Origin of the sequence: Streptomyces gamaensis, assembly GCF_042656465.1 — a bacterium.
GTDB lineage: Bacteria > Actinomycetota > Actinomycetes > Streptomycetales > Streptomycetaceae > Streptomyces > Streptomyces gamaensis.
In genome coordinates this window covers 278,732-336,402 of record NZ_JBHSPB010000004.1, presented here as the reverse complement: position 1 = coordinate 336,402, position 57,671 = coordinate 278,732, and the positions used below count along the sequence as shown (strand labels likewise).

43 protein-coding genes and 2 tRNA genes (2 of these 45 running past the window's edge) are annotated in these 57,671 nt (G+C 72.4%); 27 read left to right on the top strand and 18 right to left on the bottom strand.

Features of this window, described 5'->3' with window-relative positions; translation table 11 throughout:
* Positions 1-1,891, bottom strand: partial view of a beta-N-acetylglucosaminidase domain-containing protein gene (locus ACFP1Z_RS08815; protein WP_390315360.1) — the 5' portion only. 1,310 nt of this gene lie to the left of the window's left edge; the window shows 1,891 of its 3,201 coding nt (coding positions 1-1,891); its start codon is at positions 1,889-1,891; the stop codon falls past the left edge of the window.
* A gap of 303 nt (positions 1,892-2,194) precedes the next feature.
* On the opposite strand from ACFP1Z_RS08815, the gene malQ reads away from it, so the two are divergent.
* Positions 2,195-4,390 (top strand): 4-alpha-glucanotransferase, encoded by a 2,196-nt coding sequence (gene malQ / locus ACFP1Z_RS08810; RefSeq protein WP_390315359.1) that lies wholly within the window; start codon positions 2,195-2,197, stop codon positions 4,388-4,390.
* Positions 4,391-4,446: 56 nt separating this feature from the next.
* On the top strand, positions 4,447-4,710 hold the full coding sequence (locus ACFP1Z_RS08805) for a hypothetical protein (RefSeq protein WP_390315538.1): 264 nt from the start codon (positions 4,447-4,449) through the stop codon (positions 4,708-4,710).
* Positions 4,711-4,871: 161 nt separating this feature from the next.
* On the opposite strand, the gene pepN (ACFP1Z_RS08800) is transcribed toward ACFP1Z_RS08805, so the two are convergent.
* The gene (gene pepN / locus ACFP1Z_RS08800) at positions 4,872-7,445 is read right to left on the bottom strand and encodes an aminopeptidase N (RefSeq protein ID WP_390315357.1); all 2,574 of its coding nucleotides are present in this window, start codon (positions 7,443-7,445) and stop codon (positions 4,872-4,874) included.
* Between the two features lie 155 nt (positions 7,446-7,600).
* Positions 7,601-8,629, bottom strand: a complete 1,029-nt coding sequence (locus ACFP1Z_RS08795; RefSeq protein ID WP_390315356.1) for an aspartate-semialdehyde dehydrogenase — start codon at positions 8,627-8,629, stop codon at positions 7,601-7,603.
* Between the two features lie 650 nt (positions 8,630-9,279).
* On the opposite strand from ACFP1Z_RS08795, the gene ACFP1Z_RS08790 reads away from it, so the two are divergent.
* A complete protein-coding gene (locus ACFP1Z_RS08790) occupies positions 9,280-11,076 on the top strand; it encodes a TIGR03767 family metallophosphoesterase (protein WP_390315354.1) in 1,797 nt (598 codons plus the stop codon).
* A gap of 25 nt (positions 11,077-11,101) precedes the next feature.
* On the opposite strand, the gene ACFP1Z_RS08785 is transcribed toward ACFP1Z_RS08790, so the two are convergent.
* Together ACFP1Z_RS08785 and pepN (ACFP1Z_RS08780) are read right to left on the bottom strand one after the other, a co-directional pair.
* Positions 11,102-12,145: a hypothetical protein gene (locus tag ACFP1Z_RS08785; RefSeq protein WP_390315353.1), complete on the bottom strand. Its 1,044-nt coding sequence runs from the start codon at positions 12,143-12,145 to the stop codon at positions 11,102-11,104.
* Between the two features lie 118 nt (positions 12,146-12,263).
* Positions 12,264-14,849: an aminopeptidase N gene (pepN, locus tag ACFP1Z_RS08780; protein ID WP_390315352.1), complete on the bottom strand. Its 2,586-nt coding sequence runs from the start codon at positions 14,847-14,849 to the stop codon at positions 12,264-12,266.
* Between the two features lie 124 nt (positions 14,850-14,973).
* On the opposite strand from pepN (ACFP1Z_RS08780), the gene ACFP1Z_RS08775 reads away from it, so the two are divergent.
* Positions 14,974-15,633: a mycothiol-dependent nitroreductase Rv2466c family protein gene (locus ACFP1Z_RS08775; protein WP_390315536.1), complete on the top strand. Its 660-nt coding sequence runs from the start codon at positions 14,974-14,976 to the stop codon at positions 15,631-15,633.
* 141 nt (positions 15,634-15,774) lie between these two features.
* Positions 15,775-16,401 (top strand): hypothetical protein, encoded by a 627-nt coding sequence (locus ACFP1Z_RS08770; protein WP_390315351.1) that lies wholly within the window; start codon positions 15,775-15,777, stop codon positions 16,399-16,401.
* Positions 16,402-16,533: 132 nt separating this feature from the next.
* On the opposite strand, the gene ACFP1Z_RS08765 is transcribed toward ACFP1Z_RS08770, so the two are convergent.
* The 3 genes from ACFP1Z_RS08765 to ACFP1Z_RS08755 form a co-directional block, all read right to left on the bottom strand.
* A complete protein-coding gene (locus ACFP1Z_RS08765) occupies positions 16,534-17,175 on the bottom strand; it encodes a superoxide dismutase (RefSeq protein ID WP_390315349.1) in 642 nt (213 codons plus the stop codon).
* Positions 17,176-17,340: 165 nt separating this feature from the next.
* Positions 17,341-18,744, bottom strand: a complete 1,404-nt coding sequence (locus tag ACFP1Z_RS08760; protein ID WP_390315348.1) for an amino acid permease — start codon at positions 18,742-18,744, stop codon at positions 17,341-17,343.
* 169 nt (positions 18,745-18,913) lie between these two features.
* Positions 18,914-20,302, bottom strand: coding sequence for an amino acid permease (locus tag ACFP1Z_RS08755; RefSeq protein WP_390315347.1), 1,389 nt, complete (start codon positions 20,300-20,302; stop codon positions 18,914-18,916).
* A 307-nt stretch (positions 20,303-20,609) separates the two neighbouring features.
* On the opposite strand from ACFP1Z_RS08755, the gene ACFP1Z_RS08750 reads away from it, so the two are divergent.
* Positions 20,610-21,233 carry a biotin transporter BioY gene (locus tag ACFP1Z_RS08750; protein WP_390315346.1) on the top strand — a complete coding sequence of 208 codons (624 nt, stop codon included), beginning with the start codon at positions 20,610-20,612 and terminating at the stop codon, positions 21,231-21,233.
* A 91-nt stretch (positions 21,234-21,324) separates the two neighbouring features.
* On the opposite strand, the gene ACFP1Z_RS08745 is transcribed toward ACFP1Z_RS08750, so the two are convergent.
* On the bottom strand, positions 21,325-22,761 hold the full coding sequence (locus tag ACFP1Z_RS08745) for an amino acid permease (protein WP_390315345.1): 1,437 nt from the start codon (positions 22,759-22,761) through the stop codon (positions 21,325-21,327).
* 156 nt (positions 22,762-22,917) lie between these two features.
* Between ACFP1Z_RS08745 and ACFP1Z_RS08740 the strand changes: the two genes are divergently transcribed.
* From ACFP1Z_RS08740 to ACFP1Z_RS08730, 3 genes are all read left to right on the top strand, one after another.
* Positions 22,918-23,406: a ribose-5-phosphate isomerase gene (locus ACFP1Z_RS08740; RefSeq protein ID WP_390315343.1), complete on the top strand. Its 489-nt coding sequence runs from the start codon at positions 22,918-22,920 to the stop codon at positions 23,404-23,406.
* Between the two features lie 166 nt (positions 23,407-23,572).
* Positions 23,573-24,382: an Fpg/Nei family DNA glycosylase gene (locus tag ACFP1Z_RS08735; RefSeq protein WP_390315342.1), complete on the top strand. Its 810-nt coding sequence runs from the start codon at positions 23,573-23,575 to the stop codon at positions 24,380-24,382.
* 195 nt (positions 24,383-24,577) lie between these two features.
* On the top strand, positions 24,578-25,717 hold the full coding sequence (locus tag ACFP1Z_RS08730) for a PP2C family protein-serine/threonine phosphatase (RefSeq protein ID WP_390315341.1): 1,140 nt from the start codon (positions 24,578-24,580) through the stop codon (positions 25,715-25,717).
* Positions 25,718-25,778: 61 nt separating this feature from the next.
* On the opposite strand, the gene ACFP1Z_RS08725 is transcribed toward ACFP1Z_RS08730, so the two are convergent.
* Entirely contained in the window at positions 25,779-26,858 is a 1,080-nt protein-coding gene (locus ACFP1Z_RS08725) for an acyltransferase family protein (protein ID WP_390315340.1), read from the bottom strand.
* 185 nt (positions 26,859-27,043) lie between these two features.
* Here ACFP1Z_RS08725 and ACFP1Z_RS08720 point away from each other — a divergent pair, with 185 nt between their 5' ends.
* Positions 27,044-27,238 (top strand): hypothetical protein, encoded by a 195-nt coding sequence (locus tag ACFP1Z_RS08720; protein ID WP_390315339.1) that lies wholly within the window; start codon positions 27,044-27,046, stop codon positions 27,236-27,238.
* A 98-nt stretch (positions 27,239-27,336) separates the two neighbouring features.
* Here ACFP1Z_RS08720 and ACFP1Z_RS08715 read toward each other — a convergent pair.
* Positions 27,337-27,407 (bottom strand) — tRNA-Gly (locus ACFP1Z_RS08715).
* Between the two features lie 188 nt (positions 27,408-27,595).
* On the opposite strand from ACFP1Z_RS08715, the gene ACFP1Z_RS08710 reads away from it, so the two are divergent.
* The 6 genes from ACFP1Z_RS08710 (at position 27,596) to ACFP1Z_RS08685 (ending at position 35,119) form a co-directional block, all read left to right on the top strand.
* A tRNA-Pro gene (locus ACFP1Z_RS08710) sits at positions 27,596-27,672 on the top strand.
* A 165-nt stretch (positions 27,673-27,837) separates the two neighbouring features.
* Entirely contained in the window at positions 27,838-29,223 is a 1,386-nt protein-coding gene (gene tig, locus ACFP1Z_RS08705) for a trigger factor (RefSeq protein WP_390315338.1), read from the top strand.
* Between the two features lie 377 nt (positions 29,224-29,600).
* Positions 29,601-30,206 carry an ATP-dependent Clp protease proteolytic subunit gene (locus tag ACFP1Z_RS08700; protein ID WP_390315535.1) on the top strand — a complete coding sequence of 202 codons (606 nt, stop codon included), beginning with the start codon at positions 29,601-29,603 and terminating at the stop codon, positions 30,204-30,206.
* Between the two features lie 62 nt (positions 30,207-30,268).
* A complete protein-coding gene (locus tag ACFP1Z_RS08695) occupies positions 30,269-30,922 on the top strand; it encodes an ATP-dependent Clp protease proteolytic subunit (protein ID WP_390315337.1) in 654 nt (217 codons plus the stop codon).
* A gap of 162 nt (positions 30,923-31,084) precedes the next feature.
* On the top strand, positions 31,085-32,371 hold the full coding sequence (gene clpX / locus ACFP1Z_RS08690) for an ATP-dependent Clp protease ATP-binding subunit ClpX (protein WP_390315336.1): 1,287 nt from the start codon (positions 31,085-31,087) through the stop codon (positions 32,369-32,371).
* A gap of 87 nt (positions 32,372-32,458) precedes the next feature.
* The gene (locus tag ACFP1Z_RS08685; RefSeq protein ID WP_390315335.1) at positions 32,459-35,119 is read left to right on the top strand and encodes a valine--tRNA ligase; all 2,661 of its coding nucleotides are present in this window, start codon (positions 32,459-32,461) and stop codon (positions 35,117-35,119) included.
* 484 nt (positions 35,120-35,603) lie between these two features.
* Here ACFP1Z_RS08685 and ACFP1Z_RS08680 read toward each other — a convergent pair whose 3' ends face one another.
* The 5 genes from ACFP1Z_RS08680 to ACFP1Z_RS08660 form a co-directional block, all read right to left on the bottom strand.
* Entirely contained in the window at positions 35,604-36,809 is a 1,206-nt protein-coding gene (locus ACFP1Z_RS08680; RefSeq protein ID WP_390315534.1) for a hypothetical protein, read from the bottom strand.
* A 174-nt stretch (positions 36,810-36,983) separates the two neighbouring features.
* Entirely contained in the window at positions 36,984-38,348 is a 1,365-nt protein-coding gene (locus ACFP1Z_RS08675; protein ID WP_390315334.1) for a glycosyltransferase, read from the bottom strand.
* 376 nt (positions 38,349-38,724) lie between these two features.
* Entirely contained in the window at positions 38,725-39,852 is a 1,128-nt protein-coding gene (wecB, locus tag ACFP1Z_RS08670) for a non-hydrolyzing UDP-N-acetylglucosamine 2-epimerase (RefSeq protein WP_390315333.1), read from the bottom strand.
* Positions 39,853-40,089: 237 nt separating this feature from the next.
* On the bottom strand, positions 40,090-40,779 hold the full coding sequence (locus ACFP1Z_RS08665) for a response regulator transcription factor (RefSeq protein ID WP_390315332.1): 690 nt from the start codon (positions 40,777-40,779) through the stop codon (positions 40,090-40,092).
* Positions 40,776-41,957, bottom strand: coding sequence for a PAS domain-containing sensor histidine kinase (locus tag ACFP1Z_RS08660; RefSeq protein ID WP_390315331.1), 1,182 nt, complete (start codon positions 41,955-41,957; stop codon positions 40,776-40,778). Before ACFP1Z_RS08660 ends, ACFP1Z_RS08665 begins: the two co-directional genes overlap by 4 nt.
* 130 nt (positions 41,958-42,087) lie before the next feature.
* Here ACFP1Z_RS08660 and ACFP1Z_RS08655 point away from each other — a divergent pair, with 130 nt between their 5' ends.
* The 11 genes from ACFP1Z_RS08655 (at position 42,088) to ACFP1Z_RS08605 (ending at position 56,425) form a co-directional block, all read left to right on the top strand.
* Positions 42,088-43,539 carry a peptidoglycan D,D-transpeptidase FtsI family protein gene (locus ACFP1Z_RS08655; RefSeq protein WP_390315330.1) on the top strand — a complete coding sequence of 484 codons (1,452 nt, stop codon included), beginning with the start codon at positions 42,088-42,090 and terminating at the stop codon, positions 43,537-43,539.
* A gap of 58 nt (positions 43,540-43,597) precedes the next feature.
* Positions 43,598-45,196 (top strand): bifunctional tetrahydrofolate synthase/dihydrofolate synthase, encoded by a 1,599-nt coding sequence (gene folC, locus ACFP1Z_RS08650; RefSeq protein ID WP_390315329.1) that lies wholly within the window; start codon positions 43,598-43,600, stop codon positions 45,194-45,196.
* Positions 45,197-45,199: 3 nt separating this feature from the next.
* On the top strand, positions 45,200-45,556 hold the full coding sequence (locus ACFP1Z_RS08645) for a DUF4233 domain-containing protein (protein WP_390315328.1): 357 nt from the start codon (positions 45,200-45,202) through the stop codon (positions 45,554-45,556).
* Between the two features lie 178 nt (positions 45,557-45,734).
* Positions 45,735-46,148 carry a nucleoside-diphosphate kinase gene (ndk, locus tag ACFP1Z_RS08640; RefSeq protein ID WP_390315327.1) on the top strand — a complete coding sequence of 138 codons (414 nt, stop codon included), beginning with the start codon at positions 45,735-45,737 and terminating at the stop codon, positions 46,146-46,148.
* A gap of 292 nt (positions 46,149-46,440) precedes the next feature.
* The gene (locus ACFP1Z_RS08635) at positions 46,441-47,460 is read left to right on the top strand and encodes a rod shape-determining protein (RefSeq protein WP_004950903.1); all 1,020 of its coding nucleotides are present in this window, start codon (positions 46,441-46,443) and stop codon (positions 47,458-47,460) included.
* 285 nt (positions 47,461-47,745) lie between these two features.
* Positions 47,746-48,690: a rod shape-determining protein MreC gene (gene mreC / locus ACFP1Z_RS08630; protein ID WP_390315326.1), complete on the top strand. Its 945-nt coding sequence runs from the start codon at positions 47,746-47,748 to the stop codon at positions 48,688-48,690.
* 6 nt (positions 48,691-48,696) lie between these two features.
* On the top strand, positions 48,697-49,338 hold the full coding sequence (gene mreD / locus ACFP1Z_RS08625; protein ID WP_390315325.1) for a rod shape-determining protein MreD: 642 nt from the start codon (positions 48,697-48,699) through the stop codon (positions 49,336-49,338).
* The gene (gene mrdA, locus ACFP1Z_RS08620) at positions 49,335-51,467 is read left to right on the top strand and encodes a penicillin-binding protein 2 (RefSeq protein ID WP_390315324.1); all 2,133 of its coding nucleotides are present in this window, start codon (positions 49,335-49,337) and stop codon (positions 51,465-51,467) included. Before mreD ends, mrdA begins: the two co-directional genes overlap by 4 nt.
* 5 nt (positions 51,468-51,472) lie before the next feature.
* Positions 51,473-52,669 carry a rod shape-determining protein RodA gene (gene rodA / locus ACFP1Z_RS08615; RefSeq protein WP_390315533.1) on the top strand — a complete coding sequence of 399 codons (1,197 nt, stop codon included), beginning with the start codon at positions 51,473-51,475 and terminating at the stop codon, positions 52,667-52,669.
* Between the two features lie 103 nt (positions 52,670-52,772).
* Positions 52,773-54,389: a CYTH and CHAD domain-containing protein gene (locus ACFP1Z_RS08610; RefSeq protein ID WP_390315323.1), complete on the top strand. Its 1,617-nt coding sequence runs from the start codon at positions 52,773-52,775 to the stop codon at positions 54,387-54,389.
* Between the two features lie 110 nt (positions 54,390-54,499).
* Entirely contained in the window at positions 54,500-56,425 is a 1,926-nt protein-coding gene (locus ACFP1Z_RS08605) for a TIGR03960 family B12-binding radical SAM protein (RefSeq protein ID WP_390315322.1), read from the top strand.
* A gap of 492 nt (positions 56,426-56,917) precedes the next feature.
* On the opposite strand, the gene ACFP1Z_RS08600 is transcribed toward ACFP1Z_RS08605, so the two are convergent.
* Together ACFP1Z_RS08600 and ACFP1Z_RS08595 are read right to left on the bottom strand one after the other, a co-directional pair.
* Positions 56,918-57,631, bottom strand: a complete 714-nt coding sequence (locus tag ACFP1Z_RS08600; protein WP_390315321.1) for a creatininase family protein — start codon at positions 57,629-57,631, stop codon at positions 56,918-56,920.
* Positions 57,632-57,663: 32 nt separating this feature from the next.
* On the bottom strand, positions 57,664-57,671 hold the end of the coding sequence (locus ACFP1Z_RS08595; RefSeq protein ID WP_390315320.1) for a hypothetical protein. Its footprint extends 1,291 nt past the window's final position; the window shows 8 of its 1,299 coding nt (coding positions 1,292-1,299); the start codon falls outside the window, past its right edge — the gene reads right to left on this strand; the stop codon is at positions 57,664-57,666.

The window sequence follows — 57,671 nt, the reverse complement described above, 5'->3', positions numbered from 1 at the left end:
GGGCGAGGTGCTGCGGGGCCTCGCGCATCGTGCGGAAGGCGGCGCGCAGCCGTTCGGCGGCCGCGTCCAGGCGGCCGTCCGTGCCGGACGTGCCGGACGAGCCGGCGAGCGCGGTCCAGAAGTCGTCCAACAGCGGCCGCAGATAGGCGGATTCGTCGCCGCCGAGCATGGAGGAGGCGTCGTTGCCGGCCAGGGCGCGCAGCGCCTCGCGGGCCGCCGCGTCGCCGCCCGCGAGGTCGGCGAGCGCGGCCTCCCAGGACTCGTCGGGGCGGTAACCCTTGGGGTTCCAGGCGTAGTCGGCGGTGGTGAACAGCGGGATGCGGGACGCGGTCGGCTGTTCCGCCGCGTTGGCCAGCAGCGCGGCGGAGGCCGTGGCGACGGCGGGCTCGCGGCCGGTGTACGGGCCGAGGAAGACGCGGTCCTGGGCGAAGTCGTTGACCGGGTAGTTGTCCATCGTCACCAGCGGGTGCCCGAACGCCGCGCGCGCGTCGGACAGTTCACCGCCGGTGATGGTCCTCGGCACCACCCCGACACCGGTCCACGCGACCTCCACGCGCCGGTCCAGGGCCTGCGCGAGCGCGCGCCGGAAGGCCGTGCGCCCGTCCTGGAAGTACTCGGTGGGCAGCAGCGACAGGGGCGCCGCCTCCGGGCCCTTGGCGGCCAGGTGCGCGGCGAGCGCCCCCGCGACCCTCGCCTGGGCCTTCGCCGCCGCCTCGGGGCCGGAGCCGAAGGTGTCCCGGTCGGCCCCGCAGTGCCACTCGCTGTAGCTCACGTCCTGGAACTGCAGTTGGAAGGCGCGCACGCCCAGCGCCCACATGGCGTCGACCTTGCGCTTGAGGGCCCGTACGTCGTCGCCGGAGGAGAAGCACATCGCCTGGCCCGGCGCCACCGCCCAGCCGAGCACGACGTGGTTGCGGCGGGCGCGCTCGGCCAGTTCGCGGAACTCCTCGCGCTGCGCGGCCGGGTAGGGGGCGCGCCAGCGGGCCTGCCGGTAGGGGTCGTCGCCGGGCGCGTACAGATAGCGGTTGAGCTTGGTGCGGCCCATGAAGTCCAGCTGTGCGAGCCGCTGTTCGCGGCTCCACGGCTCCCCGTAGAAGCCCTCGGTGATGCCCCGCACCACCGTGCCGGGCCAGTCGCGCACCACCGCGCCGGCGAAGGCGCGGCCGCCGTCGCGGGCCGTCGCGAGCTGCCGCAGCGTCTGCGTGGCGTGGAAGAGCCCGTCGCTCCCGCTGCCGGCCAGGGCCACGGTGGGGCGGTCGGCGATCCGGCCGGTGGCCAGCCGGTAACCGCCGGAGGGGAGGTCACCGGCCACCGGGGCGCCCAGCATGCGCAGCGCGCCCTCGGCGCCCTGCCCGCCCGCGTAGACGATCAGCCCGTCCGTGGGCGGGGTGCCGCCGGGGGCGGCGTCGACGACCGTACGGGCGCCCAGCCCGCGCAGCAGTTCGCGCAGGGCCCGCAGCGTGTACTGGTCGGTGCCCGGGTCCGACATGAGTGTGACCTGCGGGGTGACGGGGGCGTACGGGCCCTGGGCGCGGGCGCTCTGCGGGCGCGGCCACACCGGTGGCAGCGCGCCCTCGCTCTCCCGGTCGGGGGCGGAGGCCGTCGGTCCCGGGTCGGGGGTGGCCGCGGCCTCGGGAGCCGTGCCCAGCAGCCCGCCGAGGAGGGCGGCGGCCAGCACGGTGACCCCGGCCCGGCGGGGGCCGCGCAGGAAGGCGCGGCCGGTGCCCCGGCCGGTGGGGGAGGAGGACGGCCGGCCGTCGCCCGCGGCCTCGTCCGGGCCGCTTCGCCGGTCGTCGCGCATGGTGGTGATCCCGTGTGAGGAGTTGCTGCCCTGGAACCGCACGGCCGTCTCCTCGTCCTGATGTGGCGTCGGGGACGTTCCCTGGGGCATCGCCCTGGTCATCGCCCGGTCAACGCCCCGCATATGGCCCTGGATACAGCCCCGGTGGGCACCGACCCCACCATCAGCGGCTTGACGTGTCAACGCACGTGACCGATGTGCCTGTATTGCCCGGCGCGTCGATCGTCTGTCCTGCCCCCTTCCCCCGGACGGCGGAAGGGGTGCCGCGCCGCTTCCCCGCCGCGTAAGGTGACCGCAGTCATGTCCTGCGGCCGCCCCCCGCCCGTGGCCGGGCGGACGGCGCGGCGCGGACGTGACGCACCGCCGATCCCGGGAGGGCCGTGTGGCCGCGCCATGAACACGGGTACGGACAGCAAGGACAAAGGGGACGGCAGAGGCGCGGCAGGCCGCGCGGAGCGGGCCCGGCTCGCCGCCCTGCACGGCGTCGCCACCTCCTACGAGCCCGCCCCCGGCCGCACCGTCGAGGTGTCCGAGGACACCGTCGTCGCCGTCCTCGCCGCGCTCGGCGTCGACGCCTCCACACCGCGGGCCGTCCAGCGGGCCCTCGCCGAAGGGGCGTTGACGGAGCGGCAGCGGCTGCTGCCGCCGACCGTCGTCCTGCGCGCGGCACCCGGCCGGCCGCCGCGCGCCGCCCGCCCGCTCCCCGCCCTCCCCGAGGGAAGCCGACTGCACGTCAGGACCGAGGACGGCCGCACACTGCCCTGGGACGGCGCCGCGCTCCGCACCGGCGCCGACGGCGCGCGCGGCGCGCACGACGGTGAACTCCCGCTGGGCCGCCACCTGTTGCACGCCCACGCCCCCGACGGCCGCACGGCCGCCGTCCCCCTGATCGTCGCCCCGGAACGGCTGCCCGCGCTCCCCGGCCGCGCCCACGGCTTCCTCGTGCAGCTGTACTCCCTGCTGTCCGCCCGCTCCTGGGGCATGGGCGACCTCGGCGACCTGGCCGAGCTCGCCGCCTGGTCAGGGCGGGCCTTCGGCGCGGACTTCGTCCAGGTCAACCCGCTGCACGCGGCCGTGCCCGGCGGCGGCCCGGGCGGCAGCACCGACCCGTCCCCGTACCGGCCCTCCTCCCGCCGCTTCCCCGACCCGGTCCATCTGCGCATCGAGGACGTCCCCGAGTACGCGTGCCTGACCGGCGCCGCCCGCCGCAGCGCCGAGCGCCTGCTCGCCCGCGCCACCGCCCTGCGCGAGCACGTGCTGCGCGGCGGCGGGCTCATCGACCGCGACGCGGTGTGGGAACTGAAGCTGCGCGCCCTGGAGCTGGTGCGCGCCGTGCCGCTGGGCCCCGGCCGGCGCGCCGCGTACGCCGCGTTCCTCGCCGAGCAGGGCCAGGCCCTCGACGACCACTCCACCTGGTGCGCGCTCGCCGAGGTGCACGGCCCGGACTGGCGCGCCTGGCCCGGCGCCCTCAAGGACCCCCGCTCGGCCCGCACCGCGCGCGCCCGCGCCGAACTCCTCGACCGCGTCGACTTCCACTGCTGGCTCGCCTGGCTCACCGACCAGCAGCTCGCCGCCGCCCAGCGGGCCGCCCGCGAGGCCGGCATGCGCGTCGGCCTCGTCCACGACCTGGCCGTCGGCGTGCACCCGTGCGGCGCCGACGCCTGGGCGCAGCAGGACGCGCTCGCCGCCGGCATGTCCGTCGGCGCGCCCCCCGACGCCTTCAGCCCCCACGGCCAGGACTGGGGCCTGCCGCCCTGGCGCCCCGACGCCCTGCGGGCCGGCGGCTACGGCCCGTACCGCGATCTGCTGCGCGCGGCCCTGCGGCACGCGGGCGCCCTGCGCGTCGACCATGTGATGGGCCTGTTCCGGCTGTGGTGGGTGCCCGAGGGCAGCCCGCCGGACCGGGGTACGTACGTGCGCTACGACCCGGAGGCCATGCTCGGCGTCCTCGCGCTGGAGGCCCACCGCGCCGGTGCCGCCGTCGTCGGCGAGGACCTGGGCACCGTCGAGCCCGGGGTGCGCGAGACGCTCGCCGAGCGGGGCGTGCTGGGCACCTCGGTGCTGTGGTTCGAGAGGGACTACGCCAAGGAGCGGGCGGCCCCCGGCCGCGCCGAGCCGCTGCCGCCCGAGCGCTGGCGCGCCGACTGCCTGGCCACCGCCACCACCCACGACCTGCCCAGCACCGCCGCCCGGCTCAGCGGCGAGCACGTCGCCCTGCGCCACCGGCTGGGCCTGCTGGCCCGGCCGCTCGCCGAGGAGCGGCGCGAGGACGCCCGCGAGGTCGCCCAGTGGCTCGCGTTCTTCGGCCGGCTGGGGCTGCTGCCGGAGGGGCCCTCGGAGGAGGAGGCCGCCGTACGGGCCGTGCACCGCTATCTGCTGCGCACCCCGGCCCGGATGATCGGCGTGTGGCTGCCCGACACGGTCGGCGACCGGCGGCCGCAGAACCTGCCCGGCACCTGCGACCAGTACCCGAACTGGCGGCTGCCCGTCGCGGACGCCGCCGGCCGGCCGATGGCCCTGGAGCAGCTGGCCGCCTCGCCCCGGCTGCACGCCCTGATGCGGCTGCTGGCCAGGGACGGAGCGGTGTAGGGTACCCCGCGCGCGCGGGCCCCCGGGGGGTCGGATAGCTTGAGTGTGTGAGCAAGATGAACAAGAACGCTGTGCGTGCCGGCGCCATCGCCACGGGGACGATGCTGATGCTGCTGATGTCGTCCCCGGCGTTCGCGGTCACCCGCGACGACGGTGACGACCCGGGCCCGGGCCTGAGCCTGATCCAGACGCTCGGCCTCTTCGTCGCCGCGCCCATCGTGCTGTTCCTGGTGATCACCGGACTGGTCATGGTCCTGGCGCGCAAGGGCGACAACAAGCACACCCACGACACGCACTACAAGCGCGCGGCCGCGCGCTGACGCGTGCCCGACCCGGTACGGGACCGCCCCGGACCGGGTCCGCACCCCGACATGGCGTGAGGGCCGGTATCGACTGATACCGGCCCTCACGCCGTGTCGGGAGCGGGCGGGCCGCGCCGCGAACCCCTCAAGGCCCGCGGCGCCCGCCGTACCGTCAACCCTCAGGCGGCAGCCGCCCGCGCGTCCGCCGCCTGGGCCTTCAGCGCGCGCTCGATGCCCGCGCGGGACTCCAGGACCAGCCGGCGCAGGGCCGGGTTCGGGTCGGTCTTCGTGATCCAGGTGTCGGTGGCGTCCAGGGTCTCCCGCGAGACCAGCAGCGCCGGGTAGAGACCCACCGCGATCTGCTGGGCCATCTCGTGGCTGCGGCTGTCCCAGACGTCCTTGACGACCGCGAAGTACTTCTCGCCGTAGGGGGCGAGCAGCTCGCGCTGGTCGGTCTGGACGAAGCCGCCGATGACGGCCTCCTGCACCGCGTTCGGCAGCCGGTCGGACTCCACGACCGACGCCCACGCCGCGGCCTTGGCCTGCGGCGTCGGCCGCGCGGCGCGGGCGGCCTCCGCGTGCCGCTCACCGGCCGCCGTGCGGTCCCGCTCCAGCTCGGCGGCGATCTCCGCCTCGTCCGCGCGGCCGGTGGCCGCGAGCCGCTCGACGAACGCCCAGCGCAGCTCGGTGTCGACGGCCAGGCCCTTGATGGTGCGCGTGCCGTCCAGCAGGGCCGCGAGCAGGTCCAGCTGCGCGTCGGTGCGGGCGGTGGCCGCGAAGGCGCGGGCCCAGGCGAGCTGGTGGTCGCTGCCCGGCTCGGCCATGTGCAGCCGCTCCAGCGCCGCCTCCGTCCACATGGCCAGGCCCGTCGCGCGCCACTCGGGCGCCGCGTACAGGTCGAGGGCGAGCTTGACCTGGCGCTGCAGGGACTGCACGACGCCGATGTCGGACTCCTTGTCGATGCCGGAGAGCACCAGGTCCAGGTAGTCGCGGGTGGCCAGCTCGCCGTCGCGGGTCATGTCCCAGGCGGAGGCCCAGCACAGGGCGCGCGGCAGGGACTCGGTGAAGTCGCCCAGGTGCGCGGTGACCGTGGCCAGCGACTCGGCGTCCAGGCGGACCTTCGCGTACGACAGGTCGTCGTCGTTGAGCAGGATCACCGACGGGCGCGTCCTGCCCACCAGGGCCTGGACGGGGGTGAGTTCGCCGTCGACGTCCAGCTCGATCCGCTCGGTGCGCACCAGGCGGCCGTCCTGCAGCTCGTACGCGCCGACCGCGATGCGGTGCGGGCGCAGCGTGGCCGCTCCCTTGGCGCCGGCGGGCAGCGCGGGGGCCTCCTGGCGGATCGCGAAGGAGAGGACGGTGCCTTCGGCGTCCGTCTCGATCTCGGGGCGCAGCACGTTGATGCCGGCGGTCTCCAGCCACGCCTTCGACCAGGTCTTCAGGTCGCGGCCGGAGGTCTCCTCCAGGGCGCCGAGCAGATCGGTCAGACGGGTGTTGCCCCAGGCGTGCTTCTTGAAGTACGCCTGGACGCCCTGGAAGAAGGCGTCCTCGCCGACGTAGGCGACGAGCTGCTTGAGGACGGAGGCGCCCTTGGCGTAGGTGATGCCGTCGAAGTTGACCAGGACGTCGTCCAGGTCCCCGATCTCGGCCATGATCGGGTGGGTGGAGGGCAGCTGGTCCTGCCGGTAGGCCCACGTCTTCATGGAGTTGGCGAAGGTGGTCCAGGAGTGGGGCCACTTCGAGCCGGGGGCGGCGGCCTGGCAGGCGATGGAGGTGTAGGTGGCGAACGACTCGTTCAGCCACAGGTCGTTCCACCACTCCATGGTGACGAGGTCGCCGAACCACATGTGGGCCAGCTCGTGCAGGATCGTCTCGGCCCGCACCTCGTAGGCCGCGTCCGTCACCTTCGAGCGGAAGACGTACTGGTCGCGGATGGTGACCGCGCCCGCGTTCTCCATCGCGCCCGCGTTGAACTCCGGGACGAAGAGCTGGTCGTACTTGGCGAAGGGGTAGGCGTGGTCGAACTTCTCCTGGAACCAGTCGAAGCCCTGCCGGGTCACCTCGAAGATCGCGTCGGCGTCGAGGAACTCCGCGAGGGAGGGCCGGCAGTACAGGCCCAGCGGCACCGTGCGCCCGTCCTTCTCGTAGCTGCTGTGGACGCTGTGGTACGGGCCGACGATCAGCGCCGTGACGTAGGTCGAGATGCGCGGCGTCGGCTCGAAGCGCCAGACTCCCGCCTGCGGCTCCGGCGTCGGCGAGTTGGAGATCACCGTCCAGCCCTCGGGGGCCCTGACGGTGAAGCGGAACGAGGCTTTCAGGTCGGGCTGTTCGAAGGAGGCGAAGACGCGGCGCGCGTCCGGCACCTCGAACTGCGTGTACAGATAGGCCTGCTGGTCCACCGGGTCGACGAACCGGTGCAGTCCCTCACCGGAGTTGGTGTACGCGCAGTCCGCGACGACCTTCAGCTCGTTGGCCCCGGCCGCGAGGCCCCGCAGCGCGATCCGGCTGTCGGCGAAGACCTCGGCCGGCTCCAGCGCCGTCCCGTTGAGGACCACCTCGCGCACCGCCGGCGCCACCAGATCGATGAACGTCTCCGCGCCGGCCTCGGCCGACTCGAACCGCACGACGGTCTCGGAGCGGTACGTACCCCCCTCCTGGGCCCCGGAGAGATCGAGGTCGATCTCGTAGGAGTCGACCGTCAGCAGCGCGGCGCGCCGCTGCGCCTCCTCGCGGGTCAGGTTCGTTCCAGGCACCTGGCATCTCCTTGGCATCGTGGCTTTCCGGCCATCCTTCCACGGCCCGCCCTCCCGCCGCCCGGGGGATTTCGCCGCGTCCGCACGGCCGGGGGACGGCCAGGGGCCGGACACCTGCCCGGTGTCCGGCCCCTGCGCGTTCATGTACGCCGTGGTCAGCCCTGGAGCTCGGCCGCCACCAGCTCCGCGATCTGCACCGCGTTGAGCGCGGCGCCCTTGCGGAGGTTGTCGTTGGACAGGAACAGCGCCAGTCCGTGCTCGACGGTCTCGTCGACGCGGATGCGGCCCACGTACGAGGCGTCCTTGCCGGCCGCCTGCAGCGGGGTGGGGATCTCCGACAGCTCGACGCCGGGCGCCTCCCCCAGCAGCTCGTAGGCGCGCGCCACGCTCAGCGGGCGGGCGAAGCGGGCGTTGACCTGGAGGGAGTGCCCGGAGAAGACCGGCACGCGCACGCAGGTGCCCGACACCTTCAGCTCCGGGATCTCCAGGATCTTGCGGGACTCGTGGCGGAGCTTCTGCTCCTCGTCGGTCTCGAAGCTGCCGTCGTCGACGATCGCGCCGGCCATCGGCAGCACGTTGAAGGCGATGGCGCGCTGGTAGACGGCGGGCTCGGGGAAGGGGACGGCCTCGCCGTCGTGGGTCAGCTCGGTGGCCCGCCCGGCGACCGCGCGCACCTGGCCGTCGAGCTCGGCGACGCCGGCCAGGCCGGAGCCGGAGACGGCCTGGTAGGTGGTGGCGACCAGGGCGGTCAGGCCCGCTTCCTCGTGCAGCGGCTTGAGGACGGGCATCGCGGCCATCGTGGTGCAGTTCGGGTTGGCGATGATCCCCTTGGGGCGGTGGGCGACCGCGTGCGGGTTGACCTCGGAGACCACGAGCGGGACCTCGGGGTCGCGGCGCCAGGCCGAGGAGTTGTCGATCACGACGGCGCCCTGGGCGGCGACCTTCTCCGCGAGCGCCTTCGAGGTGGCGCCGCCGGCGGAGAAGAGCACGATGTCCAGGTCCGAGTAGTCCGCGGTCGCGGCGTCCTCGACGGTGATCTCCCGGCCCTCCCAGGGCAGTGTCGACCCGGCGGAGCGCGCCGAGGCGAACAGGCGCAGCTCGCTCACGGGGAACTTGCGCTCCGCGAGGATCCCGCGCATGACTCCGCCGACCTGACCGGTGGCTCCGACGATTCCGATCCGCACGAGGGCTCCCTACTCACGAACTCACGACACTCACGAACTCACGACAGTACGCAACGCACGACAGAACGCGCGACAGTACGTATGTCACGACAGTACGTATGTCCAGATACGCCTGACCTGGTTGAACGGTTCCCATCATGGGGGGCTGCCAGGGGCGGATGTCCAATCCGTTTCCCCGGGCGCCCACGGAGCGGACGGTCACCCGGGGTGCGGGCCCGGCTGCGCCCTGTGAAAGCGGCCCGTCGGCAGGCGAGTTGACGCGTGGCGCTGCGATGGCGTAAACCCGCCACGCGCGGCGCCGGGCGGCGCGGAGCGCCCCACCGCCCGGTGGCCGCCGGTGTTCCCGCAGCTCAGCGCGGATCGGAGGGGGTGGCGCGCGTGATCGGCAGGACGGCGCCCGGCCGTGGCCCGCGCTTCCCCCTGCGGGTGAACGCTGAGTGAGCGTCAGTGCACCAGGGGACGAGTGGTGTGTGTCCGTTCGCAATCGCCATGATCCATGTGCGGTGATCGGCGGCGGCCGTTGCGGCCGTGTTCACGCCCAGGTCACCCCCGCTGCCAACCATCCTCTGTGACGGGGCCGGCCAGGGAAGAACCCGTGTCCGCGCCGCAGTCGCCGGCCCGCCCTTCGCGTTCGCACTCGGGAGTCCGCTATGTACCGCAGATCTGACGGAACAGCAGCAACGAGCCTCGACCGCCGCCGGTTCCTGACAGCGGCGGGCGCGGTGACCACCGCCACCGGCATCAGCCTGGCCCTGGGCACCGAGGCCGTGGCCGACGGCCCCCTCCCCGGCGCCGCGGGCGACGGGGCGGCGGCGGGCGCGGCGGCCGGCGGCGGCCGGGTACGGGCCTCGGCGACGGCGGGCGGCGCGGGCGTACGGGCGAGCGCCGGGACGGGCTCCCGGCAGCCCACGGGCGAGGGCACCACGCTGGTCTCCGTCGCCGCCCCGCGCGGTACCAGCGGCTACCGCAGGCTCGGCGACGGCCCCGGCTGGCCCCGGCAGGTGCGCGGCGAACTGGCCGCCGCCAAGGACGGGCGCGAGGACCGCCGCTCCACGCTCGCCTGCTTCGTGCAGTTCACCGATCTGCATCTGACGGACGTACAGCACCCGCTGCGCTACGAGTTCTTCCGCGCCGGGGACACCGGCGCCTGGCGGCAGCACGAGGCACTCACGCTGCCCGGCGTGGTCTCCCTCATCGAGCGCGTCAACAGGCTGCGGTACGGGCCGGTGACGGGGGAGCCGTTCTCCTTCGTCATCACCACGGGCGACAACGGCGACGAGAACGCGCGGATCGAGCTGGAGTGGTTCCTCACCGCCCTCAGCGGCGGCCGCATGGACCCCAACACCGGCGACCCGCGCCACTACGAGGGCGTCCAGAACAGCGGTCTGAAGCTCTTCTGGCACCCCGACAGCGCCCTGCGCGACCAGGACAAGGCGCGCGGCTTCCCGCGCCTCGACGGCTATCTCGCCGCCGCGATCCGCCGCGTGCACAGCCCGGGCCTGGCGGTCCCCTGGTTCTCCACCTACGGCAACCACGACCTGCTCTCCGGCGGCTGCTACCCGGCGGCGGGCACCTTCATCGAGGAGGTCGCCGTCGGCGACCGCAAACTCCAGGTCATCCCCGCCGCGCAGGCCAAGTGGCTCATGGAGGGCGAGGGCCGGGGCGCCGACCCCAAGGGGGACCGCATCAAGGCGGTGCTCAAGGAGCACGCCAAGGAGATGCGCAAGATCACCGCCGACGAGCGCCGGGTCCCGCTGACCATGGAGCAGTACCTCACCGCCCACCTCGACCCCAAGTACGCCGGGCGCGGCCCCGTCGGCCACGGCTACACCCAGGACAACCTCGACTCCGAGACGCTCTACTACGCCTTCCCGATCTCCGATCAGGTCATCGGCATCAGCCTGGACTCCACCGACCCCGGCGGCCACTACCAGGGCTCCCTGGGCACCGCCCAACTCTCCTGGCTGGAGCAGACACTGACGGAGTACCAGGACAAGTACGCGCTCGTCTTCAGCCACCACCCGAGCTGGAGCATGGACAACCTCACCCCCGACCCCACCCACCCCGGCGAGGGGCGGCACGACGGCAATGAGCTGATCTCCGTCCTGCAGCGCCACTCCAACGTCCTGGCCTGGATCAACGGCCACAGCCACCGCAACCGCATCCGCCCGCGCGGCACCTTCTGGGAGGTGGCGACCGCCTCGCACATCGACTATCCGCAGCTCGCGCGCATCATCGAGATCACCGACAACCACGACGGGACGATCTCGCTGTTCGCGACCCTGATCGAGTCCGCGGCCCCCTACCGCACCGACTTCTCCGACCTGTCCCAGACCGGGCTCGCCTCCCTCTACCGCGAGCTGGCCTTCAACTCGCCCGGCCTGGACGCCTCCCTCAGCGGTTCCGCGACCGACCGCAACACCGAGCTGCTGCTGCCCCGGCGCTGAGCACCGCCGGGCGGCGGCGCCGGCCTCACCGGGGCAGGGCGATGACGTAGGCGGCGGGGTCGCGGTCGTCCGAGGCCATCAGGGCGGTGCGGACGACCGTGGCCTGCTGCTCGGGCGTCTCGCGCAGCTTCTTCGGGGTGATGTGCACGACGGTCAGGCCGATCCGCTCCAAGTGCTCGCGCTTGCGGGCCTGTTCGCTCCAGACCGTCTCCTCGTCCTGGCGGGGGGTGCGCGCGTCGATCTCCACGACCACGCCGTGCTCGGGCCAGAACGCGTCCACCGAGCCGAGCCGGGGGCCGCCGGGCAGCCGCAGGTCCACGTTCCACAGCGGCACCGGCAGCCCGTGCTCGCGCACCAGGTCGTACAGCCGGCCCTCGGCGATGGAGCGGCCCTCGGCGAGGAGGGTGTCGACGGCGTCGACGACGTGCGCCCGGCCCAGCAGCCGGGCCCGGCTCAACTCGCGGACGAGCGCGGTGGGTTCGCAGTGCCCGCCGCGCACGGCCTCGGTCAGCAGCCGGCGGACGGCGCGGGCGTCGGTCAGCTGCGCGACGGTGTCGGCGACGGCGCGGGCCACCGGCGCCACGGGGAAGCCGGTGAGCAGGCCCGGCTGCGGCAGCACGTGGCCGCGCACGACCCGCGCGAAACCGGTCGAGCGCAGCCGGCGGGTGCGCGGGACGAGGACGTCGATGTGGTCGAGGGAGAGCAGCGGCGGCACGGAGGTGAAGCGGTGCAGGGCCAGCGCGGCCGGTCCGGTGACCATCGCCTCGCCGTACGGGCCGGCGGCGGCCCGGCGGGCGGCGTCGGTGGCCGTGGCGGGCCCCGGGCCGGCCGTGCGCGGCACGGTGTACAGCAGCGCGGCGTGCAGCCGCTCCTCGCTGGTGGCCGGCCCGGTGCGCAGCAGGTACACGCCGGGCAGCAGCTGCTGCCAGGGCCCGCCGGGGCGGCAGCGCTCGGCGAGGAGGGCCGACGTCACGCCGTGCTCCCGCAGCTGACGGGAGGTCAGGACGCGGTGGCGGACGTCGGAGAGGTGGTGCAGCGGGCGGGGCGAGAGCGGGGTTTCAGGGTTCATGACTCGGCCATTCCCGTGCCCCGCCCGCGCCAAGACCGCTGTTACAGGCTCGTCGACAAACCCGGACAACGTCCCTTTAAGGGGCGGGAGTTCGGGCGTCGAAAGGGGATCCGTGGGCCTAGGCGTCGCGGGACTGCGCGCGCAGTGCCCGGGCCAGGTCGTCGCGGGACTCCAGCACCAGCCGGCGCAGCGCCGGGGCGGCGTCCTCGTGTGCCGCGAGCCAGGTGTCGGTGGCCTCCAGCGTGGCCGGGTCGTCCTGGAGCATCGGGAACAGCCCGCGCACCACGGCCATGCCGGTCTCGATCGACCGCTCCCGCCACACCCGCTCGACCGCCTCGAAGTAGCGCGGCGCGAACGGCGCCAGCAGCTGCCGCTGCCCGGGCTGCCCGAAGCCCGAGATGGTCGCCTCCACCAGGGCGTTGGAGAGCCGGTCGGACTCCACGACGTCCGCCCACGCCGCGGCCTTGACCGCGGCGTCGGGCCGGGCCGCCAGCGCGCGCACCTGGTGCCGCTCGCCGGAGGCGGTGTTGTCCCGGGCCCGCTCGGCGGCGATCGCGCTCTCGTCGGCGGCTCCCTGCGCGGCCAGCGCCACCAGCAGGGACCAGCGCAGCTCCTGGTCCACGTCCAGCCCGTCGACCTTCGCGGAGCCGTCGAGCAGCCCGCGCAGCAGCCGCAGCTCCTGCTCGTCGGTCGCGGACTCCGCGAAGAACCGCGCCCACGCCAACTGGTGGTCGCTGCCGGGAGCCGCCTGCCGCAGCTCCCGCAGCGCGCACTCGGCGAGCAGCCGCCCGCCGGCCTCCCGCCGGGCGGGGGCCGAGTAGTGCGTCAGCGCCGCGCGCGCCCACGTCTGCACCATCTGCAGCACGCCGATGTCGCTCTCCGCGCCCGCGAACCGGTCCGCCAGGTCCAGGAAGTCGCGGGCCGGCATCAGCCCGTCGCGTGTGAGGTTCCACAGCGCGGACCAGCACAGGGCCCGGGCGAGGGGGTCGGTGAGCTCGCCCAGGTGCCCGCGCAGCGTCCGCAGGGAGACCTCGTCGAAGCGGACCTTGCAGTAGGTGAGGTCCTCGTCGTTGACCAGCACCAGCTCCGGGCGCTCGGCCCCGGCGAGTTCGGGGACGACCGTACGGGCGCCGGTGACATCGGTCTCGGTGCGCGCGTACCGCACCAGGGCGCCGTCCTCCTCGCGCCGCCGGTACAGGCCGACGGCCACCCGGTGCGGCCGCAGCCGCGGGTGCCCCGCGTCGGCCTCCTGCACCACGGCGAGCTCGGTGATCCGGCCCGCCGCGTCACAGGTGAGCTGCGGGGTGAGGGAGTTGACGCCCGCGGTCTGCAGCCAGGAACGGGACCAGGCGGCCATGTCGCGGCCGGAGGTCTCGGCCAGCACCGACAGCAGGTCCTCCAGGGTGGTGTTGCCGTAGGCGTGGCGCTTGAAGTAGCGCCGCGCGCCCTCCAGGAACGCCTCCCGGCCCACGTAGGCGACCAGTTGCTTGAGGACGGAGGCACCCTTGGCGTAGGTGATGCCGTCGAAGTTGAGCTTGGCGTCCTCCAGGTCGTGGATGTCGGCGGTGACCGGGTGCGTGGACGGCAGCTGGTCGGCGCGGTACGCCCAGGACTTGCGCCGGTTGGCGAAGGTGATCCACGCGGAGGCGAAGCGCGTGGCCTCCACCTGGGAGAAGGAGCCCATGAAGTCGGCGAACGACTCCTTCAGCCACAGGTCGTCCCACCAGCGCATGGTCACCAGGTCGCCGAACCACATGTGCGCCATCTCGTGCAGGATCACATTCGCGCGCCGCTCGTGGTCCGCCTCGGTGACCTTGCCGCGGAAGACGAACTCCTCGCGGAAGGTGACGCAGCCCGGGTTCTCCATCGCGCCGAGGTTGTACTCCGGCACGAACGCCTGGTCGTACTTGCCGAACGGGTAGGGGTAGTCGAAGTGCTCGTGGAAGAAGTCCAGCCCCTGCTTGGTGACCTCGAAGACGTTCTCCGGGTCGAAGTGCCGGGCGAGCCCCTTGCGGCACAGCGCCCCCAGCGGGATCTCCAGGCTCGAACCGTCCGGCAGCGTACGGCTGTAGTGGTCGCGGACCACGTGGTACGGGCCGGCGACGACGGCCGTGATGTAGGTCGAGATGCGCTGAGTCGGGGCGAAGCGCCACACGGCCGCGCCCCCGCCCACCGGCTCCGGCTCGCCCTCGCGCGCGCCGTTGCTGATGACCGTCCACTCCTGGGGCGCGGTCACCGAGAAGGTGAACGGGGCCTTGAGATCGGGCTGTTCGAAGTTGGCGAAGACGCGGCGCGCGTCCGCCGGCTCGTACTGCGTGTAGAGGTAGACCTCGCCGTCCTCGGGGTCGACGAAGCGGTGCAGGCCCTCGCCGGTGCGGCTGTACGCGCACTGGGCGTCGACGGTCAGCACGTTCTCGGCGGCGAGCGAGGGCAGCGCGATGCGGGTGCCGTCGAAGACGTCCGCCGGATCGAGCTTCTCGCCGTTGAGGGTCACGGCGGTGACGGAGGGCGCCACCAGGTCCGCGAAGCTCGCGGCCCCCGGCTCGGCGCAGCGGAAGCGGAGCGTCGTCACCGAGCGGAACGTGCGCTCGCGCGGCCCCGGACCCACCGCTGACCGCAGGTCGAGCGCCACCTCGCAGGCGTCCACCGTCAGCAGCCGGGCCCGCTCGCGGGCCTCCTCACGGGTCAGGTTCTCACCGGGCACAGGGGCTCCCTCGTCACGTCGGTCTCGGATCGCGGAACTCCAGGAATCATGGCACGGGGCACTTTGTTGAACGGGCACGCACTCAACCGGTGCGATCCCGCCGAACGAGGAGATTCCCGTGGCACTGCCGGACAAGACGCAGCCGGAGAGAACGGAGCGGATCCAGGCCGACTTCTGGTTCGACCCGTTGTGCCCGTGGGCCTGGATGACCTCCCGCTGGATGCTGGAGGTCGAGAAGGTACGGCCGGTGTCCGTGCGCTGGCACGTGATGAGCCTGGCCGTGCTCAACGAGAACAAGCTGGAGGAACTGCCCGAGCGGTACCGCGAGCGCATGGCCTCGGGGAAGACCTGGGCCCCGGTGCGCATCTGCGTCGCGGCCGCGCAGAAGCACGGCGAGGCCGTGCTCGGCCCGCTGTACACCGCGCTCGGCACCCGCATCCACAACCAGGGCCTGCCGCAGGAGCGCGCGACCTTCGTCGCCGCCCTGGAGGAGGCCGGCCTGCCCGCCGAACTCGCGGACGCCGCGCAGTCCGACGCCTTCGACGAGGTGCTGCGCGCCTCCCACCGCGAGGGCATCGAGAAGGTCGGCGAGGACGTCGGCACCCCGATCATCGCGGTGCCCGGCGCGGACGGCGCCGAGGTCGCCTTCTTCGGCCCGGTCGTCACCCCCGCCCCCAAGGGCGAGGCGGCCGCCCGGCTGTGGGACGGCACCCTGCTGGTCGCCTCGACGCCGGGCTTCTTCGAGATCAAGCGGACCCGGACGCAGGGGCCGGTCTTCGACTGAGACCGGCCGGCGGGAAGGCGCGGGGTCGGCCGGCGGGAAGCCGCGGGGCCGGACGGCGGGGGCTCCAACGGCGGGGCTGCGGGTCCCTTCGGCGGGTCCCTTCGACGGGCGGGGCCGATATCTGTCCCTTATCGTCCCGGTATGGGGCATACCGACCTCTCCCGGCCGCTCGGCCGCGACGGCGGCTGGGCGGAGGCGGAGCCGCCGTGCGGCAACGCCTCCTTCGCGGAGCTGCCGGCGCGGCCGTACGACCTGCTGACCCTCGCGGTGTGCCGCGCCCTGCCGCCGCTGTGGTCACTGCTCGGGCTGCGCCGCGCGGCCGGCGCGCTGCGGCACTACCTGGGGGCCACCGGCGCCCCCTACCGCGTCGACGCCGAGGAACTGCTCGCGCTGCCCGCCCTGCGGGCGGCCGTCGACGGGCAGCTGGCGCGCTGGCGTACCGAGGCCCTGGAGCGCTGGCGCTCCGGTCCCGGCACCCCGGCCGCGTACCCGGCGGACAGCGGCTGGCGCGACTTCCTGTTCACCCGGCACGTCAGCACCGACTGGTGGCTGGCGCTGCGCTGTGCCGAGTTCCGGCTGACGGGTACGGTCCGGGTGGCCGCCGGGGGCACCACGGCCGTCGACTATCGTTTCGCGGTGCACAAGGGCTGGAACTTCGACCGGGGCAAGTCGGAGTGCGGGGTGCCCTTCGCCCCGTTCGCCCGGCTCCACGAGACCGGCCTGGCACGGGAGTTCACCGTCAGCGGCGAGGCGTTCGGCCACGCGTGAGCGCTGAGGGGACACGGGGAAGGCCCCCGCGCGAGTCCACCGCGCGGGGGCCTTCGTCGCCTGCCGCGTGAAGGGTGAGAAGACGATCACGAGCAGGCCGTCGGGGGACGCGGGGGAGGGCCCCCGCCGTCGTCACGGCGCGAGCAGCAGGCTGTCGCCCTTCGCCTTCGCCGCGGCGTAGCGCTTGGCCACGTCCTGCCAGTTGACGACCTTCCACATGGCCTCGATGAAGTCCACCTTCTGGTTCTTGTACTGGAGGTAGAAGGCGTGCTCCCAGGCGTCGAAGACCAGGACCGGGGTCGAGCCCTGGCCGACGTTGCCCTGGTGGTCGTAGACCTGCTCGACGATGAGCCTGCCGGTGACCGGCTCGTAGGCGAGCACGCCCCAGCCCGAACCCTGCGTGGTGGCCGCGGCCTTGGACAGCTGCGCCTTGAACTTGGCGAAGGAGCCGAAGGACTCGGCGATCGCGTTCGCGAGCTCGCCCACGCCGTCCTTCTCCAGCGGCTCGCCGCCGCCGTCGCCGGTCATGTTGGTCCAGTAGATGCTGTGCAGGATGTGGCCGGAGAGGTGGAAGGCCAGGTTCTTCTGCAGGCCGTTGACCGCGCCCCACTGGTCCTTGTCCCGCGCCTCGGCGAGCTGCTCCAGGGTGTCGTTCGCGCCCTTGACGTAGGCGGCGTGGTGCTTGTCGTGGTGCAGCTCGATGATCTCGGGGCTGATGACCGGGGCCAGCGCCGAGTAGTCGTACGGGAGTTCAGGAAGTGTGTAGATGGCCATGCCGAGCCCTCCGACTGCTTATTGCAATGAACTTGCAGGTAGACGCTACCAGTAACAGCCTGTCAAAAGCGGGGCAGGGGGAGGCTTCGTCCAAAAGACCGAGGCGGGGTAGGACCTGAAGATCAGGACCAACCCCGCCTCGTCGACGGTGGTGCGGCGGGCGCGTCAGCGGCGGGCGGCCGCCAGGCGCTGACGCACATATCCGGCCAGGACCAGTACGGCGGTGAGCCCGGCCGTGGCGTACAGCTGGACCGCCGTCTCCTCCTCGCGCAGCATCAGGGCCAGGACGGCCAGGATGCCCGCCAGCGCGGCCCAGGTCAGCACCGGGAACATCCACATGCGCACCACCAGCCGCTCCGGCGCCTCCCGCTCCAGCCGCCGCCGCATCGACAGCTGGGTGACGGCGATCAAGGCCCACACCACCAGCACCGCCGCGCCCGTCATGTACAGCAGCCACTTGAACACCGTGTCCGGCCACCAGTAGCTCAGCAGCACCGCGAAGAAGCCGAAGGCCGAGGAGGCCACCACGGTCCGCCGGGGCACCCCGCCGCTGACCTTCCCCAGGAAGCGCGGGCCCTCGCCGCGCAGGACCAGCGAGTGCGACATCCGGGAGGCGCCGTAGATATTGGCGTTCATCGCGGACAGCAGGGCGATCAGCACGATCACGTTCATGATCTCGCCGGCGGCCGGGATGTTCAGGAAGTTCAGCACCGCCACGTACGGGCCGTCCTTGACGATCGAGGGGTCGCTCCAGGGGATCACCGTGACGACGACCAGCATCGAGCCGACGTAGAACAGCGCGATGCGCCACATCGCGGTGCGCACCGCCGAGGCGACGCCCTTGACCGGCTGCTCGGACTCGGCCGCCGCGATCGTCACGGTCTCCAGTCCGCCGTAGGCGAAGACCGACGCGAGCAGCCCGGCCACCAGCCCGTCGGTGCCGTTGGGCAGGAAGCCGCCGTGCGCGGTCAGCTCCGAGCCGCCGGAGGTACCCGGCAGCATCCCGAGCACCGCGAGCACCCCCAGCACCAGGAACACGCCGATCGCCGCGACCTTGAGGGTGGCGAACCAGAACTCGAACTCACCGAAGTTGCCGACGGCCGCCAGATTCGTCCCGCAGAACAGGGCCATGAACAGCAGCACCCACATCCACGAGTCCGTGGCGGGGAACCAGCGCACCATGATGTTCGCCGCGCCGATCGCCTCGACGGCGATGCCCACGCACAGCTCCACCCAGAACATCCAGCCCGCCGCGAAGCCCGCCCACGGGCCCAGCGACCGCTCGGCGTGCACGGAGAAGGTGCCCGAGGCCGGGTTGGCCGCGGCCATCTCGCCGAGCATCCGCATCACGAGCATCACCAGCAGCCCGGAGGCCGCGTACGCGAGCACGATCGCCGGTCCGGCCGCGGCGATGCCCGCGCCCGAGCCCACGAAGAGACCCGCGCCGATCACGCCGCCGAGAGCGATCATCGACAGATGGCGCTGTTTGAGCCCGTGCGAGAGCCCGCCGCCGGGCGGCGGATCGGTGACCGCGCGCCGGGGCGCGGTGCTCGTGGGTGTCCGAGTCATGGTCGTGTGCGTCCCGTGGGGTGAGAGCGGAAAGTTGCCTCAGTGTGAGGTTCATGTTCGCCCAGGACAACATGCGTGACAGAGGTGTCCGATATTCAGGCACCGGGATCACGGTCCGTGCCTGATATGTCGTCAGAAGCGATGTTTTTATGGGGCGGGAACCGCCCGGTCAGCGCGAACGGAGCGCGCGCAGCCCCGCGACGGCGAGCACCAGACCCGTCGCCGCCCCCGACCACAGCAGCTGCGGCCGGGTGCCCGCGTCGGCCAGCATGAGCACCAGCACGGCACCCATCGCCACCAGCGCGGCCCAGGTCAGATAGGGGAAGCCCCACATCCGCAGGACCGGCTGCCCGCCGCTCTCGCGCTCGATCCGGCGCCGCAGCCGCAACTGCGAGACCGCGATCAGCCCCCACACGAAGAGCAGGACCGAGCCCACCGCGTTCAGCAGATACCGGAAGACCGAATCCGGCCATTCCAGATTCAGGATCACCGAGGCGAAGCCGAAGACCACCGAGGCGAGCACCGCCACCCGCGGCACCCCGGCGCCCGAGACCTTCAGCAGGGCACGCGGCGCCTCCCCGCGCTCGGCCAGGGAGAAGACCATCCGGGACGAGGCGTAGACATTGGCGTTCAGCGCCGAGAGCAGCGCCACGAACACCACGATCTTCATGATCTGGCCGGCCCCCGGCACCCCGAGGTGGTCCAGCACCGCCACGTACGGGCTCTTGCCCGGCTCCATCGAGGTCCACGGCAGCAGCGTGACGACGACGGCCATCGAACCGACATAGAAGAAGAGGATGCGCCACACGGCGCTGCGCACCGCCCGGCCCACCGCGCGCACCGGGTCGGAGGACTCGGCGGCGGCGATCGTGACGACCTCCAGACCGCCGAAGGCGAAGACCACCGCGAGCACCCCGGAGACCACCCCGCCCCAGCCCTTGGGCAGGAAGCCGCCCTGCCCGGTGAGATTGGCCAGGCCCGGCGCGTCGGTGTCCGGCAGCACCCCGAGGATCGCCAGCAGGCCGAGCCCGAGGAAGAGCACGATGGCGACGACCTTCAGCGTCGCGAACCAGAACTCGAACTCGCCGAAGTGCTTGACGGTCGCGAGGTTGGCGGCCGTGAAGACCACCATGAACAGCAGCACCCAGGCCCACGTGGGCACCGACGGCAGCCAGCCGTTCGCGATCTGGGCGGCACCCGTCGCCTCGACGGCGAGCACGATCACCAGCAGGAACCAGTAGAGCCAGCCCACCGAGAACCCGGCCCAGCGGCCCAGCGCCCGCTCCGCGTGCACCGAGAAGGCGCCCGAGGCGGGCATCGCGGCGGACATCTCACCGATCATCCGCATCACGAGCATCGCCAGCGCGCCCGCGATCAGATACGAGACGATGATGCCCGGCCCCGCGACCGCGATCCCGGCGCCCGAACCGACGAACAGCCCGGCCCCGATCACCCCGCCCAGGCCGAGCATGGTCATGTGCCGCTGCTTGAGCCCCGCCGACAGAGGTTCCCTGGCGCCGCCGGTCAGCGGCTCGGCGGCGGGCGGTGCGTCGTGCATGGAGGCTCGTAACTCTCGGATCGCGCCGGCCGGGGCGGACATCCCGCCGGTCGGCGCAAAGGGTGCGGATGCTCCCACGATCTCCCGACCCGGCACATCGCGCCAAGCTCTTTCCCGCTCCGCGTGACGAGCATCACGCGTCCCGGATGACCTGGGCGGATTCACGGTGCCCCGGTTTCGGAAGCCTGACAAAGGCACCCGGCCGCCTTTGTCGGCGCACCCAGGTGTCCGGCCCGGCGCGCTCGGCTAACGTCGCCGTGTTCCCGCTGTCCCTGCCTTCTCGTCCCTTCTGCCCGCGGAGTTACCGATGGCCACCGCTGCCCCCCTCGCCCGGACCGGTACGGTCCTCGCCGACGCCGTTTTTCCCGCCCGCCCGGCCCAGAACCTCGCCTCGACCGCCACCCGCGCCCGCGTCCGCGACGCCGCCCTCGTCCTCGGCGGCGCCGCGCTCACCGGCCTCGGCGCCCAGCTCACCGTGCCCGTCCCCGGCTCCCCGGTCCCGGTCAGCGGCCAGACCTTCGCCGTGCTCCTCGTCGGCACCGCCCTCGGCGCCCGCCGCGGCTTCCTGGCCCTCGCGCTGTACGCGCTGGCCGGCGTCGCGGGCGTCCCGTGGTTCGCCGAGGCGCACTCCGGCGCCGCCTTCCCGACCTTCGGCTACGTCCTGGGCATGCTGCTCGCCGCGACCGTCGTCGGCGCCCTGGCCCGCCGCGGCGCCGACCGCTCCGTCCTGCGCACCGCGGGCGCCATGGCACTGGGCTCCGCGATCGTCTACGCGGTCGGCGTGCCGTACCTGGCACTCGCCACCCACCAGTCGACGGGCTGGGCCCTCGCCCACGGCATGGTCCCGTACCTGATCGGCGACGCACTCAAGGCCGCGCTCGCGATGGGCGCGCTGCCCGCCGCCTGGAAGCTGCTGGAGCGCCGCGGCTGAGCCGCCTTCGACACCACGCGTACGGGCCGGGCCCGCACCCTCGCGAGAAGGGTGCGGGCCCGGCCCGTACACGTCGACCCGAGAACCCCGGCTACCGGGCGGCGGACAGCCGGCGGCGGCGGTCCAGCACCAGCCCCACGGCCAGGACCAGCACTCCCACCAGCCCCGACAGCAGCACCTGGGTGCGCCCGTCGTCGTCGGTGAGCATGTAGACCAGCACGAACAGGATCATGCCGATCGTCGCCCACGTCAGATACGGGAACAGCCACATCTTCACGGTCAGCCTCTCCGGGGCCTCGCGCAGGATGATCCCCCGCATCCGCAGCTGCGTGAAGCAGATGGCCAGCCACACGAACAGGGCGACCGCGCCGGAGGAGTTCAGCAGGAACTTGAACACCGTGTCCGGCCACATGTAGTTGAAGAACACCGACACGAAACCGAAGGCCACCGACCCCAGGATCGCGGCCCGCGGCACCCCGCGCCGGTTGGTACGGGCGAAGGCGCGCGGCGCGTCACCGCGCTGCCCGAGCGAGAACACCATTCGCGAGGACGTGTAGAGCGCCGAGTTCAGGCAGGAGAGCACGGCGGTCAGCACGATCACGTTCATCACCTGGCCCGCGTGCGGGATACCGATCGCGTCCAGGGCGGCGACATAACTGCCCTTCTCGGTGATCGCCGCGGAGTTCCACGGCAGCAGCGAGACCACGACCAGGATCGAGCCCAGATAGAAGACGGCGATCCGCCAGATCACACTGTTGGTGGCCTGCCGCACCGCGCGCTGCGGGTTCTCCGACTCCCCGGCGGCGAGCGTGACGATCTCGCTGCCCATGAAGGAGAAGACGACCATCAGCACCCCGGTGAGGATCGCCCCCGGCCCGTTCGGCAGGAAACCGCCCGCGTCCGTCAGATGCGCCAGCCCCACCGCGTCGTTCCGCGCCCCCGGCAGCAGCCCGAACACCGCGAGCCCGCCGAGCACCACGAACGCCGCGATGGCGACGACCTTGATGCCCGCGAACCAGAACTCGAACTCGCCGTAGGAGCCCACCGAGGCCAGATTGGTGGCGGTCAGCACGAGCATCACGATCAGGGCCCAGGCCCACTGCGGGACGGCCGGGACCCAGCCTTCGAGGATCTTGGCGCCGGCGGTGGCCTCGACGGCCTGCACGACGACCCAGAAGAACCAGTACAGCCAGCCGATCGAGAAGCCCGCCCAGCGCCCCAGCGCCCGGTCCGCGTAGGCGGAGAAGGAACCGGAGCTCGGCTGCGCGGCGGCCATCTCGCCGAGCATCCGCATCACCAGGACGACCAGCGCGCCCACCAGCGCGTAGGAGATCAGGATGCCGGGGCCCGCGGCGGCGATGCCGGAGCCGGAGCCCACGAAGAGGCCCGCTCCGATCACACCACCGATGGCGATCATGGACAGATGGCGGTTCTTGAGTCCGGCCTTCAGGCCGGAGTCGTCCGACGCGGGCGCCTGACCGGGATCGCCGGGCGGTGACGCCTTCGTCAGAGTCGGCGGAGCGCTCATGTGCACGGTCCTTAGGTTCTCGGGGTTCGAGCTTGCGGCATTAGAACTTTTCGAACCCGATTTCGGGAAGACCCGAATCCGTATCGTTGTGTTCACCCGCTGTGTCCGGTGGCCCGGTGGCGGCCGCCCCTCCCGGGCCGTGCCACACTCAAGGCCATGCGCGTGTATCTCGGCTCCGACCATGCCGGCTACGAACTGAAGAACCACCTCGTCGAGTGGCTCAAGGCCCACGGCCACGAGCCCGTGGACTGCGGCCCCCACCTTTACGACGCCCAGGACGACTACCCGCCCTTCTGCCTGCGGGCGGCGGAGCGGACCGCCGCGGACGAGGGCAGCCTCGGCATCGTCATCGGCGGCTCCGGCAACGGCGAGCAGATCGCCGCGAACAAGGTCAAGGGCGTCCGGGCCGTACTGGCCTGGAGCGAGCAGACGGCCGCGCTCGGCCGCGAGCACAACAACGCCAACGTGATCAGCGTCGGTGGGCGGATGCACACCCAGGAGGAGGCGACGAAGTTCGTCGAGATCTTCCTGGCCACGCCGTACTCGGGCGAGGAGCGGCACACGCGGCGCATCGAGATGCTCACGCGCTACGAGGCCACGGGCGAACTCCCGCCGATCCCGGCGGGGCACCCGCAGCAGGACTGACCCGGCGAGGCCGTCGGCCGCCCGGCAGGCCGACGGCCCGCCCCGCCCGTCCCCGCCCGCCGGTACCGGGACGCCCCCGCGGGCGGCCCTCCGGCGGGCGGCGCCCGGGCCCACCACCCCACCGGGCCGCGCCCGTTCGCGGCCCCTGTCCGGAGGACCCCCGCCCATGCCCGAGGGCCACACGATCCACCGCCTGGCACAGGACCACCGCACCCTGTTCGCCGGCCGGAACGTCACCGCCGGCAGCCCGCAGGGCAAGTTCTCCGACGGCGCCGCCCTCGTCACCGGGCGCGTCCTCGACACCGCGGAGGCCCACGGCAAACACCTCTTCCTCGGATTCGCCCCCGACACCTGGATCCACATCCACCTCGGCCTCTTCGGCAAGTACACCTTCGGCGGGGCCGAACTCCCCCCGCCCACCGACACCGTGCGGCTCCGCCTCGCCACCGCCTCCGCCTACGCGGACCTGCGCGGCCCCACGACCTGCGCGCTGATCACGGACGCCGAGAAGCAGGCGATACACGACCGGCTGGGCCCGGACCCGCTGCGCCCCGCCGACGACCCCGCCCGCGCCTGGGCGCGCGTGAGCCGCAGCCGCACGAGCGTCGCCGCCCTGCTGATGGACCAGAAGATCGTCGCGGGCGTCGGCAACGTCTACCGCGCCGAGGTCCTCTTCCGGCACGGCATCGACCCGTACCGCCCCGGCCGCGAGCTCACCCGCCCCGAGTGGGACGCGATCTGGTCGGACCTGGCCGCGCTGATGCGCGAGGGCGTACGGAACAACAGGATCGACACCGTACGGCCCGAGCACACCCCCGAGGCCATGGGCCGCCCGCCGCGCGTGGACGACCACGGCGGCGAGGTGTACGTCTACCGCCGGGCACAGCAGCCCTGCCACGTCTGCGGCACCGGCATCCGCACCGCCGGACTCGCCGCCCGCAACCTCTTCTGGTGCCCGGGCTGCCAGCGGCGCTAGCGCGCGCGGGCAACGGCGGGGGGACACAGCAGCGCTGACACCCCGTCAGTTCGCGTGCCGCCCCGGCCCCGGGCGGCCGCCCGGCGCGCGCACCCCTCCGCGCGCGCGGCGCGCGCCTCCACGGGCGCCGACGACACCGTCCCGGCGCGGCGTGAGTCGACGCACCGCCGAATGGGTGGATAAGGTCACGCTGCAATGACTGGTGGTGCAGAGACCCCGACGGCCCGGATGCGCAAAGCACTGCACCGGGCCCGCACGAGCGTGCGCAAAGCCGGAGTCGACCACTTCCGGGGCGACGGCTCCGACTGGCTCGCGCTCGCCGCGCTGCTCCTGTGCGTCCCCGCCCTCGCGTTCGCCACCGTCGCCGCGCCCGCCTGGTGCGCGCCGACCGCCCTCGTCCTGCCCATCGTCGCCGGCGGGCTGCTGCTGCGCCCCGCCAGCCTCATCACCCTCTACGCCGCCGCCGCGGTGGCACTGATCGTCGAGTCCGCCGTCCTGGACCCCGGCGAGTACGGCGACGACGACCGGGTCACCCCCGGCGTCATCCTCGTCGTCGCCGCCGTGGGCTTCTTCGGCCTGCTCATCGCGCAGTTCCGCAGCCGCGTCGGCGTCCCCTGGCGGCGCGGCGGCACCATGCTCTTCGACCTGCGTGAACGCATCCGCGTCCAGAGCAAGCTGCCGCACCTGCCACGCGGCTGGCACCGGGAGATGGCACTGCGGCCGGCCGGCGGGCAGTCCTTCTCCGGGGACTTCGTCGTCGCCTCCCGCACCAACGGCGGCCGCTCCCTGGAAGTCGTCCTCACCGACGTCTCCGGCAAGGGCATGGACGCGGCCTCCCGCGCCCTGCTGCTCTCCGGGGCCTTCGGCGGTCTGCTCGGCTCGCTGCCGCCGCACGCCTTCCTGCCCGCCGCCAACGGCTATCTGCTGCGCCAGGACTGGGAGGAGGGCTTCGCCACCTCCGTCCACCTGGTCCTCGACCTCGACAGCGGCGACTACGAGCTGTACTCCGCCGGCCACGTGCCCGGCCTGCAACTGTGCGCGGGCTCCGGCCGCTGGGAGGAGAAGGCCGCCGACGGCCCGCTCCTCGGCGTCTACGACGGCGCCCAGTTCGATCCGATCAAGGGCACCCTGCGCTCCGGCGACGTCCTGATGCTCTTCACCGACGGCCTGGTCGAGACCTCCGAACGCGACCTGACCGAGGGCATGGACCGGCTCACCGGCGAGGCCGACCGCTATGTGCAGAGCGGATTCCACGGCGCCGCCTGGCACTTGATCGAGGCGGTCGCCAAGGACGTCAACGACGACCGGGCGCTGCTGCTCGTCTGCCGCCACTGACGCCAGGGAAACGTCCCGGCACTCGCCGCACTCGCCGCACTCGTCACTCGTCCCGTGCGCTCTACGCGCTCTTGCGGAACGCCCATTCCATGCGCGGCTCGACCACGCAGCGCAGCACCCGCCGCACCGGACGCGTGCACAGCACCGTCACCATCGCCACCGCCAGCACGGTCACCACCGCCAGGCCCACCGGCTGCCGGATCCACGGCGCCGCGTCGTACCAGTCCCACCACCGGGACAGCTTGATCAGGAAGCCGTGCAGCAGATAGCCGTACAGGGTTCCCGCGCCCAGGGCCGTGAACCACACGGTGCGGCGCGGCACCCACGCGAAGAAGCACGCCACGAGCACCAGCGCCACGGCGAACATGGCCAGTTGGGCGAGCGGCGCCGCCCACAGCGGCGCCTTGAGGGACTGCACCGAGTAGTTGTGGTACAGCCACGAGCTGTCCAGGGCCGAGCCCGCCCAGTAGGCGAGGCCGATCGCGGCCGCGAACACCGGCAGGGCGGCGAGCCGCAGCCACCGCCGGTCGGCGAGCGCGAAGTGCTCCGGCCGGAGCCGCAGGCCGAGCACGAAGAACGGCAGGAACTGCATCACCCGCTGCAGATCGAGGTCCGCGCCGATGCCGGGCGTCGCACTGGCGCCCGTCGCGATCACGAAGGCCACCGGAAGCGGCCACCGCACCACGCTCCACAGCGGGGCGGTCAGCCGCCACACGAACAGGGCGGCCAGGAACCAGTTCAGGTACCAGGGGTTGAGCACCTCGTACGGGTCCGGTTTCGCGTCCTCGAAGCGGTGCTGGAAGGTCACGTACGCGAACTGGAAGACCAGGTACGGCACGACCACCCCGGTCAGCAGCCGCTTCACCTTGGCGGGGCTGAGGTCGAAACCCCGGGAGAAATAGCCGGAGATCACGATGAAGGCCGGCATGTGGAAGGCGTAGACGGTCGTGTAGAGCGCCGTCGCCAGCCGGCTGCCGCCGGTCAGCGGCTCCCACGCGTGCCCCAGCGCGACCAGGACGATCGCGAGGTACTTGGCGTTGTCGAAGAACGGGTCGCGCGGCGCGGAGCGGGCGGGCGCGGCGGGGGAGGGGAGCCTCGTGGCGGCCGTACCGGGCGCGGGAGGAGTCACGGCGGGGGACACCGCACGCACCTTAGCGGCGCGGACCGCACCGGCAAAACGCCGCCGTCCGGGGGCAGGAGACGCCCGTGAACGTCACGCTGCCCCAATATCAGGCCAGTTGGTGGCACGATGGTTGAACGTGTGGGTCCGTGGGGTGGCGTGCCCTGCGGACGGACGGTGCGTTCCGACCGAGGGTGTGATCAGTTGTGGCGATTTCCTTTTCCGTGGTGCTGCTCTTGGCGATCGTTCTGGTGGTGATGCTCCGCGGCGGCCACCTCAAGGGAGCCCCCGCGCTCGTCGCCATCCTTTTCGGCTTCTTCCTCGCCTCCACCGGGATGGCCCCGTCGATCCAGCGATTCCTGACCTCGATCACTTCGACCATAAGCGGCATCAGGTTCTGAGGCGGCGGAACGCTGACAAGGCTGACAAGGCTGACAAGAGCGACAGCTTTGCCGACGGAACGCAGAACGCCTCCGGCCGGTGGCCGGAGGCGTACGAGAGCGGGCGACGGGAATCGAACCCGCGTAGCCAGTTTGGAAGACTGGGGCTCTACCATTGAGCTACGCCCGCGAGCACCGCGCGCGGTGGTCTCCGTGAAGGAGCGCCGCGCGGTACGAAGTGCATCGTAGCGGGTCCGGCGGGCACGCCGCACACCCGGGTGGACGCCGCCCCCTCACCACCGCCGCGTGCCGCGGGACGGCTGCCGGACAACCGGCAGCCGGGGAGGGCCGGGCCATGTACCCTACGACTCGCACCGACGGGGTGTGGCGCAGCTTGGTAGCGCGTCCGCTTTGGGAGCGGAAGGCCGTGGGTTCAAATCCCGCCACCCCGACCAGCAGGCCGTACGTCCGTGCGCGGGCACGGCCAAGATCACATTGTGGGCGTCATCCCGCTTGCGGTTACTATGCAAGCTGCGTGCCCGTGTGTCTTCTTCATACCGGGCGCGGTCCGCTGGATTCCAGCAGCAACCCAGAAGAGTCAGCCCCAAGGAGACCGAACCGTGAAGAGCGCCGTGGAGACCCTGAACCCGACTCGGGTTCGGCTCACTGTCGAGGTGCCCTTCGAGGAGCTCAAGGCCAGCCTCGACGCGGCGTACAAGAAGATCAACCAGCAGGTCACCGTGCCGGGCTTCCGGAAGGGCAAGATCCCGGCCCGCGTGATCGACCAGCGGTTCGGCCGCGGTGCGGTGCTGGAGGAGGCCGTCAACGACGCGCTGCCGAAGTTCTACACCGAGGCCGTCAACGAGGCGGAGCTCAACCCGCTCGGCCAGCCCGAGGTCGACATCACCGAGCTCAAGGACAACGAGCTCCTCTCCTTCACCGCCGAGGTCGACATCCGCCCGGCCCTGGAGATCCCGGACTACTCCGGCATCGAGGTCACCGTCGACAACGTCGAGGTCACCGACGAGGACGTCGAGAAGTCCGTCGAGCAGCTGCGTGAGCGCTTCGCCACCACCGCCGCGGTCGAGCGCGCCGCCCAGGACGGCGACGTCGTGACCGTCGACCTCCAGGCCAAGGTCGACGGCGAGGTGCTGGAGGACGGCGTCGCCGACGGCGTCAGCTACACCATCGGCTCCGGCGAGCTGCTGGACGGCATCGACGAGGCCGTCAAGGGCCTGGAGGCCGGTGGCTCCGCCACCTTCACCTCCGAGCTCAAGGGCGGCTCCGCCGCCGGCAAGGAGGCCGAGGTCTCGGTCAAGGTCACCGAGGTCAAGGCCCGCGAACTGCCCGCGCTGGACGACGAGTTCGCGCAGCTGGCGAGCGAGTTCGACACCCTCGACGAGCTGAAGGCCGACAGCCGCGAGCGGCTGGCCCGCATGCGCCGCTTCGACCAGGCCACCCAGGCCCAGGAGCGCGTGCTCGACGAGCTGCTCAAGCTCGTCGAGGTGCCGATGCCGGAGAAGCTGCTGGAGGACGAGGTCCGTACCCGCAAGCACAACCTGGAGCACCACCAGCTCGGCCAGATGGGCCTGGACCTCGCCAAGTACCTGGAGATCCAGGGCAAGTCGGCCGAGGAGTTCGACGCCGAGCTCAAGGAGCAGTCCGAGAAGGGCATCAAGACCCAGTTCATCCTCGACGAGATCGTCGGCAAGGAGAAGATCTCGGTCGGCCAGGACGAGCTCACCGAGCACCTGATGCGCCGCGCCCAGTCCTCCGGCATGAGCCCCGACCAGTTCGCGCAGGCGGTCGTCGAGGGCGGCCAGGTGCCGATGCTCGTCGGTGAGGTCGCCCGCGGCAAGGCGCTCGCCACCGTGGTCGAGGCCGCCACCGTCAAGGACGCCGACGGCAACGTCGTCGACCTGGACGAGGGTGACGAGGAGGAGACCGCGAAGGTCGAGGCCGCCACTGAGACGGTCGAGGCCGCCGAGGGCAAGACCGAGGCCTGATCCCGCCCGGCCGGTCCCCGCACCGGCCGCGGCCAGGCCGCACAGGCACGCAGGCCGGGCCCGGATGTGTTCGCACGTTCGGGCCCGGCCGCTTGTGCGCGTACGGGCGTCGCACGGGGCGGCATATGCCCCTGGTCGTGCCCCCCGCGCGGCCCCCGGCCAGGGCCCGGGCCCGCGGAACCTGCGCTCAGAGCGAACAGTTCCAGATGCGGGATGGCACCCGCCGAACAGCGCGTTAGGGTCCGTAGATACGAGGGCAGGGGAGACGTTGGAGACGGCCGGGACGCCACCGGCCGCACCACCCCCGACCCCCAGGAGAAGACGCGGAGACGGCCCGTTGCCGTCAGAGACGAGCAGGTGGACACGTGACGAATCTGATGCCTTCCGCCGCGGGCGGGCCTTCCATCGGTGGCGGCCTCGGCGACCAGGTCTACAGCCGGCTGCTCGACGAGCGGATCATCTTCCTCGGCCAGCAGGTCGACGATGACATCGCCAACAAGATCACCGCGCAGATGCTGCTCCTGGCCGCGGACCCCAGCAAGGACATCTACCTCTACATCAACAGCCCCGGCGGTTCGGTGACGGCCGGCATGGCGGTCTACGACACCATGCAGTACATCCCGAACGACGTGGTCACCATCGGCATGGGCCTGGCCGCCTCGATGGGCCAGTTCCTGCTGACCGGCGGCACGCCGGGCAAGCGCTTCGCGCTGCCCAACACCGACATCCTGATGCACCAGGGTTCCGCCGGCCTCGGCGGCACCGCCTCGGACATCAAGATCCAGGCCCAGCAGCTGCTGCGCACCAAGAAGCGCATGGCCGAGATCACCGCGCACCACACCGGCCAGAGCGTCGAGACGATCATCCACGACGGTGACCGCGACCGCTGGTTCACCGCCGAGGAGGCCAAGGAGTACGGGATCATCGACGAGATCATCACGCACGCCTCCGGCGTTCCGGGCGGCGGCGGCACCGGGGCCTGATCCCGGCAGCAGTGCCGATGCCGCATTCCAACTCCGACCGCCATCAGGATGGTGAAACCCGCATGAACATCTCGTCCCCCAGCGGCCTGTACACCGGCCCGACGGCCGAATCCCGCTACGTGGTCCCGCGCTTCGTCGAGCGCACCTCCCAGGGCGTGCGCGAGTACGACCCGTACGCGAAGCTCTTCGAGGAGCGCGTGATCTTCCTGGGCGTCCAGATCGACGACGCCTCCGCCAACGACGTCATGGCGCAGCTGCTGTGCCTGGAGTCGATGGACCCCGACCGGGACATCTCGATCTACATCAACTCGCCCGGCGGCTCGTTCACCGCGCTGACCGCCATCTACGACACGATGCAGTTCGTCAAGCCCGACATCCAGACCGTCTGCATGGGCCAGGCGGCCTCCGCCGCGGCGATCCTGCTCGCCGCCGGTACCCCCGGCAAGCGCATGGCGCTGCCCAACGCCCGGGTGCTGATCCACCAGCCGTCCAGCCAGACGGGCCGCGAGCAGCTCTCCGACCTGGAGATCGCCGCCAACGAGATCATGCGCATGCGCACCCAGCTGGAGGAGCTGCTCGCCAAGCACTCCACCCAGCCGATCGAGAAGATCCGGGACGACATCGAGCGCGACAAGATCCTCACGGCCGAGGAGGCGCTCGCCTATGGTCTGGTCGACCAGATCGTCTCCACCCGCAAGAACTCCGTGACTGTTTGACCCACTGTTTGACCGACCGTTGGATCGCAGTACCGTCGGCAACCCCCTTGGACCGAGTAGGCCCAAGGGGGGCCCGCGCGGGGGCCCCGGCAAGGTACCGTCGATAGGCAAGCACTCGGGTTCGCAGAGCAAGGCGGATCCCAGGCGAAGGGGAAGCACCTCGTGGCACGCATCGGTGACGGCGGCGATCTGCTCAAGTGCTCGTTCTGCGGCAAGAGCCAGAAGCAGGTGAAGAAGCTCATCGCGGGTCCTGGTGTGTACATCTGCGACGAGTGCATCGACCTCTGCAACGAGATCATCGAGGAGGAGCTCGCGGAGACCTCCGAGGTGCGCTGGGAGGAACTGCCCAAGCCCCGCGAGATCTACGAGTTCCTCGAAGGCTATGTCGTCGGCCAGGAGACCGCGAAGAAGGCCCTCTCCGTCGCCGTCTACAACCACTACAAGCGGGTGCAGGCCGGGGAGACCGGCAGTCACAACCGCGACGACGGCATCGAGTTGGCGAAGTCCAACATTCTGCTGCTGGGCCCCACCGGCTCCGGCAAGACCCTCCTCGCGCAGACCCTCGCGCGCATGCTCAACGTCCCCTTCGCCATTGCCGACGCGACCGCGCTGACCGAGGCCGGCTATGTCGGCGAGGACGTCGAGAACATTCTGCTCAAGCTCATCCAGGCCGCCGACTACGACGTCAAGAAGGCCGAGACCGGCATCATCTACATCGACGAGATCGACAAGGTCGCCCGTAAGAGCGAAAATCCGTCGATCACCCGGGATGTCTCCGGCGAGGGCGTCCAGCAGGCGCTGCTGAAGATCCTGGAGGGCACCACCGCCTCCGTCCCCCCGCAGGGCGGCCGCAAGCACCCGCACCAGGAATTCATCCAGATCGACACCACGAATGTGCTGTTCATCGTGGGCGGCGCGTTCTCCGGACTGGAGAAGATCATCGAGTCGCGGGCCGGCGCCAAGGGCATCGGCTTCGGCGCCACCATCCGCTCCAAGCGCGAGATCGAGGCCAGCGACCAGTTCCAGGAGGTCATGCCGGAGGACCTGGTGAAGTTCGGGATGATCCCCGAGTTCATCGGCCGGCTGCCCGTCATCACCTCCGTCCACAACCTCGACCGCGAGGCGCTGCTGCAGATCCTCGTCGAGCCGCGCAACGCCCTGGTGAAGCAGTACCAACGGCTCTTCGAACTCGACGGTGTCGAGCTGGAGTTCGACCGCCCGGCGCTGGAGGCCATCGCCGACCAGGCGATCCTGCGCGGCACGGGCGCCCGCGGGCTGCGCGCCATCATGGAAGAGGTCCTGATGTCGGTGATGTACGAGGTGCCGTCCCGCAAGGACGTCGCCCGCGTCGTCATCACCAAGGACGTCGTGCAGTCCAATGTGAACCCCACGCTGGTGCCCCGCTCGCGCGGCACCGAGGCGGGGGAGCGGCACGAGAAGAGCGCCTAGCGCTTTTCCCGCCGGTCCCGGGGCGCGGGCCTTTCGCCGGGCGGAAACGGATTCGAGGCGCGCGGCGCGGGCCCGTAGAATTCCCCCGTGACCGAGAAGACTCAGCGCCCCGCCAGCGGGCACACCGACAGCACTCCTGAACTGCCGACCCAGTACGCGCCGGCCGAGGTGGAGGGGCCGCTGTACGAGCGCTGGGTAGAGCGGGGCTACTTCGAGGCCGACGCCCGGAGCGACAAAGAGCCCTACACCATCGTCATCCCCCCGCCGAACGTCACCGGCTCGCTCCACCTGGGCCATGCCTTCGAGCACACCCTGATCGACGCCCTCACCCGCCGCAAGCGCATGCAGGGTTACGAGACGCTGTGGCAGCCCGGCATGGACCACGCCGGTATCGCCACGCAGAACGTCGTCGAGCGCGAGCTGGCCAAGGAGGGCAAGTCCCGCCACGACCTGGGCCGCGAGGCGTTCATCGAGCGCGTGTGGAAGTGGAAGGCCGAGTCCGGCGGGCAGATCTCCGGGCAGATGCGCCGCCTCGGCGACGGCGTCGCCTGGTCCCGTGAGCGCTTCACCATGGACGAGGGCCTCTCCAAGGCCGTCCAGACCATCTTCAAGAAGCTCTACGACGACGAGCTGATCTACCGCGCCGAGCGCATCATCAACTGGTGCCCGCGCTGTCTGACGGCCATTTCCGACATCGAGGTGGAGTACCAGGACGACGACGGCGAGCTCGTCTCGATCCGCTACGGCGAGGGGGACGACTCCATCGTCGTCGCCACGACCCGCGCGGAGACGATGCTCGGCGACACCGCCGTGGCCGTCCACCCCGAGGACGAGCGCTACCGGCACCTGGTCGGCACCGAGATCGAGCTGCCGCTGACCGGCCGCCGTATCCCGGTCGTCGCCGACGAGCACGTCGACCCGGAGTTCGGCACGGGCGCCGTCAAGGTGACCCCCGCGCACGACCCCAACGACTTCGAGATCGGCCGCCGCCACGACCTGCCGAGCCTGACCGTCCTCGACGAGCACGGCGTCATCACCGTCCACGGCCCCTTCCAGGGCCTGGACCGCTTCGAGGCCCGGTCCGCGATCGTCGGCGCGCTGCGCGCCGAGGGCCGCATCGTCGCCGAGAAGCGCCCGTACACCCACTCCGTGGGCCACTGCTCGCGCTGCAAGACCACCATCGAGCCGCGCCTGTCCATGCAGTGGTGGGTGCGGACCGCCCCGCTGGCGAAGGCCGCGAGCGACGCCGTCCGCGAGGGCAAGGTGAGGATCCACCCCGAGGAGATGGCGAAGCGCTACTTCGACTGGGTGGACAATCTGCACGACTGGTGCATCTCGCGGCAGCTGTGGTGGGGCCACCGCATCCCGGTCTGGTACGGCCCGAACGGCGAGACGGTCTGCGTCGGCCCGGACGAGCAGCCGCCGGCGGGCGAGGGCTGGCACCAGGAGACCGATGTCCTCGACACCTGGTTCTCCTCCGGCCTGTGGCCGTTCTCCACGCTCGGCTGGCCCGAGAAGACCGAGAGCGTCGAGAAGTTCTACCCGAACTCGGTCCTCGTCACCGGCTACGACATCCTCTTCTTCTGGGTCGTCCGGATGATGATGTTCGGCCTGTACGCGATGGACGGCACCCCGCCGTTCCACACCATCGCCCTGCACGGCATGGTGCGCGACCAGTTCGGCAAGAAGATGTCGAAGTCCTTCGGCAACGCGGTCAACCCGCTGGACTGGATGGACAAGTACGGCTCCGACGCCGTCCGCTTCACGCTCGCGCGCGGCGCCAACCCCGGTGTCGACGTGCCGATCGGCGAGGACTGGGTGCAGGGCTCCCGCAACTTCGCCAACAAGATCTGGAACGCGACGCGCTTCGCCCTGATGAACGGCGCCACGGTCGAGGGCGAACTCCCGCCCGTGGAGCGGATGTCGGCGACCGACCGCTGGATCCTCTCGCGGCTGAACGCGACGGTCGCCGAGGTCGACGCCTACTACGACGACTACCAGTTCGCGAAGCTGTCGGACGCGCTGTTCCACTTCGCGTGGGACGAGGTCTTCGACTGGTATGTCGAGCTGTCCAAGACCACCTTCATGGCGGGCGGCGAGCCCGCGAAGGTCTCGGCACGCGTCCTGGGCGAGGTCCTGGACGTCACGCTGAAGCTGCTGCACCCGGTCGTGCCGTTCGTCACCGAGACGCTGTGGACGGCCCTGACGGGCAAGGAGTCCGTCGTCGTCGCCGACTGGCCGACCGCCGTGTCCGTTCCCGGGGCCGAGGCCCCGGGCGGCTTCCGCGACGCCGAGGCCGAGCGGGAGATCGAGGAGCTGCAGCGGGTCATCACCGAGGTCCGCCGCTTCCGCTCCGACCAGGGCCTGCAGCCGGGCCAGAAGGTCCCGGCGCGGCTGGAGCTGTCGGGCACGCGGCTCGCGGCGCACGAGGGCGCCATCCGGCAGCTGCTGCGGCTTCAGCCGGCCGGGGAGGAGTTCCAGGCGACGGCGACACTGCCGGTGGCCGGGGCGACGGTCGCGCTCGACCTGTCCGGGGTCATCGACTTCGCGGCGGAGCGCAAGCGGCTGACGAAGGACCTCGCCGCCGCCGAGAAGGAGAAGGCCCAGGCCAACGGCAAGCTGGGCAACGAGGCGTTCCTGGCCAAGGCCCCGGACCACGTCGTGGAGAAGATCCGCACCCGGCTCGCCACGGCCGAGGCCGACATCGACCGCATCACCGCGCAGCTGGCGGCACTGCCGCAGGGCTGAGCGCGCAAGGGCGACGGCCCCCGCCGACACACGTGTCGGCGGGGGCCGTCGACGTTCCCGGCCGCGGGGTGCTGCCGTGGCGGTGCGGTACGGGGCGGGCCCCGAGCGGACCGTCGGCCTGTCGGCTGAGGCCACGGTGCCCGCGCGGCTCGCCGTCGCGGCGTGCCGGTGCCGTACGGGGCGCGACGCGCACCGCTGCGCCGCGCGGGCCGCGGCGGCGTGCCGGTCAGGGCAGGGCCGGTGCCCCTCCTGGCCCGGGCTGTGCCGGGCGCGCGGGGGACGAGCGTCCGCCCGGCGTCGGGACGGGGCGTGGCACGGGGCGAGTCGCGGCCCGCCGGTTGCCGTACGGGCGCGGCGCGCGGGAGCACGCGGCGGTGCGCCGGTCAGGGCTGTTGCCGGCGCCCGGCCCGGCCGGGTGCCGCAGGCACCCCGATCGTGCGCCGGGGCCCTACCGGAACGCGGCGCCCGCGCTCCGGCCCCGGGATCAGCGGGGTTCGCGTCCTGCCGGCGGGGCCACTGACGACGTCTCCCACGGCCGCGTCCGGCCCGGGTCCCACATCGGCCCCCACGGTCCATCCACCGGCCCGTCCTCCACCCGGTCGACGGGCCTGCCGCGGCGCGCGTTGCGGTTGCGCTGCGGCCAGCACAGGACGTACACCGTCGAACCGGCCACGAACGCCAGCCGGATCAGCCCCCGCGCCGACTCGTCCGGCACCACGAACACGCTGCCGTACAGCACGATCAGCGCGATCCAGCTGCACCAGGGCACCAGACGCCGCTGCCCGCACACGTCCCACAGCAGGGTGCCGAGCAGCACGGAGGCCGTGTAGTACGTGTAGACGCTGGGATCCAGGACGATCCGGGCGTTGGCGCCCAGCAGCACGATCCCCGCCCAGCGCCCGCGCCACACGGCGACCGCGCCGAGCGTCAGGCCCAGCGCGGCCTGCGCGGGCCGGGCCCAGTCCGGGGTGTACGGGTCGTTGGCGCCCAGCCAACGCAGCGCGGACGCCGGGTTGTTGGGGATGGTGAACTTCGCGGCGGCGAAGGAGTCCGGGGCCGCGACGAAGAACGGCAGCCAGGCCACGGCCAGCAGCCCCACGCACCACAGCGCCGCGCGCAGCCACCGCTCCCTCGGCAGCGCGAGGATCAGCGGCAGGAACGCGAGCGCCGTCGGCTTGGAGTCCATCGCGAGCGCGAGGCACGCGCCGACGGCGGCCGCGTTGCAGCGGGTGAGGAACCACACCGCCAACGCCGTGAAGAACAGGGCGAGTACGTCGTCGAGATGCCCGAAACGCACGGACACCTCGATCCACATCGGGATGAACGCGAGCCCCGCGATCAGCACGCGCTGCCGCAGCCGCTGGTGGTTGGTGCCCGTACCCAGGAAGGAGATGGCCGCGCTGCGCCCCGCGAGCACGACGATGACCAGTCCCAGCACGGACATGAACGCCGCCGCGAGGAACTGGCCCATGTGCTCGGAGAACGGGTTGAACAGGCCCGCCACGAGGAAGCTGATGGGGCCCATCTGCAACTCCGGGTGGTGGGCGTAGAGGTTCAGCCCGCCCGTGCCGTTGCCGCCGTCGTAGATGAGCTCGCCGCCGGTGCGCAGATAGTGCCAGGAGAAGCCGCCGCTCGGCTCGACCAGGGCGAACCACGCCACGGTCCACGCAGTGAGCAGCAACAAGTGCACGCGATTGCTGAGTTGCGGTGTCCGCACAACGCTCCGTTCCGCCACCCGGAACCTCTCCGGGCAGTTTTCTCCCGGCGGTCAGATGGCCGAACGGGCGCCGAGGTTGTCATCCGGGCGCGTTTTGTGACCCAACTCTCCCTGTCGGGCCCGGCTTTCGCGGCCCGGCCGGCGGGCTCAGCTCTCGATGGCGGTCGGGCCCGAGGTGACGGCCTCGGCGTTGCGCCGTGTCTTGGCCCAGCCGTTGCGGCCGCGCAGCATCCGTACGAAGCCGCGCGCCGACGCCGGGAACAGGTGGTAGGCGTAGAGCCACAGCGCCAGCCCCCACAGGACGCCGACGAGCGGCGAGCGGTCGTCCGCGCGCTCCCGGCGGTAGACCGGACCCCACAGCACGAACGGCAGCACGGACACCAGGCCCAGCACGAGGACCAGCGGCCACAGCGCGAGCATGCCGCCGAAGGCCGCGCCGAAGCCGTCCCGCACGGCGTCGAGAGCGAGCAGGGTGAACATCACGGCGCACAGGACGAGCGTCGCGATGTGGGCGACCGGCTGCAGGAAGGTGTACAGCGTCTCCAGGACGCCCTTGCCGCTGTAGTGGCGCGAGGAGACGATGCGCGGCGCGTAGCGCACGCACTGCAGGTTGCCCTGCGCCCAGCGGGTGCGCTGGGTCAGGAAGCGGCGGGCGTGCGGCAGGCCCTCCTGGGAGACCCAGGTGTCCGCTATGTGTGCTGTCCGGTCGCCGCCCAGGACCATGTGCAGGCCCAGCTCGTAGTCCTCCAGCAGTGCGCCGCGCTGCCAGGGGCGGCGCTCGGCGGCCGCTATGCGGTCCAGGGCGGCGAGCCGGGTGAACTGGCCGTTGCCGCCGAGGCCGACCGAGCCGGTACGGGCGCGCAGCAGCTGCATGCCCGCGTTGGAGACGGAGAACTCCATGTCCTGCATGCGCACCAGCAGCCGCGCGAAGGCGTTGGCCGCCCTGCCGCGGTCCGGCAGCGGCCGCGGGTCCTCGGCGTTGCGCATGCGCACACCGACCTGGACGCCGCCGGTCTCGGGGTCGCCGAAGCCGTGCGGGCCGCTGACGCGGCGGAGGGCGTCCGGGGCCAGCCGGCCGTCGGCGTCGACGACGCACACCACGACCCGCTCCCGGTCGGTGCCCTCGGCCAGGAACTCGGTCAGCTCGTCGTACGCGGCGTTGAGCGCGGCGCCCTTGCCCTGGCGGGCGTCCGGCCGGTGCCGGCGCACCAGGTGCACACGCCGGTCGGACTCGGCGAGAGCGGCCACGATCGTGCCGGTCGCGTCGTCGCTGTCGTCGTCGACGACCCACACATGGGCGTCCGGATGGTCGGCACGCAGCCGCGCGACGGTGGTGCCGATGACGGCCTCCTCGTCCCGGCACGGCACGAAGACGTGCCAGTCGAAGGCGCGCGGGTCGCCGTCCTGGACGGCGGGACGCCGCAGGAAGGCGTGGCGCGCGCCGGCCCAGTACAGCAGGAAGCAGACCAGGAGGAAGAAGGGGAACACGAGCAGGAGGGGGGAGTGGAACATGGGGGGAGGACTCCGGTGGGGCGGGGGCGGCAACTCGCCGTGGGGGCAGGGGGTGTTGTGGGCGCCGCGGGACGTAGGGGCGGCGGCCGGCGGTCGGCCGGGGGCATGGGGCGTGGCGTCCGTACGGGCGCGTGGGCGTGCCGGGTGGTGGCGTCGGGGTGTCGCGGGTGCTGTGGGGCGTACGGGCCTGGGGCGGCGGTCGGCCGGGGCGCTCGGCGGAGCGCGGCTCCCGTGCGGGCGTATGGGCACGCCAGGTGGTGGCGGCCGGGCTCCGTGGGCGCTGCGGGGCGTACCGGCCTGCGGTGCGAGGGGCCGTACCGCACGCGGTCGGTCGGTGGTCCGAGGACGTGCAGGCTCTACGGGCGGTACGGACCCCTCACGCCGCCGCGGCGATCCGCGGCGGGGCCGTGGCCTCGGCCAGCAGGGCCACGATCCGCTCGGAGGCGCGGCCGTCGCCGAAGGGGCTCGGCAGGGACGCGAGCCGGTCCAGGCCCGCCGTGCCCTGTGCCAGCCGGCGGCGGGCCGCACGGCCCAGCTCCGCGCCGGGCGCGACCAGTTCGGCGAAGTCGGCCATCGCCTCGGGCCGTTCCGTGGAGCGGCGCACGACGACCAGCGGGCGGCCCAGTACCGTGCACTCCTCCTGGATGCCGCCGGAGTCGGAGACCAGCAGCGCCGCGTGCCGGGCCAGGGCGAGGAACTCGCCGTAGCCGAGCGGGGCGGTCACCGTCAGCCCCGGCAGCAGGTCCTCCAGACCGGCGGCCGCGATCCGGGCGCGGGTGCGCGGGTGCACCGGGAAGAGCACCGGGACGTCCGCGGCGAGGGCGCGCAGCTCGGTGAGGACGGCGCGCAGCGCGTCGGCGTCGTCGGTGTTCTCGGGGCGGTGGACGGTGGCGAGGACGTAGCCGTCGGCGGGCACCCCGTACCGGCGCAGCAGCCCGGCGCGGGCCGCCGCGTCGGGCAGTGCTCCGCGCACGGCCTCGACGACGGTGTTGCCGGTGACCGCGATCCGCGCGTCCTCGACGCCCTCGGCGAGGAGGTTGGCGCGGTTGTCCTCGGTCGCGGCGCACAGCACGTCGGCGATCCGGTCGATCAGGACCCGGTTGTGCTCCTCGGGCATGTTCCGGTCGTGGCTGCGCAGGCCCGCTTCGACGTGCAGCAGCGGGATGCCGCGCGCGTTGGCGGCGAGCGCGCCGGCCAGGGCCGCGTTGGTGTCGCCCTGGACGACGACGGCCGACGGCGGCCCGGCGGTGAACAACGCGTCCAGCTGCGCCAGCGCGGCCGAGATCTGCACGGCGCGCGGCTGCCCGCCCACACCCGTCAGGAACGTCGGCCCGGGCAGGCCCAGCTCCGCCAGGAACCGGCCGGAGAGCGCCTCGTCGTAGTGCTGCCCGGTGTGCACCAGGTGGGCAGCGGGGCCCAGGAGGCGGACGAGGTCGGTGAGCTTGACCAGTTCGGGGCGGGTGCCGAGGACGACGGCGACGCTGCGGGCGGGCAGGCGGGACATGGGGCTCCTGGGGCCGGATGCTGCGGGGACGGCTCCAGAGCCTGGGGTGCGTCGGTTGCCCGGACGGGCGGTGTTCGGTTGCGTGACGGTTGCGACTCACGGGCCGGGACGCCGGTCCCGGGGCGTGCGGGGCGATGGGCCCGGACGCCGCCCGGCGCTCCGCCGGCAGCCCGGTACGTCACGGCGCAGGAGTGTCGCGGCGGGCCCGCACCCTGCGGCCGTCCCGCGCCGGGCCGCTCAGCCGCCGCCCGACCGGTAGCGGTAGCCCAGCCCGCGCACCGCCTCCAGCGGGTCCGCCGCCGCGTCCCCCGCCGCCTGCCGCAGTTTGCGGCGCAGCCGCAGGACGGCGAACTTCACGCGCTCGCGGCCCGTGCCCCCGGGGTCGTCCCAGACCCGGTCCAGGAGCTGGTCGGTGGTGAGCACCCGCCCCCGGTTGCGGACGAGCACCTGCAACAGCCGGTACTCGATGTCGCTGAGCCGGGCCTCCTGCCCCTGCCAGACCGCCGAGCGGCGCTCGGGCACCAGCCGCAGCCCGTCGTCGAAGGACTCACCGGCCCAGCGGCCGGGCGCCGCACGCCGCAGCAGCGCCTCGACGCGGGCGAGCAGCTCGTCGTTGCCGAAGGGTTTGGGCAGATAGTCGTCGGCGCCGGCCCGCAGCCCGCGCACCCGGTCGGTCTCGGCGCCGCGCGCGGTCAGCAGCAGGACGGGCAGGTCGGACAGGTCCCGGGTGCGTTCGAGGACCTGCCAGCCGTCGAGCTGCGGCAACTCGACGTCGAGGAGCATCAGCGCGGGCCGTTCGGCGAACAGCAGCCGCAGCGCCTCGCGGCCGTCACCGGCGTGCAGGACGCCGTAGCCGGCGTGGCCGAGCAGGGTGCGCAGGGCGAGGGCGAGGTCGGGGTCGTCCTCGACGACGAGCACCCGCGTCACCGGCCGGCCTCCCCGCCCGCGGCGGTGCCCCGCGCCCCGCGCTCCCCGGCGCCCCCGGCCGGTCCGCGCAGCGGCAGCGTGATCGTGAAGACCGCGCCCTCGCCCTCCGTGCCGCTCGCCGTGAGGGTGCCGCCGTGGAGCCGGACGACGGTGCGGCTGATGGCGAGGCCGAGGCCGGTGCCGGGGTAGCCGCCGGTACGGACGTTGGCGGCCCGGACGAAGCCGGAGAAGATCGCCTCGCGGGCGTCGGCGGGGACACCGATCCCGGTGTCGGCGACCTCGATCACCCACGCGTCGCCCCGGGGCGCGGCGGTGACGGTGACGCGCCCGTCGGCGGGGGTGTACTTCGCGGCGTTGTCCAGCAGGTTGGCCAGGACGTGCTGCAGCCGGTGCCGGTCGCCGCGCAGTTCGGGCCCGGGGGCGCAGTCGAGGACCGTGAAGACGTCCGTGCCGCGTGCGGCGGCCAGCCGTTCCAGCACCGCGTCCCGCAGCATCCCCGGCACGTCCACGGGGCCGAACTCCAGCTCCGGGTGCTCGGCCCGCAGCCGGGTGGTCACCAGCAGGTCGGCGATGACGCGCTGCATGCGGTCGGCGTTGCGGCGCAGCGCGTCGACGAAGGTGGACTGCTGCTCGTTCAGCGCGCCGAACGCGGGGTCGGCGAGGAGCTCCGCGAAGCTCATGACCGTGGTCAGGGGGGTGCGCAGCTCGTGCGAGGCGGCGCCGACGAAGGCGTTGCGCTGCCGGGCCAGTTCGGTGAGGGCCAGGTTGTCGCGCTCCAGACCGTGCTCGCGGCGCTTGCGGTCGCTGACGTCGAGGAACGTCCACAGGGCGCCCAGGTAGGCGTCGCCGCGGCGCAGGGGCGCGACATCGCGGCGGACGACGCGCCCGTCCGCCAGCGGGATCTCCGCCGAGCGGTGGACGCGGTGGACGTGGACGCAGCCCGGGTCCTGGTCCATCGGGAGGAGGCCGTCGTAACCGGGGGCGTAGCAGGCCTGGACGAGGGGGACGAGCGGGCGGACGGGGGCGCCCGGGGAGAGGTCCACACGCCCGTCGAGCGCGAACATCGCGGCGAACTTCCCGTTGGCCGCGAGCACTTCGTCGGCCGGGCCCTGCACGATCGCACCCACGGGCAGCGCCTCCAGGACGGCCTGGAGCAGCCCCCGGTCCTCGGACGCCATTTTTCTCACTCAGCTCTCATACGGGCGGGGAACCCGCCCTCCGCCGTCGGGAGTTTTCGAGGGGTAGGCCAGGTATCGGCCGTATGCCGCCATATGTCACCGTAAGTCAAGGCAAGGGACCGCGCCCCCGATGAACCGACCGCTCCGGCACATCGCTGTCTTCTCGCTGCTGCTCGTCCTGGCCGTGCTCGTACGGGCCACGTGGGTGCAGGCGGCGGAGGCGGGCAGCCTGGACGACAACCCCCACAACCCGCGGCAGGCGATAGCCGCCCACTCCCGGCCCTTCGGCGACATCCTGGCCGGCGGCACCCCGCTGACCGGCTCCAAGGAGACCGGCGGTGACCTGAAGTACCAGCGCACCTACCCCGACGGCGCCCTGTACGCGCCCGTCACCGGCTACTCCTCGCAGACCTACGGCAGCAACCAGCTGGAGAGCCTCTTCCACTCCGTCCTCACCGGCCAGGACAGCCGGCTGCGCACCCCCGAGGACACACTGACCGGCAGGCAGCCCGCCCCCGGCAACGTGATCACCACCATCGACCCGGCCGTGCAGAAGGCCGCCTACGAGGGCCTGGGCGACAAGACCGGCGCCGCCGTCGCCCTCGACCCCGCCACCGGCGCGGTCCTCGCCCTGGCCAGCACCCCCTCGTACGACCCGGGCGGCTTCGCGGGCCGCGGCAGCGCCGACCAGAAGGCCTGGGACGCCCTCCAGCAGGACGAGCGGCAGCCGATGCTCAACCGCGCGCTGCGCCAGACCTATCCGCCCGGCTCGGTCTTCAAGCTCGTCGTCGCGGCGGCCGCCCTGGAGAACGGCCTGTACTCCTCCGTCGACCAGGCCACCGACAGCCCCGACCCCTATCTGATGCCGGGCACCACGACCTACCTGAAGAACGAGAACCCCAGCGCCCCCTGCGCGAACGCCAGCATCCGCACCGCCCTGCAGTACTCCTGCAACAACGTCTTCGGGCACATGGCCGTCCAGCTCGGCCAGCAGAAGATCGCCGAACAGGCCGGGAAGTTCGGCTTCAACAACGGCTCCCTCGACATCCCCGTGCGCGCCGCCAAGAGCGTCTACCCCACGGACATGAACGCCTCGCAGACCGCGCTCTCCGGCATCGGGCAGTACAACGACCAGGCGACCCCGCTGCAGATGGCCATGGTCGTCTCCGCGCTCGCCGACGACGGCAAACTGATGACGCCGCGCATGGTCGACAAGGTCACCGACGGCAGCTCCGGCGTCCTCGACTCCTACGCGCCCAAGGAGTACGGCCGGGCCGTCTCCGCCGGCACCGCGGAGCAACTGCGCTCGGCGATGCAGACGGTCGTCGAGCAGGGCACCGGAAGCAATGCGCGCGTCGACGGGCTGACCGTCGGCGGCAAGACCGGCACCGCCCAGCACGGCGTCGACAACAGCGGTACGCCCTATGCCTGGTTCGTCTCGTACGCCACCGACAGCCACGGCAAGCAGATCGCCGTCGCCGTGGTGATCGCCGACAGCGACGCGGCCCGCGCCGAGGTGAGCGGCAACGGCCTGGCCGCGCCCGTCGCCAAGGCGGTCATGAAGGCCGCGCTCGGCCGCTGACGCCGGGCCCGCGGCAGGGCCGGGCCGGTTGTCGGCGGCGCTCCGTAGACTGGTCGGCGTGAGCGAGCGCCCCCAGAACGACGACCCGAACGACGACCAGAACGACGACGCCGGCACCGACGCGACCGGCGCCCCCGGCGACGACCGCTTCGCCGAGATCGTCGAAGCCGAGACCGACCTCCCCCAAGCCCTCGAATCCGCTCGGGCAGGGGGGACCCCCACCCCCGACCTCGCCGTCATCGAGGCCGGCAGCCGCACCCTGCGCACCCACGCCGGTCCGCCGCAGGGCGACGGCGTGCCCGCCCGGCCCGCCGACCCCGAGGTCGACCGCGCGCTGCGCGAGGTCGAGAGCGAACTGGCGGGCCGCTGGGGCGAGACCAAGCTCGACCCGTCCCTGGTGCGCATCGAGAAGCTCATGGACATCCTGGGCCAGCCGCAGCGCGCCTACCCGTCCATCCACGTCACCGGCACCAACGGCAAGACCAGCACCGCCCGCATGATCGAGGCGCTGCTCGGCGCCTTCGAGCTGCGCACCGGCCGCTACACCAGCCCCCACGTGCAGTCGGTCACCGAGCGGATCAGTCTCGACGGCGCGCCGATCTCCGCCGAGCGCTTCATCGAGACCTACCGCGACATCGAGCCCTATGTGCGCATGGTGGACGAGCGCGAGGAATTCCGGCTGTCCTTCTTCGAGGTGATCACGGGCATGGCGTACGCGGCCTTCGCGGACGCCCCGGTCGACGTGGCCGTCGTCGAGGTCGGCATGGGCGGCACCTGGGACGCGACCAACGTCGTCGACGCCGGCGTCGCCGTGGTCACCCCGATCTCCCTCGACCACACCGACCGGCTGGGCACCACCACCGGTGACATCGCCGGGGAGAAGGCGGGCATCGTCAAGCAGGACGCCACCGTCGTCCTCGCCCAGCAGCCCGTGGACGCCGCCCAGGTCGTCCTCAAGCGCGCGGTCGAGGTGGACGCCACGGTCGCCCGCGAGGGCATGGAGTTCGGCGTGGTCTCCCGCGAGGTCGCCGTCGGCGGCCAGCTGCTGACCCTGCGCGGTCTGGGCGGCGAGTACCCGGAGGTCTTCCTGCCGCTGCACGGGGCGCACCAGGCGCACAACGCGGCGGTCGCCCTGGCCGCCGTCGAGGCGTTCTTCGGCATCGGCGCGCAGCACGCCCGCCCGCTGGACATCGACACCGTGCGCTCCGCCTTCGCCTCGGTCACCTCCCCGGGCCGGCTGGAGGTCGTGCGCCGCAGCCCCACCGTGGTGCTGGACGCCGCGCACAACCCGGCGGGCGCGCGGGCCGCGGCCGAGGCCGTCACCGAGGCGTTCGGCTTCAGCCGGCTCATCGGGGTGCTGGCCGCGAGCGCGGGCAAGGACGTGCGCGGGGTGCTGGAGGCGTTCGAGCCGGTCCTCGCCGAGGTCGTGGTCACGAGGAACACCACCGAGCGCGCCATGGACGTCGACGAGCTGGCCGCCGTCGCGGTCGAGGTCTTCGGCTCCGAGCGGGTGCAGGTCGAGCCGCGCCTGGACGACGCCCTGGAGGCGGCGATCACCCTGGCCGAGGAGGAGGGCGAGTTCTCCGGAGCCGGAGTGCTGGTGACCGGCTCGGTGATGACGGTCGGCGAGGCCCGGTTGCTCCTGGGGAGGGGCTGAGCCGTGCGGATGCTGTGTGCGAGCACGCTGATCGGCGAGTTCTTCGTCATCGGATTCGCGGGTCTGGTCGCGATGCAGACCTCCGACCTGTCCGCCGGCACCGTCTGGGCCGTCAGCGGCACCGCCATGGCGCTGAGCGTGCTGCTGTGCGGCATGCTCTCCCGGCCCGGCGGGGTGCAGCTGGGCTGGCTGCTGCAACTGGGCCTGGTCCTCAGCGGCTTCGTGGTGCCGATGATGTTCATCCTCGGCGTGGTCTTCGGCGGCCTGTGGTGGGCCTCGGTGCACTTCGGCCGCCGTATCGACGAGGCGAAGGCCCGCTTCGCCGAGCGGTCGGCGCAGCCGGATCCGGACACGGCCTGACCGGCTTGCGGGTATTCGCCACGACTCGTTCCCGACCCGGCGGACAGGCGTACGAGCTGCGGGAACGCCGGATTTCGGCGGTCCCGCACACCCCTGTAGCCTCTGCCGCACCAGGACGATGTCGTCCTGGCCTCCCGTCCGTCCGCCTCTTCGACGAGCCGCCACCAGGAGCCGCCGTATGAACCAGCGCACCCTCGTCCTCCTCAAGCCAGACGCCGTCCGCAGGGGCCTGGTCGGCGAGATCATCGGCCGGATCGAGCGCAAGGCGAACTGGACGATCGGCGCGCTGGAGCTGCGCACCCTGGACCGTACGACCCTGGAGCAGCACTACGCCGAGCACGTGGGCCGCGACTTCTACGAGCCGCTGATGGCCTTCATGTCCTCCGGCCCCGTGGTCGCCCTGGTCGTCGAGGGCGAGCGCGTCATCGAGGGCGTCCGCGCGCTGGCCGGCCCCACCGACCCCATCGCGGCCGCCCCCGGCTCCATCCGGGGCGACTTCGGCACCATCACCCGTGAGAACCTGATCCACGCCTCGGACTCGCCGGAGTCCGCCGAACGGGAAATCAAGATTTTCTTTCCCGGACTCGCCTGAGCGCGCTTCGGACAGGTCACCGTTGTGATCAAGGGCGACCGATTTCCTTTCGGTCGCTCTTGGCATATGCGGCACGCGCGGCGGGAACCTCTCACTCCGACACGACGTCACCATTACTGGGGCGCGCTCGCCTTCCGCCGACAATGGCGGAGGAACCGTCGCGCCGTGTTCGACCCATCGCCACTACGATGGAAGCTTCCGCGCCCGCGGCGCACCGCACCGCACACCTGCCGACCTCCGTCAAGCAATCGCTCCAGCTGGGAAGGCCAGACGTATCCTCATGGGGAACAACATGTCGTTCATCGGCCGTGACATGGCTGTCGACCTCGGGACCGCCAACACGCTGGTGTACGTCAGAGGCCGCGGAATCGTGCTCAACGAGCCGTCAGTCGTCGCCATCAACACCAACACCGGCGGCATCCTCGCGGTCGGTGCCGAGGCGAAGAAGATGATCGGCCGCACCCCGGGCAATATCGTCGCGGTCCGGCCACTGAAGGACGGCGTCATCGCCGACTTCGAGATCACCGAGCGGATGCTCCGCTACTTCATTCTCAAGATTCACAAGCGGCGCTGGATGGCCCGGCCCCGCGTCGTGGTCTGTGTGCCCTCCGGGATCACCGGCGTCGAGCGCCGCGCGGTCATCGAGGCGTCCACCCAGGCGGGCGCCCGCCAGGTGCACATCATCGAGGAGCCGATGGCCGCCGCGATCGGCTCCGGCCTGCCCGTCCACGAGGCCACCGGCAACATGGTCGTCGACATCGGCGGCGGCACCACCGAGGTCGCCGTCATCTCGCTCGGCGGCATCGTCACCGCCCAGTCCATCCGCGTCGCGGGCGACGAGCTGGACAACGCGATCATCCAGCACATCAAGAAGGAGTACAGCCTGCTGCTGGGCGAGCGCACCGCCGAGCAAATCAAGATCACCATCGGCTCGGCCTACGACCTGGAGCAGGACGAGCACACCGAGATCCGCGGCCGCGACCTCGTCAGCGGACTGCCCAAGACCGTGGTGATCTCCGCCGCCGAGGTCCGCAAGGCCATCGAGGAACCCGTCAACTCCATCGTCGACGCCGTCAAGACCACCCTCGACAAGTGCCCGCCCGAACTGTCCGGCGACGTCATGGACCGCGGCATCGTCCTCACCGGCGGCGGCGCCCTGCTGCGCGGCCTCGACGAGCGGCTGCGCCGCGAGACCGGGATGCCCATCCACATCGCCGAGGACCCGCTGGACTCCGTCGCCCTGGGCTCCGGCAAGTGCGTCGAGGAGTTCGAGGCGCTCCAGCAGGTGCTCGACGCCCAGCCCCGCCGCTGACGACAACGCCGCGCAGACGGCCCGCCGGTGACGGGGAACCGGCGGTCCGCGGCGGGTCCGGCGCCCCTGCCGCGCCGGACGCGGGGCGGAGGCCGGCACCCGGCCGGAGGGCGCTGTTCCGCCTGCCGGGGGACAGCGGCCGCCCCGCCCGGCCCGCACTCGGCCGGGCCCCGCCCGGCGCACCCGCGCCGCCCCGAAACAACCTGATATACAGGCAGAACGCTCCCGCATGACCGGCCCGGACCCGCGCCCGGCCGGTCCGACGAGAAGGGCACGCCGCCGCACGTGAGGGACACACGAGAGAGCCGGCTGCTGCTGGTGCTGCTGGTCGCGATCGCGTTCGCACTGATCACGGTGGACATCCGCGGCGGAGAGCAGTCCCCGCTCGACGGTGCCCGGCACGCCGCCGCCTCGGCCTTCGGCCCCGTGGAGCACGGCGTCGCCGCGGCCGTCGACCCCGTCGCCAACGCCGTGGCCGCCGTCCGCGACTCCGGCCGGCGGCGCGACCGGATCACCGAGCTGGAGCGCGAGAACACCCTCCTCAAGCAGCGCCTGGGCAGCGACGACCGCAACCGCGGCCGGCTGCGCGACCTGGACGCCCTGCTGAAGACCGCCGGCGCCGGCCAGTACGGCATCAAGGGCGCCCAGGTCATCGCCATAGGAGCGGCCCAGGGCTTCTCCTGGACCGTGACCATCGACGCCGGCAGCCAGGACGGCATCCAGCGCGACATGACCGTCCTCAACGGCGACGGACTCGTCGGCCGCGTCACCACCGTCGCCCGCACCACCTCCACCGTGCTGCTCGCCAGCGACCCCAAGTTCACCGTCGGCACCCGTATGGAGAAGACCGGGGAACTCGGCTTCGCCAGCGGCCAGGGAGACAGCTCCCTGCGCGTCGAACTCCTCAACGGCAAGGCCGCCGTGCACGAGGGCGACCGCCTGGTCACCTTCGGCTCCAGCAAGGACAAGCCCTTCGTGCCCGGCGTCCCGGTCGGCGAGGTCACCCGCGTCGAGCCCTCCGGCGGCCGGCTCACCCGCACCCTCCAGGTCCGCCCGTTCGTCGGCTTCAGCAAGCTCGACATCGTCGGCGTCGTCGTGCAGCCGCCGCGCGAGGACCCCCGCAACAGCGTCCTGCCGCCCAAGCCCGAGGCCCCCAAGCCCATCCCCACGGTGACCGTCACCGCGACTCCCTCCGCATCCCCGTCCGCGAGCGTCAACCCCAGGGACTGACAACCGATGCGCCTGAACCGGATCCTGCTGTCGACCGTGCTCGTGGTGGTCGCCCTCGTCGTCCAGGTGACCGTCTTCGCACGGCTCCATCTGCCCGGCGCCGTCCCCGACCTGCTGCTCCTCGTCGTCATCGGCCTCGCCCTCGTCCACGGGCACACCACCGGCGCCGTCGTCGGCTTCGGCGCGGGCCTGCTCGCCGACCTCGCCCCGCCCGCCGACCACGCCACCGGCCGCTACGCGCTGGTGCTGTGCCTCGTCGGCTACGCGGTCGGGCTGGCCAAGCCCGAGAGCCGGCACGTGCGTTCGGCCACCGGGCCGATGCTCGTCGTCCTCGCCGCGGCCGTCGGCTCCACCCTGCTCTACGCCGGCGTCGGCTCCCTCGTCGGCGACACCGCCGCCCGGCACGTCGGACTCACCGGCCTGGTCCTGACCGCCGCCCTGTACGACCTGCTGCTCGCCCCGTTCACCGTGCCCCTGATCATGGCGCTGGCCCGGCGCACCCAGAGCGACCCCCTCGCCGCCGACGCCGGCACCGGCACCGGGGAACGCCGCCCGGTCCTGGCCCGGTTCGGCCGCTCCGGCCGGACCGGCCGGCTGGGCGGCCAGGGGGCCGGGGCCCGCCGCATCAAGGGGCTGAAGCGGCTGTGAGCACCCTCCCGGAGCCCGCCAGGGCCTCACGCGTGACGATCCGTCTGGTCGTCATCCAGATCCTCGTCGTCTCCCTGCTCGTCACCCTCGGCGGCCGGCTGTGGTACCTCCAGATCCGCAACGGCGACCAGTACACCGCCGAGGCCGCCGACAACCACATCCAGCAGGTCGTCGCCCCCGCCACCCGCGGCTCGATACTGGACGCCCGCGGCGTCCCCCTGGCCGACAACGAGACCCGCCTCGTGGTCTCCGCCAACCGCACCGACCTGATGAAGATGCGGGACAAGGGCAAGGACGTCCTCGCCCGCCTCGCGGCCGTCCTCGGCCTGAAGCCCGAGGACGTCGCCGCGAAGGTCCGGCTGTGCGACGCGAAGACCCCCAAGCCCTGCTGGGCCGGCTCCCCGTACCAGCCCATCCCCATCACCGACCAGGCCACCACCCAGCAGGCCCTGCAGATCCGCGAGCGCGCCGAGGACTTCCCCGGCATCACCGCCGAGCCCACGGCCGTCCGCCGCTACGCGGCACCCGGCGGCGCCAACGCCGCCCAGGTCCTCGGCTATCTCTCGCCCGTCACCGACGAGGAGATCACCAAGGCCAAGGAGAACGGCACCCCGCTGATGCGCTCCGACCAGATCGGCCGCTCCGGCCTTGAGCGCCAGTACGACAGCCAGCTGCGCGGCAAGGCCGGCGTCACCCGCTACGAGGTCGACAACGTCGGCCGCGTCATCGGCAAGGCCAGGAGCGACAAGGCGATCCCCGGCGCCAACATCGTCACCAGCATCGACGCCCGCGTGCAGGCCATAGCGGAACGCGAGCTCGACCAGGCGATGAAGGACGCCCGGCACGAGTTCGACAAGAACACCGGCACGAACTACAAGGCCGACTCCGGCGCCGTCGTCGTCATGGAGGCCAGGACCGGCCGCGTCGTCGCCATGGCCTCCAACCCCAGCTACGACCCCAACGCCTGGGTCGGCGGCATCTCGGCCAAGAACTACCAGGAGCTGACCGGGAAGGACTCCGACTACCCGCTGCTGAACCGGGCCATCCAGGGACAGGCCGCGCCCGGCTCCATCTTCAAGGTGATCTCCGCGACCGCCGCGGTCCGGGCCGGCTACGGCTTCAACGACAAGTTCAACTGCTCCAGTTCGTACAGCATCGGCAACCAGGTCTTCAAGAACTTCGAGTCCAAGGGCTACGGCCCCATCGACCTCGGCCGTGCCCTGGAGGTCTCCTGCGACACCGTCTTCTACGACATCGCCTACCGGCAGTGGCAGAAGGACGGCGGCAACAACCCCAAGCACCCCGCCGACTGGTTCTACCGCACCGCCCACGACTTCGGGCTCGGCAAGGAGACCGGCATCGACCTGCCGGGCGAGGTCAGTGGCCGCGTCCCCGACCGCGAGTGGAAGAAGAAGTACTGGGAGGCCAACAAGGACGCCTGGTGCAAGCAGGGCGACGACGACAGCTACGCCGGGAAGATCGCCAAGGAGAACTGCGAGTCCGGCATGCGCATGCGCGCCGGTGACTCCGTCAACTACGCCATCGGCCAGGGCGACACCCTCGTCACCCCCGTCCAGATGGCCACGATCTACGCCGCCATCAGCAACGGCGGCACCCTGTACAACCCCACCATCGGCAAGGCCGTCATCAGCCCCGACGGCAAGGACATCACCGAGATCAAGCCGCAGGCGCACGGCCGGCTGCCCTTCGACGGCCGCACCCGCGACCAGCTCGACGCGGCCCTCGCCGGCGTGGCCACCGAGGGCACCGCCGCCTGGCGCTTCGGCGGCTGGCCGCAGAAGCAGATCCCCATGCACGCCAAGACCGGCACCGCCGAGGTCTACGGCAAGCAGACCACCTCCTGGTTCGCCACCTACACCCAGGACTACGCCGTCGTCATGACGATCTCCCAGGGCGGCACCGGCTCCGGCGCCTCCGGCCCCGCCGTGCGCCGGATCTACGACGCCCTCTACGGCGTCGACGACAAGGGCCATGTCGACGACAAGCGGGCCCTGCTGCCGCACCCCCAGGACAAGCTGCCCGCCATCGACAAGGACGGCAGCATCCAGGCCCAGCCCATCGAGCCCCCGCCCTCGCCGCCCGCCCGCAAGGAGGGCGGCGACCGGTGAGCACCATCACGAGCCGTCCGATACGCCCCGGCCGCCTGGCCCCCGAGCGCTCCCTCCGGCAGCGGCTGACCGCCCGCGGCTCCGTCCTGCGCCGCCTGGACTGGCCGCTGCTGCTCGCCGCCCTCGCCCTGTCCGCGCTGAGCACCCTGCTCGTGTACTCCGCGACCCGCGGCCGCACCGTCCTCACCCACGGCGACCCGTACTACTTCCTGCTGCGCAACATCATGAACACGGGCATCGGCCTGGGTCTCGCGCTCGCCGCGGTCTGGGTCGGCCACCAGCGGCTGCGCGGCGCCGTCCCCCTGCTCTACGCGCTGTCCGTCCTGGCCACCGCCGCCGTGCTCACCCCGCTCGGCGCCACCATCAACGGCGCCCGCTCCTGGATCCAGCTCGGCGGCGGCTTCTCCGTCCAGCCCTCCGAGTTCACGAAGATCACCATCGCGCTGGGCATGGCCGCGGCCCTCGCCTCCCGCGTCGACTCCGGGGAGGCGCTCCGCCCCGACCACCGCAGCGTCGTCCGCGCCCTCGGCGTCGCCGCCCTGCCGGTCCTGGTCATCCTGCTGATGCCCGACCTCGGCTCGGTCATGGTGCTCGCGGTGATCGTCCTCGCCGCGCTGCTGGCCTCCGGCGCCCCGGGCCGCTGGATCGGCGGACTGCTCGGCGCGGGCGTGCTCGGCTGCGTCCTGGTCTGGCAGCTCGGCATCCTCGACACCTACCAGATCAACCGCTTCGCCGCCTTCGCCAACCCCGCCCTCGACCCCTACGGCGTCGGCTACAACACCAACCAGGCCCGGATCGCCATCGGCTCCGGCGGGCTGACCGGCGCCGGCCTCTTCCACGGCCCGCAGACCACCGGCCAGTTCGTGCCCGAGCAGCAGACCGACTTCATCTTCACGGTCGCGGGCGAGGAACTCGGCTTCGCCGGCGCGGGCGCGATCATCCTCCTCATCGGCGTCGTGCTGTGGCGCGGCTGCCGCATCGCGCGCGGCACCGACGAGCTCTACGGGGCGGTCGTCGCCGCCGCCGTCGTCGCCTGGTTCGCCTTCCAGGCCTTCGAGAACATCGGCATGACCCTGGGCATCATGCCCGTCACCGGACTGCCGCTGCCCTTCGTCTCCTACGGCGGCTCCTCGATGTTCGCCGCCTGGATCGGCATCGGACTGCTCCAGTCGATCAGGGTGCGGCGGCCGGTCTCGGCCTAGCGGTCCGGCTCCGGTACGGGTACGACTCCGGTACGGCCGGTATCGGCCCGTACCGGCCGCACCGGGGCTGACCCACGGGCCGTTCGCGGTTTAGATTCGCACTATGGCGGACACCGTGCGAGAGATCGAGCGGAAGTACGAAGCCGGCGGCCGTACGGCAGCGGCCCGGCTGCCCGACCTGAGCCGTGCCGCGGGCGTCGCGGCCGTCGCCGAGAAGGGCACGGCCGAGCTCGACGCCGTCTACTACGACACCGCCGACCGGCGGCTCGCCGCCGCCGGCATCACCCTGCGCCGCCGCACCGGCGGTACGGACGCCGGCTGGCACCTCAAGCTGCCCGCCGCCCCGCAGGGAGCGCGCGACGAGATCCGCGCCCCGCTCTCCGCGAGCGTGCCCCGCGCCCTGGCCGACCTCGTGCGCTGCCGGGTCCGGCACGCCGAACTCGCCCCGCTCGTACGGATCGTCACCCGCCGCGAGGCCCGGCACCTCCTCGACGCCGACGGCGCGCTCCTGGCGGAGGTGAGCGCCGACACCGTCACCGCCGACCGCCTCGGACGCGGCGGACGCTCCGCCCACTGGCGCGAGTACGAGGTCGAACTCGGGCCCGGCGCCGAGCCCGCCTTCCTCGACACCCTCGAACCCCGGCTGCGCGAGGCCGGGTTGCGCCGCTCCGCGGCCCCCTCCAAACTCGCCCGCGCCCTCGCGGAGACCGAACCGGAGACGGAACCGGAGACCGAACCGGGGACGAAACCGGCTGCCGATGCCGGGACCGGCGAACCCCGCAAGAGCAGACGCAGGCCCGCCAAGAAACGCGGAACCGCCGAGGCCCCCGCCCCGGTCACCGCCGGTGAGCACGTCCTCGCCTACGTCCGCGCGCAGGCCGAGGCCCTGCTCGCCCTCGACCCCGCCGTCCGCCGCGACCTGCCCGACTCCGTGCACCAGATGCGCGTCGCCACCCGCCGGCTGCGCAGCGCCTTCCGTACCTACCGCGGTGTCCTCGACCCCGCCGTCACCGGCCCCGTCGGCGCGGAACTGCGCTGGCTCGCCGCCGAGTTGGGCGTCGACCGGGACCGCGAGGTGCTGGCCGAACGGCTGCGGGAGCGGCTCGCCGAACTCGACCGCGCGCTCGTCCTCGGCCCCGTGCGCGCCCGGCTGCGCCGCTGGGCCGCCGCCCGCGGCAAGGGCTCCCGCAAACGTCTCGCCGCCCTCCTCGACGGAGAGCGCTACCTCGCCCTCCTCGACACCCTCGACGCCCTCCTCGCCGACCCGCCGCTGCTGCCCGCCGCCGCCCGCCCCGCCCCCGCCGTGCTGGCCAAGGCCGTCGTGCGCGACTACGGGCGCCTGGCCACCCGCGTCGAGCGCGCCCTGGCCACCGAACCCGGCCCGGCCCGCGACACCGTGCTGCACGACGCCCGCAAGGCCGCCAAGCGCGCCCGGTACGCCGCCGAGGCCGCCACCCCGGCCCTGGGCCGGCCCGCCGCCCGGCTCAGCGGCCGGATGAAGGCCGTACAGACCCTCCTCGGCGACCACCAGGACAGCGTCATGGCCCGCGGCGCCCTGCGCTCGCTGGCCGCCGAGGCCCACGCGGCCGGGGAGAGCACCTTCACCCTCGGACTGCTCTACGGCCGCGAGGAACAGCGCGCCGACCGCGACGAGCGCGAGCTGCCGAAGGTGTGGGCCAAGGCCTCGGGCACGCGGTGGAAGGCGAAGCTGGGGGCGTGATCCCCGGCGCGGCCGGAGCCGACGGCGCCGCACAGCGATTCGGGGGCCGGCTCCCGGGCGGGTTAGTCTTGAGGGTCACCCCTGTCCGCTCATGAGAGACACCCATCGCGATGCCTGTCGAGTCGGTCTTCCCGCGCCTGGAAGCCCTCCTTCCGCACGTTCAGAAGCCGATCCAGTACGTCGGTGGAGAGCTGAACTCCACCGTCAAACCCTGGGACGCCTGCGACGTCCGCTGGGCGCTCATGTACCCCGACGCCTACGAGGTCGGTCTGCCCAACCAGGGCGTCATGATCCTCTACGAGGTCCTCAACGAGCGGGAGGGCGTGCTCGCCGAGCGCACCTACAGCGTGTGGCCGGACCTCGAAAAGCTCATGCGTGAGCACGGCGTGCCGCAGTTCACGGTGGACAGCCACCGGCCGGTGTCGGCCTTCGACGTGTTCGGCCTGAGCTTCTCCACCGAGCTCGGCTACACCAACATGCTCACCGCGCTCGACCTCGCCGGCATCCCGCTGAACGCCGCCGACCGCACCGAGGACCACCCCGTCGTCCTCGCGGGCGGCCACGCGGCCTTCAACCCCGAGCCGATCGCGGAGTTCATCGACTGCGCCGTCATCGGCGACGGCGAACAGGCCGTCCTGGAGATCACCGAGATCATCCGGGCGTGGAAGGCCGAGGGCCGGCCCGGTGGCCGCGACGAGCTGCTCTTCCGCCTCGCGCGGACGGGCGGCGTGTACGTCCCGAAGTTCTACGACGTCGAGTACCTGACCGACGGCCGCATCGCCCGCGTCGTCCCCAACCGCTCCGGCGTGCCGTGGCGCGTGTCCAAGCACACCGTCATGGACCTCGACGAGTGGCCCTACCCCAAGCAGCCGCTCGTCCCGCTCGCCGAGACCGTCCACGAGCGGATGTCCGTGGAGATCTTCCGCGGCTGCACCCGCGGCTGCCGCTTCTGCCAGGCCGGCATGATCACCCGCCCGGTGCGCGAGCGCAGCATCACCGGCATCGGCGAGATGGTCGACAAGGGCCTGAAGGCGACCGGCTTCGAGGAGGTCGGCCTGCTGTCGCTGTCCTCCGCCGACCACACCGAGATCGGTGACATCGCCAAGGGCCTGGCCGACCGCTACGAGGAAGACAAGATCGGCCTGTCGCTGCCGTCGACCCGCGTGGACGCCTTCAACGTCGACCTGGCCAACGAGCTGACCCGCAACGGCCGCCGCTCCGGACTGACCTTCGCCCCCGAGGGCGGCTCCGAGCGCATGCGCAAGGTCATCAACAAGATGGTCTCGGAAGAGGACCTGATCCGTACGGTGGCCACCGCCTACGGCAACGGCTGGCGGCAGGTGAAGCTGTACTTCATGTGCGGTCTGCCCACCGAGACCGACGAGGACGTGCTGCAGATCGCCGACATGGCGATGAACGTGATCCAGAAGGGCCGCGAGGTCTCGAAGTCCAACGACATCCGCTGCACGGTGTCGATCGGCGGCTTCGTGCCCAAGCCGCACACGCCGTTCCAGTGGGCGCCGCAGCTCTCCGCCGAGGAGACCGACGCCCGCCTGGCGAAGCTCCGCGACAAGATCCGCGGCGACAAGAAGTACGGCCGCTCCATCGGCTTCCGCTACCACGACGGCAAGCCCGGCATCGTCGAGGGCCTGCTCTCGCGCGGCGACCGCCGCGTGGGAGCCGTCATCCGCGCCGTCTACGAGTCCGGCGGCCGCTTCGACGGCTGGCGCGAGCACTTCTCGTACGAGCAGTGGATGCGCTGCGCCGAGCGGACCCTGCCGCCGCAGGGCGTCGACGTCGACTGGTACACCACGCGCGAGCGCTCCTACGAGGAGGTCCTGCCCTGGGACCACCTGGACTCCGGCCTCGACAAGGACTGGCTCTGGGAGGACTGGCAGGACGCCCTCGACGAGACCGAGGTCGAGGACTGCCGCTGGACGCCCTGCTTCGACTGCGGCGTCTGCCCGCAAATGGACACGGCCATACAAATTGGCCCGACGGGCAAGAAGCTGCTGCCGCTGACTGTCAAAAAGTAGGCTCTGACCTGCGGAAAGGTCTGCCGGATGAGTGATGCTCTAGAGGCGGTGGCGGATGCCCTGGCGGGGCTGAACGAGGCCGAAAGGGCTCGTGTCGTGGCTGAGATACTGCCCCAGAGGCAGGCCCGGGAGCGGGTTCCCAAGGTCGGGCGCACTCCGCTGCCCAGTCAACGGAGCCGTTCCGGCATCCGTAGCGAGATCGAGTGGGTGTGACGTAACTCACTTATGGCGGCATCTGTCGATGGTGGGCAGATGCGCCTCGATCGGGCCAGCGCACAAGTACCCGGGGCCTCAATGCTGGGCAGCTCCGAACGCCGGATCGTGGCGTCAGCCGTGCCACCTGCTCTCTGCGAACGATCCAGGACGAGACGGACCTGGGGCGGCTCGAAGCCTGGGCCGGAGGTTCCGGCTGCTGCATAGCCAGCCCGTAGAGCGTCAAGCGCCCCCGGTCCTCTCCTGAGGCCGGGGGCGTCTTGTTGGGACCTGAGGCAGTCAGCCGGTCGTGATCAGGTCCAAGTGGGCCCGTGCCGACTGCGAGAAGCTGTTCAAGAGCGCTTCTCCCTTGGCTGCCGATGCGAGCGACGGGCGTCCGATGACGCCGTTGGTGGTGTAGCCGTTCATGCCCAGGGTGAGCAGGTGTGGCCGTCTGGGTGCCGCGTGGTCGTCGGCCGCGATGCCGTCGTGCACGAGGTGCGGGGCGCCGTGCAGGAGGAGGGAGACCTCGAACTCTCCGGCGTGCATGTCCTCGGCGCCGGTGCTCTCCAGTCCGGCGTCCGCGCGGGCCTTGGCGCGGTCCTCGCTGACGGGGAAGAGGGCGACGCGGGGGCCGTTGACGTTGAGTTCCTGGACGACGTTGGACAGGACGTAGTTGCCGCCGTGCCCGTTGACGATGAGCAGGCCGGGGTGGCCGGAGGCTTCCAGGGACCGCCAGATGTCGTTGACCGTGGCGTACAGGGTCGCGGCGCTGATGCTGACCGTGCCCGCCATGGGGGCGTGCTCGTGGGAGCAGGAGATGGTGATGGGCGGCAGGAGGAACAGGCCGTGGTCGTCGGCGAGCCGTCGGGCTATCAGGCAGGCGATCGCGGTGTCGGTGATCAGGGGCAGGTGATCGCCGTGCTGCTCGAAGCTGCCGACCGGGAGGACGGCGACGGCGGGGCCACGCTGTCGCTCGTCCCGGGTGGTGGCTTGCGTGATCAGTTCGTCCATGACCCCAGCTTCTCCCGGCACTTCCGGCCTTGTCATGCGG

Excerpts from the sequence above, each read along its gene's own strand:
- malQ (WP_390315359.1), top strand. The coding sequence starts at position 2,195 with ATGAACACGGGTACGGACAGCAAGGACAAAGGGGACGGCAGAGGCGCG.
- ACFP1Z_RS08805 (WP_390315538.1), top strand. The coding sequence starts at position 4,447 with ATGAACAAGAACGCTGTGCGTGCCGGCGCCATCGCCACGGGGACGATG.
- ACFP1Z_RS08790 (WP_390315354.1), top strand. The coding sequence starts at position 9,280 with ATGTACCGCAGATCTGACGGAACAGCAGCAACGAGCCTCGACCGCCGC.
- ACFP1Z_RS08785 (WP_390315353.1), bottom strand. The coding sequence starts at position 12,145 with ATGAACCCTGAAACCCCGCTCTCGCCCCGCCCGCTGCACCACCTCTCC.
- ACFP1Z_RS08770 (WP_390315351.1), top strand. The coding sequence starts at position 15,775 with ATGGGGCATACCGACCTCTCCCGGCCGCTCGGCCGCGACGGCGGCTGG.
- ACFP1Z_RS08765 (WP_390315349.1), bottom strand. The coding sequence starts at position 17,175 with ATGGCCATCTACACACTTCCTGAACTCCCGTACGACTACTCGGCGCTG.
- ACFP1Z_RS08760 (WP_390315348.1), bottom strand. The coding sequence starts at position 18,744 with ATGACTCGGACACCCACGAGCACCGCGCCCCGGCGCGCGGTCACCGAT.
- ACFP1Z_RS08755 (WP_390315347.1), bottom strand. The coding sequence starts at position 20,302 with ATGCACGACGCACCGCCCGCCGCCGAGCCGCTGACCGGCGGCGCCAGG.
- ACFP1Z_RS08750 (WP_390315346.1), top strand. The coding sequence starts at position 20,610 with ATGGCCACCGCTGCCCCCCTCGCCCGGACCGGTACGGTCCTCGCCGAC.
- ACFP1Z_RS08745 (WP_390315345.1), bottom strand. The coding sequence starts at position 22,761 with ATGAGCGCTCCGCCGACTCTGACGAAGGCGTCACCGCCCGGCGATCCC.
- ACFP1Z_RS08740 (WP_390315343.1), top strand. The coding sequence starts at position 22,918 with ATGCGCGTGTATCTCGGCTCCGACCATGCCGGCTACGAACTGAAGAAC.
- ACFP1Z_RS08735 (WP_390315342.1), top strand. The coding sequence starts at position 23,573 with ATGCCCGAGGGCCACACGATCCACCGCCTGGCACAGGACCACCGCACC.
- ACFP1Z_RS08730 (WP_390315341.1), top strand. The coding sequence starts at position 24,578 with ATGACTGGTGGTGCAGAGACCCCGACGGCCCGGATGCGCAAAGCACTG.
- ACFP1Z_RS08700 (WP_390315535.1), top strand. The coding sequence starts at position 29,601 with ATGCCTTCCGCCGCGGGCGGGCCTTCCATCGGTGGCGGCCTCGGCGAC.
- ACFP1Z_RS08695 (WP_390315337.1), top strand. The coding sequence starts at position 30,269 with ATGAACATCTCGTCCCCCAGCGGCCTGTACACCGGCCCGACGGCCGAA.
- ACFP1Z_RS08675 (WP_390315334.1), bottom strand. The coding sequence starts at position 38,348 with ATGTTCCACTCCCCCCTCCTGCTCGTGTTCCCCTTCTTCCTCCTGGTC.
- wecB (WP_390315333.1), bottom strand. The coding sequence starts at position 39,852 with ATGTCCCGCCTGCCCGCCCGCAGCGTCGCCGTCGTCCTCGGCACCCGC.
- ACFP1Z_RS08660 (WP_390315331.1), bottom strand. The coding sequence starts at position 41,957 with ATGGCGTCCGAGGACCGGGGGCTGCTCCAGGCCGTCCTGGAGGCGCTG.
- ACFP1Z_RS08655 (WP_390315330.1), top strand. The coding sequence starts at position 42,088 with ATGAACCGACCGCTCCGGCACATCGCTGTCTTCTCGCTGCTGCTCGTC.
- ndk (WP_390315327.1), top strand. The coding sequence starts at position 45,735 with ATGAACCAGCGCACCCTCGTCCTCCTCAAGCCAGACGCCGTCCGCAGG.
- ACFP1Z_RS08635 (WP_004950903.1), top strand. The coding sequence starts at position 46,441 with ATGTCGTTCATCGGCCGTGACATGGCTGTCGACCTCGGGACCGCCAAC.
- mreD (WP_390315325.1), top strand. The coding sequence starts at position 48,697 with ATGCGCCTGAACCGGATCCTGCTGTCGACCGTGCTCGTGGTGGTCGCC.
- ACFP1Z_RS08610 (WP_390315323.1), top strand. The coding sequence starts at position 52,773 with ATGGCGGACACCGTGCGAGAGATCGAGCGGAAGTACGAAGCCGGCGGC.
- ACFP1Z_RS08605 (WP_390315322.1), top strand. The coding sequence starts at position 54,500 with ATGCCTGTCGAGTCGGTCTTCCCGCGCCTGGAAGCCCTCCTTCCGCAC.
- ACFP1Z_RS08600 (WP_390315321.1), bottom strand. The coding sequence starts at position 57,631 with ATGGACGAACTGATCACGCAAGCCACCACCCGGGACGAGCGACAGCGT.